We start from the raw sequence: 57,671 nt of genomic DNA, 5'->3' as shown, positions 1-57,671 counted from the left end.
CTCTTGAATTTCTTTTGTTAAAACAAAATCAGCAAATAATTTTGCATTTTCTAAATTGCGTGCATTTTTGACGATACTTGAACCACCAAGCGCATAGCCAACTTTTCCTTCAGGAAGAACATATTCAATCGGGTTTCCTTTTTCTTTTTCTGTGGCATAGGCATGAATAAAGCCGATGCTCTCTGCAATTTCGCCTCTCACTAAGTTGGAGGTTACAAGATTGCTTTTGGGATATTGAGAAATGTTAGCGTCTAATTTTTTTAAGTATTCAAAGGCTTTTTCTTCTCCCCAAAGTGAAATAAGGGTCGCCATAACAGTAAATGTTGTGCCGGAAGAACGAGGATCGGGGATTTGGATCTCGCCTTGAAGTTTAGAGTTAAGTAAATCATCCCAAGTTTTTGGCATTTCTAACCCCAATGTTTTTAATTTTTCTGTATTGATACCCATGCCAAGAACGAGCATGTAAATAATGGAGGTATATTCTCCTTTTTTAGAAGCGGTTAGGTTTTTAAATTGAGGAAGGATATTTGCTTGATTTGCTGGACGAAATGGTTCAAGAAGGCCGAGATCTGCGGCTTGGAAATGAGGTTCAATCGTGCCACCATACCAAACATCTGCTTGAGGATTATCTTTTTCAGCTTTGAGTTTACCTAAAATCGTTCCTGTGCTGGCATGAATAAAAGAAGTCTCGACATCATATTTCTTTGCAAAACGTTGAGCAACGTCTTCACACACTTCGTTCTGTACGGTGCAATAAATATTTAAACGACCTTCTGCTAATGCTGGATTTGACAGCAATAAAGGTGTTGCTACGCTGAGCCCCCAGAGCACTTTTTTAAGTTGTTTTTGCATATGATTTCCTTATGTTTTTTTGAAAGAAAGTGGAGGGAATGTATCATATCGATAATATCTGTCAAGAATAAACGTTATTCTGCTTGGAATGATATTTAAATAGTCAAAATGAATTTTTTTTAGGCGGTTAGCAAAAAAAATCATTTTTCCGTTTGACAGCAGGGCTAAAATCCGTAAAATGCACCTCGTTGTTTAGCGCAACGCTCCAAATGCGGGAATAGCTCAGTTGGTAGAGCACGACCTTGCCAAGGTCGGGGTCGCGAGTTCAAGCCTCGTTTCCCGCTCCATTTTATCTTTTCAATGGCGTGTTAGCAAAGCGGTTATGCACTGGATTGCAAATCCATGTAGCTCGGTTCGACTCCGGGACACGCCTCCATTAAGTCATCTAATTAACTCTAAGTAAATCTAAATAAGTCTAAAAAATCTAGTATTTTCAAACCGTTTGTATAAAATCGAACTCTAATTAACTCTTATAAAATTTAGTTACATCTAAAATTTTTAGCAGGTGTTTTGGAGGTGTGTTTGTGGCTCCATTCTCTTAGACTTTTCCAAGTTTGGTAGTCACAATCGTGACCATAAGTAACAATATGGGACGTTGAACCTTTAATTAGGTTGCTGTCTTCCGTCCATTGTTCGATTTGTTGGATAAGTTGTTTCATTTGGTTTCTCCATAAAATAAAACCGCCCATAAAGAGCGGTCTGATTTTGTTAATTATTCACTTTTGTTGCGTTCAATCAATTTATATTGACGTAAGAACGCTTAGGCAGCAAAAGCAACTGCAATACCTAAAACAAACATTGTATTTATTCCTATGATCATATATTGAGACATATAATTGAACCTTCACAAACGGCAAAGCACTTTGGTGTTATTGTGGTTGGTAGTACACCATTCCATTTTTCTGCGGCGGTAAGCTCCACTAACTGTCGATTTTCTTTCAATGCCTCGCCTTTTACTCGAATTGTTGCCGCCTCTGCCTCGCCAGCTTTCTTAACCCAGCCCGCAGCAGGATTAGGCTCTGCAAATTCTTGTGCTCGTAAAGTCTTATGCTCATAATCAATCATTGCATCAACTTTGCGAGCATTAAGCTCATCTGCCAGCAAATAGCCATTGGAGTCATCTACATACCATCCTCCTTGCTCATCTCGTCCGTCTGCAGGGTAGAAACGCCCATAGGGAGTAAGATGGATACGACCATTTACTTCATCTAAAGCAATTTCAAAACTGCAAGCAATTGGAGTTAATTTCATTGAGCGTCCTCAAAGTTCTTCTTGAGGATTACAGCATAAGAGATTGAGAGGGGGTGAAATAGCCGAGTGGCTTCAACAGGGGAGATAAAGGAATAAAAATGAAAAACAAGAAAGGATAAATAGCATAACCCATTTTAAAACGCTTTAAAACCGCTTTAAATCATTTTAAAAAATCGCAATCGGAAAATGACACCAACTTAAAATAAAACGCCCTTAGCGTGTTTCTAGGGCGTTATTTTAGATTTTTATGCTTAATCAATGATTTTTTGAAAATAATCTTGAATATCCTCCAAAATATCATCTTCCTCCTCGGGGGTTAAAAGAAGGAAAGGGCGGGCAGGAATATCCACTTTTTTATTTCGTCCAGCCTTACCACCAAATTGATGAATAGCAGCATAAGGCTCGTTTGTACCGACCATTGCTTGATCGTTATCGTACTCACTCGTGATACTGTTCATTAAATTTTCAGTATCCACCAAAGGATTACCATCACGGTATTTTAAGCCTTGCCAAGGAGGGCGACCACCAACCTCAAAATTTTGCAACACACCCGCTTCCATTGCACCTGCAATACGACGCATTAACGGTGCGCGCTTTTTAGTGGCTTGTGATAGTTTTTGCAATATACCGGCAATCCGCTCAGCATTATTTAATTCAATTTCAATCATATTTTATTGATTTCGTAACTAAAAGGGCTTATATTCTTACTAGCCACTAGAAAAGCGATGAATCTCGACGATCGCAAGCGAAGAGGTGAAATAGACTCGGGACTGTGTGCAGGTGATTTCGAGCCCTGCCTAGTGGCTTTATTTAATTACCTCATTATCCTTCATCATTTTTTGAATTTCTTTCGAGTTTGCTCGTCTAAACGATTCCATAAATAATTCATTTTCAGAAATAAGATGCTTCGTAACTGACATAAACCACTCACCGTCAATTTTTTTGAAGTGATAGAGTTTATAAATGTTGTCGCTAGATTTTAGTCTAAAAATATGCTCCGCATCAAAATATAAATCCGGTAAAAAAGCATAATCATCTATCCCAAAGTCTTGACCCTCACGACTGTTAATCTGTTTCACTAAACTCTCATCTGAAAACCATACTGTGCGAGTATTTAGCTCCATCAAATTAGCATCTGACTTAGGAATAACACCGGCTGCAAATTTAAAATTTTGGGAAATAACGCCTTCAATATGATGTAAGATTTTAGTATCGTTAATTTTACCTTCAATTCCTAATGCTTTCTTAGCGTCATAAAATTGCTTCTCAAATTTAACATAGTCTTGTTTAAATTCCCCCCCTCTCATTTCCGCCTTCGCAAATTGATGAGCAACCTTTTCGGGATACAAATCTAAGTTAGGGCGATAGGTTAAACGCCCCACATTATAATCAAACCCTTTATCGGTCACTCGCACAGAGCCATCAGGTAATTTAAAGCCAACGGTTTTTTCCGTATTGCCGAGTTTATCCTTCGGACGTTCAATCTCTACTAAAAACTCTCTACTGTCGCCCACCTCTAACTCACGGCGTTTTAATGTTCGGGCATCTAAAGCAATAACCGTACAACGACAATTAAAGCCGTTCGGCGGATAAAACGTTGCCCAAAACGGATCATCATAACGATACACACGCCCATTTAAGGCTTGATGAGCCGGACGAGTGCGAGCATCGCCCACCGCCGAATAAAGCCAATAAGGGCGATTATCCACATTATCCATATAACGCTGATAACGTGCTGCCGAATAAGCCTGCTGCATATTAACACGGTAAATCGTATTTAAGCGGCGAGGCGTGCCAAAATGCTCGCCTGTTTTCGGGTCGGCAAGCAATGTGCCATCAATACCTCGGCTAACGTATATCAGGTAACTAAGCTGATATTTGGCGGAGGGAACAGAAAACGGTTTTAATATACATTCAGGTTTTTCCATCTTCAAAACCTTAAAAATCCATGGCTCATCACCAACCTGTCATTTACACTTGCGGTTTAACAGGTTACATAGACTACTCACTTCCCTTACGGGCTTAGTTTCTTTATGCGATTATCCCTATGCCGACTATCAACAAAGCTGGGGTAGACTTAGGCGAAAACACGAGCGGAACAAACGGCAGAGAGAACCTTTATAGAAGAATTTAAAAAAGCAATAAAATAGCCTTGAAATTTTGGCGGTAAGTTGTTATACCTTAGATTAAGATAATATGATTTTTAAGGAGAAAATCTAATGCTACTAGACCACATTAAATTTTTTATCAAAATTGGGTTTATTATTATCTCTCCTGCGGTCGTTCTATATATCATTGCGACTATTTAATAAAATAGGATGGGTAACGGCTGGTATTATCTTTTTTATCTTTGTATGCGTTACTGTTATAGAAATCATTATTCAACAACGAAAAACACAACTAACCGAAGAAGACAAACGATACAATGAGAGAATGTTAAAATTACGACAAGAAGTACAACGCCCAATTATTCAAGCTAAATTAGAAAAACAAGAGAATGGACCTATTGATTTAGGTACAATCGCAACAGGGAAAGTAACATGGACAAGTGAAGATGGAAAAGTAAAAGACCTATTTAACATCAATGTAAACTTAAAAATAAAATAACCAAATTAACGCACCTAGGCTGATCCCCGAAAGCAAGAAACTTTAACCCCGACAGTTACCGTATAATTCAGAATTTGATTTGCTAAATTTATGATTCGATGCAACGTATCATTAAAGCCTTTTTCATTTAAGGGCTTAACAGCCTCAATCAATATAGGTGGAGTGATTTTAGTTACAGGATAATGACCTAGCACAGGAAATAAATGCTTTTCTAACCTTAACCAATTCTTTTCCATTGTTAGCGGTTCTACTTCAGTTTGATATTTTAACCGCCAATTTTCCGTCACCTTGTAAAAGGTATTTGATAAATTTTGCAGTTGAGCAAGCTCTTGCTCTTTTCTATGAATCTGCGGATCGATTCCTTGAGCCAATAAAGCACTCCACTCATCTCTTATTCCTCTTGCTTGTGTCAAAATCTGGATAAGTGCCAATGCCTAAATTTGTTCGTTTAGGAGGGGTAGAGTAAGGCTTATAGTAATTAAATAGCCATGATTTTAAGCCATTGGATTTTACTCTTAAAAATAGCCCTTGCCCGTCCATAAGGCTGTAATCCTTATCTTTAGGTTTTGCTCTTTCTACTTCTGTATTAGTTAAAGGTTTGGTAATTCTCGCCATAATTTAGGACCTTAGGAACACAATTATTTATGAACATGAAAAATAAAAATGCTGTAAGCCTTATCTATCAAGGCTTTCAGGATTTTTAGGAACACGGAATTTTTACTATTATAACCCGTGTTCCTAAACGTGTTCCTAAAATTTGCGGTTAAATACGAAAAAAGACGGTGGAAAACGATAGCTAAAAGACACAAAAAAGCCCTTGAAACGTTGTGTATCAAGGGCTTTGCGAAAGGTTGCGTTAAGTTACGCAAGGAATATTGGTGCGACTAGCTGGACTCGAACCAGTGACCCCCACCATGTCAAGGTGGTGCTCTAACCAACTGAGCTATAGTCGCTTTAACGTTTTTTATTATAGTTTAACAGATTAAATATGCAAGAGGCATATTGTTATATTAGTATAATAATACAGCAATCATTTAACTAATTGTTCGTTTCTTATGCTTTTTTTACTTTTAGGTGTGCAACTTTATGCGCACGATAAATAGCGTTAATGGCGTGAACCAATGCTCGAGCTGATGATTCAACAATATCGGTAGCTAAACCAACACCGTGGAATTTACGACCTTCGTGTTCCACCACAATATCTACTTGTCCTAATGCTTCAGCACCTTCGCCCTTAGCGGTTAGGTTATAGTGCGACATTTTTAAGTCTAAGCCGGTAATTTTTAAGATACTATTAAATACGGCATCTACCGGGCCATTACCGCCATTTGATACCTGACTTAATTTCACGCCATCAAGCTCAACTTGAACGAAGGCAGAAGCAGGTAAGGTGCTGATAGTCTGTGAAGTAATCACATCTAATTTTAAGCGATCTTCATCGCCGGCTTGCATATCAATGAAGGCGAGAGCTTCAAGGTCGTAGTCAAAGACTTGCCCTTTTTTATCCGCTAATTCTAAGAAAGCGGTATAGAGTTTGTCTAAGTCATAATCGTTATCTTGGTAGCCCATTTCAGCCATATGGTTGCGTACCGCAGCACGTCCTGAGCGAGCGGTTAGATTTAATTTCTCTTTCTTCAAACCAATCGTTTCAGGCGACATAATCTCGTAGGTGTTTTTATTTTTTACCATACCATCTTGGTGAATACCCGATGAATGTGCAAAAGCATTAGCGCCCACAATCGCTTTATTTGGTTGAATTGGCATATTACAAAGTTGGCTGACCATTTGGCTTACACGATGAATTTCCTGGGTATTGATACGAGTATCTAAGCCGTTGAACATATCTTGGCGGGTCTTAATTGCCATTACCACTTCTTCTAATGCGGTATTACCGGCACGTTCACCAATGCCGTTAATGGTACATTCAATTTGTCGTGCACCATTTAATACAGCGGTAAGAGAGTTTGCAGTTGCCATACCTAAATCATTATGACAGTGAACCGAAATGACCGCTTTATCGATATTCGGTACACGGTTCATTACATCTGCAATAATGCCGCCATATTGAGTTGGTAAACAATAACCTACAGTGTCCGGAATGTTCACCGTGGTTGCGCCTGCTTTAATCGCTGCTTCAACAATACGGCAGATATTATCAATACCGGTACGACCTGCATCTTCACAAGAAAATTCCACATCATCGGTATAACCTCTCGCACGTTTAACAGCGTGGATAGCCATTTCTACCACATCGTCAAATGAACGTTTTAGCTTAGCTTCCACGTGTAAGGCAGAGGTTGCAATAAAAGTATGAATACGGAATGCTTCAGCAACTTTTAATGCTTCAGCTGCAACATCAATATCTTTATCAACGGCACGAGATAAAGCACAAACGCGGCTGTTTTTAATATTTTGAGCAATGGTTTTGACCGATTCAAAATCACCGGCAGAAGAAACAGGGAAACCCACTTCCATCACATCAACACCTAAGCGTTCTAACGCAAGTGCAATTTGTAGTTTTTCTTTTACGGTTAAACTCGCTTTAAGGGCTTGTTCGCCATCACGAAGCGTGGTATCGAAAATAATGATATTGTTTTTGTTCATAATCAGTTCCTCATAGAATTAGTTCTATTATCCTCTTTTTAACGGATAAAAAAACCCGCAAGAAATATGCGGGCTAAAGTTTGGATAGTGAACAGACTTTCTTCAGATAACCTTAGTCCTCGCATAAAAAATACGATAACAGAGATAATCGGAGTGAAAGTTGTTTTTCCATTGTGTTGTGTGTGTGTTTATGTTTGCATTGTTATTCGGTAATGGCATTATCATAACTTCAAATGGAGTAATGTCAATAGAATTTTTCACTTTGCGCAAACGTTTACTTGTGCAAAATTTATTTTGTTTTAGATGGATATTTTGTTTATTTCTTATTTTGTGGTTTTAAAAGCTGATGACTTGCTCTGCAGCCAGAGAAAAGAAAACGATTTAGTCAAAAAGAAGTTTTTTACGCTTTATTTTCAATTGCGTGAAATTTGTGCTGTTTTGATTTTGGTTATAAATATCGGCTATTTTCTTTGCGGAGAAAAATGAAATTTGGTAGCCTTACGACAATATTTTTCACTAGGGAAGAAAATCAGATGAATGTACCTTTTCGCGCGATTATTTCAGATTTAGATGGAACACTATTAAATGGTGATCATAAAATTGGTCAGTTTACGATAGAAACGCTCAGTAAATTATCTCAAAAAGGGGTTGATATTTATTTTGCAACGGGAAGAAATTTACCGGACGTAAAACATATCATTAGTAAAGTAGATGTAAAAGAAGCGATGTTAGTGACCTCTAATGGGGCGAGAGCCAATTTCTTGTCAGGCGAGCGAGTGATTAGTCATTATTTACCTGAAACGTTAGCTTTTGAGTTGATGAATTTGCCTTTTGATCCAACTAAAGTTTGTGTGAATAGTTATCAGGGCGATGAATGGTTTATCAATATTGATTTAGAGCAGCTCAAAAAATACCATAAAGATTCCGGATTTAGCTATCAGGTTGTGGATTTTAGCAAACATCATGGTAAGCAAACAGAAAAAGTCTTTTTTATCGGGAAAACCTTAGCCGATTTGCAACCGCTTGAGCAGAAAATTCGTGAAACCTATGGCAATGATGTTTATGTCGTTTATTCTACGCCACAATGTTTAGAAGTGATGAATAAAAATGTTTCTAAAGCGAATGCATTAAGTGAATTAACACAACGCCGAGGTTATAGCTTAAAAGATTGTATTGTCTTCGGGGACGGAATGAACGACTTTGAAATGTTAAGTCAAGCGGGAAAAGGCTGTATTATGGGAAATGCCGATCCACGCTTGAAAGCGTTGCTCCCACAGCATGAAATTATTGGGAATCATAAGCATGAAGCCGTTGCGAGCTATTTGCGTGCCATCATGGGGATTATTTAGCATTTCGGTTATATTCCGTTCGTTATGAACAAATTTGCAAATAAGCGGTCAAATATAACCGCTTATTCTTAATTTAAAGATGATGTATAAACAATGAAACTGAAATTAAAACCCCTTATTCTTATTTTAGCTTTAGGCGCTGGTATTGGCGGCTACTTTTATATCAATAAAACGGAAGACGCTAATCAAGTTCACTATATTACAGAGCCGGTAAAACGTACAACGATTGATAAAAATGTACTCGCCACAGGTTCAGTTAGAGCAAGCCAAAGAACGGAAGTTGGTGCACAAGTTTCGGGTAAGATCATTAGTTTGAATGTTAAGCTTGGACAAGCGGTTAAAAAAGGCGATTTAATTGCAGAAATTGATGCGAGTAACCAAAGCAATAGTTTGAGTACAGCAGAGGCGAGTTTAGCATCTTATCAGGCTAAATTGAAATCAGCGCAAGTAGCATTAGAAGTTGCGCAATCTAACTATACTCGTTTAAGTAAACTATATAAATCGGATAGCGCTTCATTAAGCGATCTTGAAACGGCTAAAAATACGTTAGCTTCAGCAAAAGCAACTGTTGATGAAGTGAAATCGCAAATTCAAACTGCGCAAATATCGGTTAATGATGCGAAAACAAATTTGAACTACACACAGATTATCTCGCCAATGGATGGGATTATTGTCTCGGTTCCGGTGTCTGTGGGGCAAACGGTAAACTCTAATCAAACATCGCCAACAATTGTGCAGGTTGCAGATTTATCGAAGATGTTGATAAAACTGGAGATTTCAGAGGGCGATATTGCTCAGGTACAAGAGGGGCAAGAGATTCGCTTTACAACACTCGCAGAGCCTGATCGTACTTATCAAAGTAAGATCGATACTGTTGATCCGGCTTTAACCACATTGACGGATAATAATTACACAGAAGAGTCGGGAAATACCGAAGCGATCTATTATTACGCGAATGCATTAGTTGATAACGCAGATAATCGTTTACGAATCGGAATGACTGTACAAGGGCAAGTGAATATTGCAAAACGAGAGAATGTTTTAGTTGTACCAACTTCAACTTTGAAAAAGAAAGGTAATAAAACAACCATTCAAGTGCTGAATAATAATCAAGTGGAAGAAAAAGAAATCCAAACCGGGTTATCTGACAGCCAATATACAGAAGTGATTTCTGGTATAAACGAAGGAGAGCAAGTTGTTGTTACTCAACGAGCAGATAGCGAAAAAGTGAGTAGCGAGCCTCGCCGCCGTATGTTCTAACTCACTCCAAAATGGCTAACAAAATCATGTTTTGTTAGCCATTTTCATGAGCTATTTAATCGCAATCATAGAACCAAAATTAAAGCATTGGAACCATAATTCAACTTGTTGGAATCCAGCCTCTTTTAAGCGTTCTTTATGCGTTTCAATACTATCTGTTAGCATTACGTTTTCTAATGCTGTTCGTTTTTGACTGACTTCTAATTCGCTGTATCCATTCGCACGCTTGAAAGTATGATGTAGATCGATGAGTAATTCATTCATGGTCTCATTTTCAAATGTGAACTTTTCAGAAAGCACAAGAATGCCATGAGGGTTTAATCCTTGGTAGATTTTCTGCAATAACGCAAGGCGATCTGCTCGTGGTAAAAATTGTAGTGTGAAATTTAGCACCACCATAGAGGCATTTTTGATCTCAATATGGCGAATATCATCACAAAGAATTTCTACAGGGACCTCTGAATGATAAGCGTTGATATGCGTTCTACAGCGTTCAACCATCGGTTGAGAGTTATCAATACCAATAATGCGTGTATTGGAGCTATTGATGTTACGGCGAATAGAGAGAATACCTGCGCCACGAGAGCAGCCAAGATCGTAAATGTTTGAGTTTTCGGTTACGAAACGTTGTGCAAGCATACCAATAGCGGTAATAATGTTTGAGTAGCCGGGTACTGATCGTTGAATCATATCAGGGAAGACCTCTGCCACGGATTCATCAAAGGTAAAATCGCCCAATTTTTCAATAGGGGCAGAGAAAATCGTATCTTTATTCATTTTTTATTCCTTATCTAAAAATTTCTGAATGGCTCGAGCGACAGTTTCAGGCTTTTCCGCATGCACCCAATGTTGAGCATTCGCTACCACAAATGAGGTTGCTTTAGGGAATTGCGCTAAAATGGTAGCACTGTCTTTTGATTGAATATAATCGGATAATCCGCCTTTGATAAATAAAGTGGGTTTATCAAAAAAGACATCTTGCCATCCCATCAGATTTTCATAATTTTGTTTAATTGCTGTGAGATTAAAGCGGAAATAATCTGGCTTTTGAGGATCAAAAGCTTTTAGCATAAATTGCTGTTCGCCTTCATTTTGTACGTATTGTTCAAGTACTTTTTTAGCTTCTTGACGTGTAGCCGGCTTAGCCGCTTTGATAGCAAAAAGCCCTGCAAAATTATTATTATGGCGATGAGTAGGGTTTTGGGTTGGTGCAATATCAATGACTACTAATTTTGCGACTAAATCGGGGGCGATATGCGCAAGCGTCATGGCGGTTTTCCCTCCCATAGAATGACCGATAACAATAACTTGAGAAAGGTTAAGAGATGCTAAAAGAGATTTTAGGTCTTCAGCCATTAAACGGTAGTTCATTTCATCATGATGAAATGATGCACCATGATTTCGTAAATCAACGCGTAGAATGTTAAATTGGTCAGCAAATGCACGAGCAATAATGCCTAAATTATTTAAATCGCCAAATAAACCATGTAGAAAGACCATCGTTTGGGCGTGAGGATTAGCTGTTGCCGGTTGAAATTGATAGTTTAAAAGTAAGTTTGAATCCATAAGAATAATTTTTATGTGTTGATCAAATTGATCTGTAAAAAGATCTTTAACTTGTATTATAATGCCTAGAATTATTTTCAACAGTAAAAATCGAGTAAAATTAAGAGGATAAGATGAAAACCATTGAAGTTGATGAGGAATTATATCATTACATAGCGAGCCGAACACAATCAATTGGCGAAAGTGCATCTGATATTTTACGCCGTTTATTACGTTTGCCGTCATCGCCTCAACCGTTTGTTTTGGTTCAACAAAATACGATTGATGAATTAAAAGAATCAGTGAAACCAAAAGGTAAGCATAAAAAAGAAGATCCGATTGAAAAGGCTAAACATGAAGTTGAAATGGTTCTGGCTTCAGAAACGTTCGTGAATGAAACAAAGCATGTTGTTCGATTCTTAGCATTACTTTCTGCGTTATATAAAGCACATCCAGAAGGTTTCTCATCTGCGACAACAGTCGTAACGGGGAATGAGCGTACATATTTTGCAAGAGAGGAAGCTGCATTATTAAGCCATGGTAATAGTGTAAAAGCAAAACAAATCCCTCACTCACCATTTTGGGTTGTAACGAATAACAATACACAACGCAAAGGTTTGATCATTACTCATGTAATGAAAGTGATGGGTTTGCCATCATCTGTTATTGATCAAGTAAAAACATTCTTTTCTTAATTTGAGGCTAAATGGGCAATTTTTCATCATTCATGAGTGAGTGCTGGGCGAAAACGCAGCCACATCATACGGCTATTGTCTGGCGAAAGGGAAAATGCCCATATTTAACTTGGCTACCTGAAACTTTAAGTTGGCAAAGGTTTCATCATCTTATTCAACAAGCATCTGCTTTTTTGTCCTCTCAACCTGATTTTCATTCTGCTCAAGTGATTGCTTATGGAGGCTCTTGTAAGTTAATCGGAGTGCTTTGCTACTGTGCAACCATTGCACAAGGTAAAAAGATCTTAATGTTAAATCCGGCATTAACCTCTTCTCAACAGCAAAATATCTTAGAAGATAATGGGGTTGATATTCTGATAACCGATCAGCATTTTGCAGAATTTTCTGAAAATCAGACCGCTTGTACACTTTTACCCTGTGATTGGTCGCAACCTTCGACCCTTACTCTTACATCAGGATCATCCGGTTCGCCGAAAGCGATTGTTCATTCAGTGGAAAATCATCTTGCGAATGCAGAGGGCGTTTGCGAGTTGATGCAATTTGAGTCTGCTCATGCATGGTTATTGAGCTTACCTCTTTTTCATGTGTCCGGACAAGGCATCGTTTGGCGATGGTTATTCAAAGGGGCTTCTTTATTTATTCATGAAGATAAATCGGATTTCTTTGAGATGCTTTCTTTAGTTACCCATGCTTCATTAGTACCAACACAATTACAACGCTATTTAACTCAAACAAGCGCTTTAATTGGACAAAACCAAAAATGTTTGCTGGGTGGCAGTGCTATTCCACCCGAGTTAGTCGAACAAGCCCAACAACGGGGCATTTGCTGTTTTTCCGGTTATGGTATGACAGAAATGGCATCTACAATTTGTGCAGTAGAGAATGCCTTGGATAATGTGGGGCTGCCGTTAAAGGGGCGAGCCGTTAAAATTGTTGAAAATGAAATTTGGGTTAAGGGTGCAATGCTCGGATTAGGTTATTGGCAAAAAAATGGGCAAATCCGACCGCTTGTTAATGAAGATGGTTGGTTGCAGACCAAAGATCGTGGAGCGTGGAATAGCCAAGGGCAATTAGTTGTGAAAGGGCGGTTGGATAATATGTTTATCTCTGGTGGTGAAAATATTCAACCGGAAGAAGTTGAAAAAGTGCTTTTTCAATCTGGTATGGTAAAACAAGTGTTTGTTGTGCCAATGGAGGATAAAGAATTCGGTGAGCGCCCTGTGGCATTTGTGGATTTCATCGAACCATTTAATATGCAAGCGGTCGAAAAATTGCAAAATTTTGCAAGATTACATTTAGAAAAATTCAAACAACCCGTTTGCTATTTTGCCTTAAAAACTGAATATGCTCAGCAAGGCGGCATTAAAATTTCTCGGAAACAATTAAAATCATCACTTGTTCAACAACAGGTTTAGGAATTTGTATGATCAAAACAGTATTACGTTATTTTGTAATCAGTCTCTGTTTGTGGCAAAGCCATTTATCGGCTGCTGAGTTGCCAACGGAAAAGGCAATTCAGAGCCAGCTGACAGAAGCTAACAAACTAGAACAAAATGATACAACAAAAGCATTAATTAAAGATCTGGAAGATACGCAATCATTATTGTCTCAAATTGCCCAACAAAATGAGGATAATAATGCTTTAAATAATGAGATTAATAATGCCAAGAAAGCCTTATCTACAAGTCAAGCCAATCTTGATAAATTAAAAAATGAACAAGTACCTTCAGCAGATAGTTTAGGGAAAGAAACTTTAGCGAAGTTACAGCAGTCCTCTAGTGCGATTCAATCTGAATTAGATCAGGTTCAAGCAGATTTATCGGTTATTAATGCCAAATTGGTAGCCCAAAATGCCGCCCCAGATAAAGCTCAAGCCGTATTAACGGCGAATGCTGCACGTAAACAAGCGATTAGTAGTGAATTATCGAATGCAAACATTACAGATGCTCACAAAAATAAACTTACGACAGAGTTAGCATTATTAGATATTCAGAATACTTATAATCAAAATTTGTTGAAAGGGAGCGAAGAACTTTCAACGCTTTATAACACGCAATTAGATGAGAAAAAACAAGAACAACAAAATCTTCAGGCGGAATTAAGTGCTTTACAACAAGCAATTAATCAGAAGTTAGTTGAAGACTCTAAGGAAAAGGTCGCTCAAGCGACAGAATCTTTAGCGCAAAACTTAAGCTCGGATCAAAATCCATTGATTGTAAAAGAATTGGATTGGAATGCGAAACTGAGTCAGGAGCTTCTGAATCAAACAACGAAGATGAGTGAATTATCGAACGATAACCTACGTATTAAAAGTATGTTAGATAATTTGCAACAAACTCAACGTAATATTGATGAACAGATTAGTTCATTACAAGGTACGTTAGTGCTATCTCGTATCATCAATAAACAAAAACAGCTTTTACCTCAAGATCAAATGATTAAAGGTTTAGCTGACCGAATCAGCGAGTTGCGAGTCAATGTCTTTGATATGAGTGAATTCAAAGATACGGTTTCTAACCCGGCTGCGTATATTGCAAAACTAGAAAGTAGCAATAAAACGCAATTTACGGAGAAAGAAAAAAATCAGCTTACTGAGGTGTTACAAGCACGAGCACAAACATTGTCTGAATTGATTAAGTCTTTAAATAATCAATTGAATTTAGCAATTAACATTGAGCTCAGCCAAAAACAAGTTCAGACCATCAGTGATGAATTACAACAGAAATTACAACAGCAAAGTTTTTGGGTTAAAAGTAATAGCCCGATTGATTTAGCTTGGTTTACTAAATTCCCTCTTTCTGCCGGATTACAATTAGAAGATATTGCAAAGCAGTTCGATTTCTCGAATTGGCGAGATAATGCCTTGCCGGCTGGGGTACTCATTGCGTTATTAACACTGATGACGATAATGATTCTTCGACAAAAAGAGTCGATAAAACATCGTTTAAATCAAATTAGTAACAGCATGAAAGCCATAACAACAGATAGCCAATGGAATACGCCTTACGCTATTTTCTTGACGATCATTTTATGTTTACCTAGCACTTTTATGTTCTTAATGGCATTTATCTTGGTAACCTATATCTGTTTCCAAAATCCATTAACGATTTGGCCTTGGGGCTTGAAAATGGCGGGGTATTGGCTCTATTTTGCTTTTATGATGGCAATGTTACGTCCAAATGGAATTGGTTATCGTCATTTTGATATGCCTCAAAAGAGCAATATGTTGTTCTTACATATTTTAAAACGTTCGGTTTGGGTCATTGGTTTGTTATTGAATACCTCGATCTTTGCGAATTCAGAAATGGGCGTAGCATATGATGTGATTGGTCAAACAATGACGATTATGGTTTTAGTTGTTACCGTATTTATCATTGCACCGGGCTTTAGAAAAGCGATCTCGACTTACCAAAATACCGTAGAACAAGATAAAAGCCCTCGCCATATCTTATTAACGCTGGTACGAATTGTGCTTTTATTAGCCCCTATCGCCTTGATCGGGCTTATTGTTATGGGGTATTACTACACATCTTTAGTCATTATTGAGCATTTGATTTCGACTTATTTTGCTGTAACAACATGGATTATTGTTCGTAATGTATTTTACCGAATGTTTACGGTTTCCGCACGCCGTTTGGCTTATCGCCGTTTACAAGAAAAACGTGAACACTTAATGGCAAAACGAGCAAATGAAACGGTAAATAATGCAACGGAAGATGATATTCCACTTGAGATCAAACAAGATGCGATTGCGGTCAGTGAAGTAAAAAATCAAATGTTGAAAATCACAGATTTTGTACTTTGGGTTGGATTATTTGCATTATTGTATTGGGTTTGGTCAGACTTAATTACGGTAGCTTATTATTTAAAAGGTGTTACGCTTTGGCAACAAAGTACCACAACCGAAAATGGCGTGGTTATGGAATCGATCACTCTACTCAATCTATTGGTTGCGGTTATTATAGTGGTAGTTACCTATGTACTTATTCGAAATTTAAGCGGTCTTCTTGAAACCTTTGTTTTTTCTAACTTAAAACTTTCTCAAGGAACACCTTATACCATTACGACATTATTAACCTATCTGTTAGTGGTATTAGGAGCATCATTAGCGTTCTCTATGTTAGGTATGTCGTGGTCTAAATTACAATGGCTATTTACAGCATTATCCGTTGGTTTAGGTTTTGGTATGCAAGAAATTTTTGGAAACTTTGTTTCAGGGATTATCATTTTATTTGAACGTCCCGTACGCGTTGGTGACATGGTAACGATTGGTAACTTTAATGGGACGGTTTCTAAAATTCGTATTCGAGCGACAACATTAATTGATAATGACAAGAAAGAGGTTATTGTGCCAAATAAAGCGTTCATTACCGAACGTGTTGTAAACTGGGCTTTAACTAACTCAATGACACGTTTGGTCATTAGCATCGGTGTAGCTTATGGTTCAGATTTAGATCTTGTGAAAAAATTATTGCTACAAGCCGCCGAGGAAAATGATGCGGTACTCAGAGACCCAGCGCCGGCAGCGTATTTTCTCAGTTTTGGTGCAAGTACATTAGATCATGAGCTACGTGTTTATGTTGGGCAATTAAGTGATCGTACAAGAACGATTGATACGTTAAATCGCAGAATCAATCAATTATTTGCAGAAAATAACATTGATATTGCCTTTAACCAATTAGATATTTTTATTAAAAACCAATCAACGAATGAAGAAGTAAAATGGTCAAGTGAGCAACTTGATATTAAACGTTAAAGTGGATTTATTCATTTATGCAATTTTATAAACGGTTTTTTATTGTTTTATTATGTGTAGTGTTTTCGCTTCCTGTTAGGGCAAATCAAAGTCCAAATCAGGTAGCGGAAACGAGTATCCGTAATCAAATTAGTGCATTAAAGACAGGGACGTTAGACTCAACATCAACGGATTCGCAAGCTCAGAATTTAGAAGCGACATTGCGTTTTGTCGAGCAAACCAAAAAGCAAAAGCAAGATATGGCAGCATTGGAAAAACAAATTTCAACGTTGCCACAAGAGGTTATTGCTCTTCAGAATAGAACAAAAGCATATAAAGAGGAAAGCGATAGCCTTTCTGAGAAGAGTTATGCCTTGCTTTCTTTGGGAGCTTTAACACAAAAACAAAATGAACTTGAAGCAGCGTTACAATCTGCGCAAGTGAATTTTGCTGATTTAGATACGCGTTTATCAAATAGTCGTAATTTATTAAAGAATAATCAAAAATTATTAGATGAGAATTTGGCTCGTATGCAAGAAATCAATCGTGCCAAAAATACAACTCAATCTAATCAATCTTTGCTGGATAAATGGAATGCAGAATTAACGTTTCTTGAAGAAAATAATCGTTTTAATGCGCTATTAAACAATAATGCAGAAAAACTGATTTCTTTAGATGAAGCAAAGCGCAATGAAGCAATTGCAAAACAGCAACTCATTCAAAAACAACTGTCTGTTTTACAAGAAACCTTAAATACAAAACGTTTAGAGGATTCACAGCAAAAGGCACAAGAAGTTGCCAATCAAACGATAGCAAGTAGCATTGAGAACTATCTTATCAAGGAAGAATTAGAAGAAAATCAATCGCTTAGCCAATTTTTGGTTCAGCAGACTCAAAAATTAAATGCGCTATCTCGTGATGATTTGCGAATGAAAAATGTGTTGGAAGGCTTAACACAAACACAACGCAACATTGATGAACAGATCAGTGCGCTTCAGGGCACGTTGGTTTTGTCTAAAGTGATCAATAAACAAAAACAAGCGTTACCCACAGAGAGTTTTAATAAAAATCTAGCGAATTCAATTTCTAATGTTAGGGTACATATTTTTGAGTACTCACAGCAACGAGATGAGCTTTATAACATTGATGACTATATTAAGAACATCACAGAACATCTTGAAGAGCCTTTAACGGAAGAAGAGCATCAGGCGCTCAATAAGATCCTAAAAGAACGTCAGCAACTTTTAGATGAGATTATTAAATCATTAAATAGCCAACTGAATATTTCAATTAACATTGAGAATAATCAGAAACAGTCCATGGCAATTAGTGACGCATTGCAGCGGAAACTCCAACAGCAAAGTTTCTGGGTAAATAGTAATAATCCATTTGATTTGAACTGGATTCAGTCATTTCCATCGTTGGCATTTGATGAAATAAGTGAACTGGCAAAGTACATTAGTTTTGATAACGTTCATCAAAATTTACTCCAAATGCTGGTATTTACGATAGCTTTTTTGTTTATTTCTTTCTTACTAAATTGGAAAAAACAAGCAATAAAAGACCGCTTGGCATTCATTGCAAGTAGAGTTAATACGCTAAAAAATGATAGCCATTGGTATACGCCAGAAGCGATGTTTTGGACGATCTTATTGGCACTACCAAGTACGTTAATGTTTTTTGCCGCATATTCATTAGCGGCGTTCCTTTTCCTACATGATCCTATTTCGGCATGGCGATGGGGATTACGTTTAACGCTTTATTGGTGGTTTTTTGCAACTGTACTTTCACTATTACGCCCAAATGGGCTGGCTTATCGTCATTTTGGCATGCCACAAGAAAGTAATCGCATCTTCCAACGTATTATTAAACAATCTATTTGGATTGTTGGATTATTGTTGGTGTCGTCTATTCCATCACAGGTTGATACGATTGGTTATACCCACGATGCCATAGGGCAGGTTATGTCTATTATTGCTTTAGCCTTGTGTCTATTTGTGGTAAGACCGTTGCTAAATAAAGGGATCAAAGAGTATCAAAATGCGAAAACTGAAGATGGTTCTAAGCGTAACATTAGTTTATTTAAGCTCTTACGATTAATCTTAATTGTTGCGCCAATCTCACTTATCGTGTTGATCCTATTAGGGTATTACTATACTGCGGTATATTTAATTACGCATTTGCTTAATAGCTACTTTGTCATTCTCTTTTGGGTATTTGGACGCTATTTTGCTTATCGTTTTGTTAGCATTTCGGCACGCCGATTAGCTTATCGCCGTTTACAGGAAAAACGGCAAAAAATTCGTGAGCAACAAGCCGCAGATGCTCAATCAAACAGTAAAGAGGATGCAAAAGAAGAAGAATCTATTAAGTTATCGGTCGTCAATCAGCAAATTTTCCGCGTAACGGATCTGATTGGTTGGGTTGTCTTATTTGCTTTACTTTATGTGGTTTGGTCAGATCTGTTGAGTGTCGCCTACTATTTAGATGGTGTGATTCTGTGGGAGAGTAATGATGGCACTCAAGTTGATTCTGTTACCTTACTCAACTTAATGAGAGCGTTACTCTATGTGATGGTTACCTATGTGTTAGTGAAAAACATTGCGGGGATTCTAGAAGTGACCTTCTTTTCTCGTATGCGACTTTCAAAAGGTACGCCACAGACGATCATTACTGTATTAACTTATATTATTATTACTATTGGTAGTGTTTCGGCATTCTCTGCTTTAGGGATTTCGTGGACTAAAATCCAATGGATCTTCACGGCACTTTCAGTCGGTTTAGGTTTCGGGGTTCGTGAGATTTTTGGTAGTTTTGTGTCGGGTTCTATTTTACTCTTTGAAAGACCTATCCGAGTCGGCGATAAGGTAACCGTAGGACAATACACCGGTATTATTACCAAAATTCGTTTACGTTCTACCACACTACTGAATTCCGATAATATGGAAGTTGTGTTACCAAACCAAGCCTTTGTGACAGATCGTTTTATTAACTGGACACTAAATAATACGATTACACGCTTGCAGATTTTGTTTAAAGTTAGTTACGATACTGACTTAGAGCGAATGAAGGTGTTATTATTACAAGCTGTTTCGGAAGCACCGAAAGTATTAGCGGAACCGAAAATGGAAATTAACTTACTCCGTTTTGGCGATAACGCTTTAGAACATGAGCTATTAGTGTTTGTCGGGGAGTTAGGTGACCGTACTGAAACGATGAACTTCTTACAGTCTCGTATTAACCAACTTTTCCGTGAAAATGGTATTCAATTTGCCTTGAATCAATTAGATGTTCATTTACATTCATCAGAAAAAGAACCTCAACAAGCGGTTAAAATGATTGAAAATTTTGCAAAATAACAAAAAGGAAAAAATATGGCAGGCAACAGCATTGGACAACTCTTTAAAGTAACAACATTTGGTGAGTCACACGGCATTGCATTAGGATGTATTGTCGATGGCGTTCCTCCGAATATGGCATTAAGTGAAGCCGATATTCAACCGGATTTAGATCGCCGTAAACCGGGAACATCTCGCTATACCACGCCTCGCCGTGAAGATGATGAGGTACAAATTCTTTCAGGCGTTTTTGAAGGAAAAACAACCGGAACCAGCATCGGACTCATCATTAAAAATGGCGATCAACGTTCTAAAGATTACGGCGATATTTACGATAAATTTAGACCAGGACATGCTGATTATACTTATCAACAAAAATACGGTATTCGTGATTATCGAGGTGGCGGTCGTTCTTCTGCACGTGAAACAGCAATGCGTGTAGCAGCAGGAGCGATTGCGAAAAAGTATTTGCGTGAGCAGTTTGATATTGAGGTTCGAGGTTATCTTTCTCAAATCGGTTCAGTTAAAATTGATCCGAAAACTGTGGCAGAAGTGGATAAAATTGATTGGCAACAAGTTAATAGCAATCCGTTCTTTTGCCCAGATCCCGTTGCCGTTGAGGCATTTGATGTGCTTATCCGTGATCTGAAAAAAGAAGGGGACTCTATTGGCGCAAAATTAACGGTGGTAGCAGAAAATGTTCCCGTTGGGTTAGGTGAGCCGGTTTTTGATCGCCTTGATGCAGATTTAGCGCACGCTTTAATGTCTATCAATGCCGTGAAAGCGGTCGAAATTGGCGATGGTTTTGCAGTTGTTGAACAAAAAGGCAGCCAGCACCGAGATGAAATGATACCAGACGGGTTTTTATCTAATCACGCCGGCGGTATTTTAGGAGGGATTAGCTCTGGGCAGCCGATTATTGCTAACATTGCATTAAAACCAACATCAAGCATTATGGTACCCGGAAAAAGTGTTAATCTTAATAATGAAGCGGTGGAGTTAGTCACAAAAGGACGTCATGATCCTTGTGTGGGTATTCGTGCCGTACCGATCGCAGAAGCGATGATGGCGATTGTGTTGCTCGACCATTTATTACGCTTTAAAGCGCAATGCCGATAAATTTAAAGCAAAAGTGGGGAATTTCCCCACTTTTTTGTTATTTTTTGTTAGGAAGTGGCTCTAATCCTTGTAAGATTTGTTGAGCATTCTCATTGGTTAAATGGTATTGATAATATTTTTGGTAGAAAGCTTGTGTTTTACTAACCATATCAACATCTTTAAATAATTCAGGATGGAAAAGTTTGCTAGCCCATAAAATTTGCAATGCTTCTTCCGCGCTATAACGATCCCAAGCAAAAGTGCCGAGAGGGTTAACATAGACCTTTTTCTCTTTTACTGCCTTAATACTTTGCCAAGTTGGATCACTGAGAATTTTCTCTACACCTAAATGCGCATCAGTACTACCGACAATAATAATATCCGGGTTGGCTTTAATCAGTTCCTCTAGGCTTACATCAACCAAATTTGCTTGCTCTGGGAGGGCATTTTTCCCTCCAGCAAGTTTTATCCACGCACCAATAATTGATTTTCCACCATCAATCTTGAGTAAATTTTTCGCACTTGCAATATGTGCAACAGTTGGTCTTTGTGCTTCAGATACATGTTTTAAACGATCTGTAACAAATTGAATATTGCCTTCTAGTTCACTGATATATGTTTTGGCGACATTCGGCGCATTATCACCCAAAACATCCGCTGTAATTTGTACGGTTTTCTTTAAACCCTCAAAATCTTGAAAGCCGATCAGTACGCCTTTAAGTCCTGCTTTTTCGATTTCTTGCAGCATTTTGGCATTAGAAAGGAGAACTACATCTGGGCGGGTAGCAAGCAGTTCTTCTAGTTGAATGTTATTGCCGTCTGTGAGTGCCGGCACTTCGCTTATACGAGGGTAAACCGCTCTAATCCAAGGGTTCGCATTGATGACATTGGTTGTTGCTACAAGTTTGTTAGCGCCGCCTAGTAAAAGGACAATTTGGTTATTGGCGTGCCATAAATCCGCAACACGATTGACCTGATGGGGGATATCGATCTGGTTACCTTTGCTATCTTCTATCACTTTCGCCTTTACCATAGGGCTAGCAAGAAAAACAGATAAACAGAGAAAAGAGAGTTTACGTTTAAACGTTTGTGAAAGCATTGTTGCTCCTTTTGTTAAAGATGTTGAATTGCACAAAGATGACGGTCGAGCTCAGATACCTGAACCAACCGTAAATCCATTTGATAAAGTTGCTTTAAATGAGGCTCGGTAATCATTTCCGCCGTATTTCCCACCATTAAATGCCCTTGCCGATCTAAAATGGCGGTTTTGCTATGGGGTAAACTCTGGTGGAGTAGGAGTGGATGATCCGGATTATGCGTAGTCATAATGATCGTAAATTGCTGTTCAGCCAATGTTCGAATTAAACTCAATGTTTTGAGTGTATTTCCATAATCAAGAGCAGAAGTTGGCTCATCAAACAAAATGATCTGTGGTTGTTGTACTAAAACTTTGGCAATGTTGATTAACTGTTTTTCCCCTCCACTTGCCAACATATAGGTTTTATCTGCAAGATGTTGAATATTAAGTGTGGCTAAGGCTTGCTCAACAAGTGCAAAATCGGCTTCATTTGGTTTTTCAAACATACCTAAATAAGCGGCTCGCCCTAGAGCCACATAGTCTCTTACACTATATTGGTAAGTTTGTGGTGCAGATTGAGAAACATAAGCAATTTTTTGAGCAATCTCTTTGGTAGAAAGGGTTGCAAGCGGTCGATTTTCAATAAGAATTTGCCCTTTTTGCAAAGGAAGCAACCCTGAAATACAGTTAAGTAAGGTTGATTTACCTGCGCCATTCGCACCTAATAGCGTTAGCAGCTCCCCTTTTTGTAAGTGAAGATGAATATGGTTAAGTAAAGGCGTTTGTTGATGGCTATAACAAAGTTGTTCGATCTTTAGCATTTAACTAACCCTTTTTTGTTTTATCAATGCCCAAGCGAAGCACGGTGCGCCAAGAAAACCTGTAATAATTCCAAGAGGAATTTCTTGCGCATATAAATTACGCGCAACGGTATCGACAACAAGGAGAAAAATGGCACCGAGTAACATTGAGATTGGCAACGTTTTGACATTGTTATCACCAATCATAAGGCGAGATAAGTGGGGGATAATTAACCCAATCCAACCGATCGTACCGCTTAAACACACTGCGGAAGCGGTTAATAATGTCGCATTTACTACCATCACGTTTCGTTCAAATTTCACATTCACGCCAACGAGCGTTGCTTCCCTTTCACCTAGAGAAAGAACATTAATTCGCCAACGCATCGCAAAAAGGAGTAGCAATGTAACGAGTATAATCGGCGAAAGAAGGCGTAAATTGTGATAGTCAGTTTTGGTTAAACTACCAAGTTGCCAATAAACAATATCCGCCAACTGCGTTTCCGGATCGGCAAGGTATTTCAACAAACCAAGACATGCCATCATAAAACCGGAAACAATGATCCCCGAAAGAATGAGCAGAATATTGGCATTGCGTTGCATCAGTTTCGGGATTGTCATCGTAATCATTACCGCAATAATACCGCCGATAAAAGCGCTAGTTTGAGTAGCTAAAATTCCCCAGCCACATAAAATAGCAAATGATGCGCCAACACAAGCTCCGCTAGAAACACCTAATAAATCGGGCGACACCAATGGGTTACGAAAAACGCCTTGATAGACAGCGCCAGAGGCAGCTAGAGCTGCGCCAACTAAAATCGCTGCAATAACCCGAGGAAGACGAAGATTAAAAATGATGTTATGCTGAATTTCACTGCCACCGATATGAAAAAGTGTTGCCATTACATCGCTAGGGGCAATATAAAATCGACCTAACGAGAGGGATAAAACGGCGCAACAGATAAGCACTAAGAGCAGAATTAAAGAGAACGAGTTTTTCATAAGTGAATAATTTAATTTATATAATTAAATATATAACGAATTATAATAAAAAGCAAACGCCTAAGTTTGAGCTTAGGCGTTTGTATAATTGAAAGCGATTATTGAGGGATCTTTATTGCTGGATCGAGTGGTGCTTTGATTTCCTCAATGATTTTTTTCAATCCATAATCATCTTTATCAGGTTGGTTGCTAAATAAATCAACGTCTTTATTTAATAATGGGTTCTCAATCCCAATCCATTTTCCAATGCCATCAGTAAAGTTTAAACCTGATTTAAAAACGTGATATTCATTTCTTTGCGTATCATCGCTTGAGATTTTAAACAGCGGGATATCGTAATGTAATTTACTTTTGCCACTACTGTTATGAATAGTGATGTTATCTTCCGAAATATCATGAGATAAACCGTGATCAGAAAAATAAATCATTGAGAAAGAACGTCCGTTCGTGGCTTTATTTTTCTCTAAAGCTTCATAAACACGTTGAATGACCTCATCGGTTTTCTTAATAGAAGAAACATAACAGTTTACGTTAAAAAATTTTTTCGGCAGTTTTTCATCATCAAACATTTTTGGGTAATCGGTTAAACGGTCGCAAGTAATAGGGTGAGAACCATATAAATGTAAGACAATAAAGCGTTTTTGTGTTGCAGGTTGTTCAATGGTTTGAACAAACTTTGGTAGCAATTCAAAATCGCTGATATTTTGGTTGAGCGAATCGCCGGCCTTTGTAAAGATTTTGACATCGCTCTTATTGGCTAGTGATGAAATCGGTGTATCAAATTGCCCTAAATAACCTTGATTTGAAATCCAGTACGTTTTTATACCTGCTGATTTGATAAGATCGATCATCGAAAGCTCATAGCTGCCTTCCCATGTTTGTGTATTGGGTTTGGTTAGCATAAGTTTTAATGAGGCGATAGTGTTTGTGCCACCAGATGTGAGCCCGTCAATTAGCGTGCCTTTAGCGTGGCTCATAAATGGCGTATTTTCTGCTGGATAACCATAAGCGTGGTGATAATCTTTTCTCGCACTTTCGCCAATGATTAAAACGTAGTCATCATATTTTGCCTCGGTAGAAAGCGTAGAAGCTCCCCATTTTGACTCAATTGAAAGATGATTTAAAACATCCAACTCTTTTTTTACTTTCATACTTTCATCATAGAATACATGAAAGAATTTAAGTGGTGCAAGGTAATACAACCCAAAGAGAATCGCAAAGAGTACAAAACTTTTATTTCTCAAGGGTTTAATATCCAGCATATTGGTAATTTTTCGATAAAAAACGACCGCTAATAGAATCGCAACAGCAATCACGATGTTGAGAGGGGAAAGTTGTTGGAGAAATTCTTTACTTTCCATCATATCGGTCGCAAAAACAGAAGCGATATATTGGTAAGTCGGACGACCAAAAGCAAGGCCGATCGGGGTATAGAACATATAACCTAACGTAATCGGCAATAATAGCAAGTAGTAAGTCCACTTAGAACTTGCTAAAGTTATGATTAAAATGGCGCCTAAAATAACTTCAGGTACGCTAGGATGCTCAAAAAAACCAGAGCCTTTGAGCATAAAAAAACTTGCAAAAAGGACTAAGCCCAGTGCGAAAAATATCCCAAAAAGTTTCTTATTTTGCATAGATTAAAATTTCTCTATTTCTAGTTTAGATAGATTGTTCTATAATAACGTAATTTTGTGTTTAGTCCATACAAACAGAGGCAATTAAAATGAGCAACCCTATTTATAAACGCATTTTATTAAAATTAAGTGGCGAAGCTTTACAAGGTGAAGAAGGCTTTGGTATCGACCCTTCAATCTTAGATCGTATGGCTCTTGAAATTAAAGAGTTAATCGAAATGGGCGTTGAAGTGGGAGTCGTTATCGGTGGCGGTAACTTATTCCGTGGGGCAAAATTAGCTAAAGCAGGAATGAATCGTGTTGTTGGCGACCATATGGGGATGCTTGCTACTGTAATGAATGGCTTAGCAATGCGTGATGCGTTGCATCGTGCAGATGTGAATGCGAAACTCATGTCTGCATTCCAATTAAACGGAATTTGCGATACCTATAACTGGTCTGAAGCGATCAAAATGTTACGTGAAAAACGTGTTGTGATTTTCTCAGCAGGAACAGGTAGCCCATTTTTTACGACCGATTCAGCGGCTTGCTTACGTGGTATCGAAATTGAAGCAGATGTTGTCTTAAAAGCAACAAAAGTAGATGGCGTGTATGACAAAGATCCGGCTAAATTTGCCGATGCTAAATTATATAATCAATTAACGTATGCTGAAGTCATTGATAAAGAATTGCAAGTTATGGATTTAGCTGCCTTTACTTTAGCACGTGACCACGCAATGCCAATTCGTGTATTTAATATGGGTAAACCGGGTGCGTTACGTGAAGTAGTAACAGGCACTACCGAAGGCACAATTATTGCTTAATGTTTAACAAATTTTAATTGATGAAAAGGAAAAGAAATCAATGATTAATGAAATCAAAAAAGATACGCAAGATCGTATGGAAAAAAGCTTAGATGCTTTAAAAAGTCATATTTCTAAAATTCGTACAGGTCGAGCACAACCAAGTTTATTAGACGGTATTCAAGTTGAATACTACGGTTCTGCAACACCATTACGCCAAGTAGCAAACGTGGTTGCAGAAGATGCACGTACATTAGCGGTAAACGTTTTTGACCGTTCTTTAATCTCAGCCGTAGAAAAAGCGATTTTAACGTCAGATTTAGGCTTAAACCCATCTTCTGCCGGTGCAACAATTCGTGTTCCACTTCCACCATTAACAGAAGAACGCCGCCGTGATTTGATCAAAATCGTAAAAGGCGAAGGTGAACAAGGTAAAATTGCAATCCGTAATGTACGCCGTGATGCGAATGACCAAATCAAAGCATTATTAAAAGACAAAGAAATCAGTGAAGATGAAGAGCGTAAAGCACAAGATGAAATTCAGAAAATTACTGATAGCTACATCAAAAAAGTAGATGAAGTGCTTGCAGCAAAAGAGAAAGAATTACTTGATTTCTAATCAAAAAAATCAGTTAAAGTGGGTGTAAAGCCCACTTTTTTATTTTCAGAACGAATAATCAAAAAGTATAGTAAACAAATGGAAGAACAATATAAGAAACTGGTTAAACGAGCAGCAAATTTAGCCATTGTTGTTGCTTGTTCCTTAATTTTAATTAAAGCCTTTGCTTGGTGGCAAACAGGATCTATCTCAATTCTCGCCGCAATGACTGATTCGGTAGTAGATTTATTTGCGTCTATTGTTAATGTCTTCGTCTTACGATTCGCCTTACAACCGGCAGATGAGCGTCACGCTTTTGGGCACGGTAAAGCAGAATCGCTAGCTGCGGTAGCGCAAAGTGCGTTTATTAGTGGCTCTGCTGCTTTCCTACTCTTACAAGGTTTTTATAAATTAACCAATCCGGAATTGATTGCTGATTCTGAATTAGGGATTATGGTTAGTTTGATTTCGATTGCTTTAACGGCTGTATTGATTTGGTATCAGAAAAAAGTGGTTGCAATCACACAAAGTCCGGCAATTGAAGCAGATTCCCTTCACTATCAAACCGATTTTCTGATGAACGGCGCAATTTTAGTGGCAATGATCTTAAACTGGTTTGGATTTATCTATGCTGATGCTGTTTTTGCCATAGGTATTGCGCTATATATTGCATATAGTGCATTAAAGATGTTGTGGGAGGCGGTAAATACTTTATTAGATCAAGCGCTACCTCAAGAAGAAATTGCCCAAATTATGCAAATCGCGCGTGAAAATCCTTGTATTTTAGGTATTCACGATGTGCTTACTCGTCGAGCAGGTGCAGTGCGTTTTATTCAGCTTCATTTAGAGCTGGATGATCATTTAACGCTACTTGAAGCCCACGATATTGCTGATAATTTAGAACATAAAATTCTGACACTATTTCCAATGTCGGAAGTGATCATTCATCAAGAACCGACTTCAGTGGTTCAAAAAGAAAAACAACAGGAACAGTAATGTATCAAGCGATTGCCTATTTTAATTTTGAGAATTTCGAAGAAGATCCCGTTACCTTGATTGGGCAGGTGGTTAATCAATGGCGATATAACGGGCAAATTATTGGCAGAGAGTTTGGCGTAACTTATCATCAAGATCATTTCCAAGTTCGTCTTTCACTTCCAGAACAAGAGAGTTTGTTACCTAAATGGAATAGTGAAATGGTCAATGAAGCCTTACAGCAAGCGGTTGAATTTGGTGTTATTTTTACCGGATTCGAAATTATCGGGCAAGATTATCAAGCCGATGAAAGTAGCCAAGAGGAGAAACATCCATTTTTAATCCTTTATACCACGCATTTAGATAGCTGTTCGCCGCTTCGAGCTGCAGGCGATTTTAAACCTGTCCCGAGCTATCGTTTATTGCACACAGAGTATGATCTCAGTGAACAACTCATAAAATGGCAAGAAGATTGGCAGGCTTGCGATCAGCTACAAATGAATGGCTTAGTATTAGAGCAACAAGCCGTATCACAAATTAGCGAGGTTGATAGCGAGCTAAGTATAAGAGGGCGAGCTTTGACTAAGGAGATAGCACAAAAAACATCTATTCCCGTATTTTATTACTTATATCGTTTAGGGACAGATGAAGCGAAAGAACAGAATAGAACCTGCCCAAGCTGTGGTGGAAATTGGAAACTCGCAACACCATTACACGATATTTTTTATTTTAAATGTGATCAATGTCGCTTGATTTCTAACCTAAGTTGGGAAATATTATAACAAAAGGTTATAAACCCAATCTTATTCGACTAACACTCGAATGAGGATCTATTCTATGATGAACAAAAAGCATTGGAGGTTTTTATGCTCATTGTTAATTTAGGCATATTTGTTGCATTTCTATTTTTGTTATCTGTACTTTATAAAAGAACCCAGAAACTGGGGCAGACCGTTTTTATTGGGCTGTTATTGGGCTTAGGATTTGGGATTTTATTACAGACGGTCTATGATAAAACGGTTATCGATCCAACATTAGATTGGATAAATCTTGTGGGTAACGGTTATGTCCGATTGCTACAAATGATTGTTATGCCGTTAGTCTTTGTGTCCATTTTGTCGGCAATGACACGCCTGAAAGAAGCGAACTCATTAGGGAAAATCAGCTTCAGCGTTTTATCTGTATTATTAGTTACCACCGCAATTGCCGCAGCAATCGGGATAGCGATGAGCTACTTGTTCGATTTAACCGCACAAGGTTTAGTTGTTGGTGAAAGAGAGCTAGCGGCACAAGCGAAAGTTGCCGGACGAGTCGATCAGGTTAGCAATTTATCTGTACCGGCGATGCTATTATCCTTTATTCCTAAAAATCCATTTTTAGAATTAACCGGCGCAAATCCAACTTCTATTATCAGCACTGTCATTTTCTCTGGTTTTCTAGGGTTTGCCGCATTAAGTTTAGGCAAAGAAGATAAGGATTTAGGCGAACGTATTGCTCAAGGCGTTGATACGCTTAATAAACTCATTATGCGCTTAGTTCGCTTTGTGATCCGCTTAACACCTTATGGCGTTTTTGCGCTTATGATCAAAATGGCGGCGACATCCAAATGGGCGGATATTATCAATTTAGGTAACTTTATTGTGGCATCTTACTTAGCGATTGGTTTAATGTTTGTTGTTCACGGTATTTTGCTGTTTGTCGCAAAAATTAACCCGCTTGATTACTATAAAAAAGTGCTACCAACGCTCAGTTTTGCGTTTACATCACGTTCAAGTGCAGCAACGCTACCACTTAATATTGAAACTCAAACCAATAAATTAGGTAATGACAATGTTATTGCGAATTTTTCTGCCACTTTTGGCGCAACGATAGGACAAAATGGCTGTGCGGGTATTTATCCGGCGATGTTAGCCGTGATGGTTGCACCGACTGTTGGTATTGATCCTTTTAGTTTCAGTTATATTCTCACGCTCATTTTAGTGGTTGCAATTTCTTCATTTGGTATCGCAGGCGTTGGTGGCGGTGCAACTTTTGCGGCAATTGTCGTATTATCCACCCTTAATTTACCGATTGAGTTAGTTGGATTATTGATTTCTATCGAACCGTTGATTGATATGGGAAGAACGGCACTTAACGTGAATGGTGCAATGGTCGCAGGAACGTTAAGTAATAAATGGTTGAAATAAATTAGCTTTGTCAGCTTTGTAATCATAGAGGCAATGGGTAGCGTTTTGATAAATTTTTTGTCAAAATAGCATAATCCATTGCTTTTATTTTTACTTGGAAACTTATCATGAAATTATTGAAAACACTTTTTGTTTCAGGCTTAGCTTGTTTTAGTTTATCAGCAGAAGCAACATTATGGGAACAAATCCGTCAGCCAATTAGTGGATCTCCTCAATCTATCGGTGGTTATAGTAATGGCTGTATTATTGGGGCTAAACCTTTAGCACTGAAAGGCGAAGGTTATCAAGTGATTCGCTCTGCGAGAAATCGTTATTACGGACATCCTCAATTATTAGACTATTTAACACAATTAGGGCAAAAAGCGAAAAATGCCGGTCTTCCACCAATGCTCATTGGTGATATGGGAATGCCTGCCGGTGGTCGTTTTTCTTCTGGACACGCGAGTCATCAAACCGGTTTAGATGCAGATATCTGGTTACGTTTCGGACCGATGGACGATGAAACAGCAAAAAATCCAGCCGGTTTAGCAACATTAATGGTAGATCGAGACGCTCAAGTAGTTGATGAAAGCGTTTGGACGCCAAATCAAACAACCTTAATTAAGTTAGCGGCGAGCGATCCAAGAGTAAATCGTATTTTTGTAAACCCGGCAATCAAAGTAAAACTTTGCAATACAGCAGGTTCAGATCGTGCTTGGTTACAGAAGATCCGCCCGTGGTATGGACATGATTCCCATATTCACGTGCGTTTAACCTGTCCAGCAGATGCTGAAAATTGTGAGAATCAAGCAGCTTTACCGGTAGGAGATGGTTGTGGCGATGAGCTTTACTCATGGTTTGAACCTAAAACAGGGGCTTCTACAGCCTCAAAATCGAAGGTTCTACCTGCAGCTCCTTACCAATGCCAAATGATTTTATCTTCTCAAGGTCTCACTAACTAATCATGATTAACTTTGGCGGAGAATGGACTTTCTCCGCTTTCTTTTTTATTTGTTATGCGTTTATTTCTTGCTGAAAAACCGAGCTTGGCGAGAGCCATTGCGGATGTGTTACCTAAACCTCATACACGAGGCGATGGCTATATTCAATGTGGCGAACATGATGTCGTTACATGGTGTATTGGTCATTTATTAGAACAAGCCGAGCCAGATGTTTATGATGAACGGTTTAAAATGTGGCGAATGGAACATTTGCCGATTGTCCCACAACAATGGAAACTCGTACCGAAAAAAGAAACGCTTAAGCAACTACAAGCGGTTGAAAAACTGGTAAAAAAAGCGGATATTCTGGTCAATGCCGGCGACCCAGATAGAGAAGGGCAACTTTTAGTTGATGAGGTATTCAGCTATTTGCAAGTGCCACCCGAAAAGCGAGATCAGATCCAACGTTGTTTAATTAGTGATCTTAATCCTAATGCAGTTAAAAAAGCGTTGGAAAAATTGCAAAATAATCGTGATTTTGTACCGCTTGCTACCTCCGCCTTAGCTCGGGCAAGAGCAGATTGGCTTTATGGTATCAATATGACAAGAGCCTATACTTTGCAAGGAAGACAAGCAGGGTATAAAGGCGTGTTATCTGTGGGGCGGGTTCAAACGCCCGTTTTAGGGCTAATCGTTCGCCGAGATTTAGAAATTGAGAACTTTATCCCCAAAGATTATTTTGAGGTTGAGGTGCATATTCTCGTGCCTGAAACCAATGAACGTTTCATCGCACAATGGCAACCAAGCAAAGCCTGTGAGGATTATCAAGATGAAGATGGGCGTGTATTAAGTCGTCCATTGGCAGAAAATGTGCTTAAGCGCATAACGAATCAACCTGCTGAAGTGAAAGATTATCAAGATAAAATGGAGTCAGAAACGGCGCCTTTACCTTATTCGCTTTCGGTGCTTCAGATTGATGCCGCAAAGCGTTTTGGTTTATCGGCTCAAGCCGTCCTAGATATTTGCCAAAAATTATATGAAACACATAAATTGATCACTTATCCCCGTTCGGATAATCGCTACTTACCGGAAGAACATTATGCTGAGCGATATAAAGTAATGGCAGCAATTTCTCATCATTTAACCGAGTATAACGAAAAACCGGCAGTAGTTGATCTTAATTTGCGAAATCGTTGTTGGAACGATAAAAAAGTGGAAGCACACCATGCGATTATCCCAACAGCAAAACAAGGCAATGTAAATCTTACCGAAAATGAAAAACGGATTTATCAACTGATTGCTCGCCAGTATTTATTGCAATTTTGTCCTGATGCAGAATATCGAAAAGGGTTTATTCAACTTGAGATTGCAGGGGGAAAATTTACCGCTCAAGCACGAAATTTGATTGTCGCAGGTTGGAAAACATTGCTCGGGAAAGAGGATAGTGATGAGATATTAGAGCCTCTATTACCTGTTGTTAAAAAAGGGCAACAGTTACATTGTGAGGGGGGCGAGATACTCAGTAAAAAAACACAGCCTCCGCGTTATTTTACGGATGCAACTTTGCTTTCCGCAATGACGGGAATTGCGCGTTTTGTACAAGATAAACAGCTCAAAAAGATTTTGCGAGAAACCGATGGATTAGGTACCGAAGCTACTCGAGCAGGTATTATTGAACTATTATTTAAGCGAGGTTTTTTAGTTAAAAAAGGGCGACATATTCACAGTACCGAAGCAGGAAGAATTCTTATCCACGCTCTGCCCGAGATGGCAACATTACCGGATATGACAGCACACTGGGAAATGCAATTAACGGATATCAGTAAAAAACAAATAAGCTATCAACAATTTATGCAGAGTTTGTTGGTTCGTTTGCCTGATTTACTTTATACCGATAGACAAAAATTGTATCAACTAAGCAGAATTCCAGCTCCAGCAACGTATACGAAGCGGTCTAATTTTAAGAAAAAAACGTAAAGTGTTGAAAAAAAAGGCGATTGCAAATAGATACAGAAAAATTTATTTGCAATCGTTTGTGAGATCTTATAATATTTACCCCATCGCATTAGATTTATTTAAAATCTTCACGTTATTGCGTATAAATTTAGAGAGATTTTAATGTTAAATATTCTAACTATTGTTTATCTTTTAGTCGCCATTGCTTTAATTGGATTTATTCTAATTCAACAAGGCAAAGGTGCAGATGCGGGAGCATCATTTGGGGCAGGTGCGGCAGGAACAGTTTTTGGTTCAGCAGGTTCAGCAAACTTTTTATCTAGAACAACAGCCGTATTAGCAACAGTATTTTTCGCTATTAGTTTAGTTATTGGTAACTTAAATAGCCACCAAGCTAAACCAACAAGTCAGTTTGATGATTTAAGTGGTGTTCAACAAAAAGTAGAACAACCAAAAACACAAACACAGAATAGCGATATTCCTCAATAAGTATCAAATTACGCTCTGGTGGTGGAATTGGTAGACACGCTATCTTGAGGGGGTAGTGTCCATAGGATGTGCGAGTTCGAGTCTCGCCCAGAGCACCAATAAATAAAAGCCTAGTTTAACGACTAGGCTTTTTTCTTTCTAAAAATCTTTTATTTTCAATAAGTTACAAATCAAACTAAGTATTTATACACTATTTATTCAAACAGTTGTTAGGTTGTTATTTATTCTATTTTATTTTCATTTATTTTAGTTTATTATCCAATTACACCAAATTTACGCCACAAATTACGCCAAAATGAAGGGGGGAGATATGGCAACATTTCGTAAGCGTGGGGATAAATGGAGAGCTGAAATATCGAAAAATGGGATAAGAAAGTCAGCAACATTTACCACTAAAACTGAGGCTACTCGTTGGGCCTTATCCATAGAAAGTCAAATTGGGTCTGGGGAATATAATGCAGTACCGGAAATGTCTTTTGCAGAGTTAATTGAGAAGTACATCAATGACGAGACAGTGCTGAAAGGGGGGCGAGGGAGGAGCGGTTAAGACTAAATCGCATTGCCAAAACACCATTAGGCGAAGTTGCTTTAGAAGATTTAAGTAAATGCAGAAAGTGATGTGAGCCAAACAGCCTAAGAAATTAGCCAAAATGATTGAGGTGAAAGTGCTTGATGTGTTAGTTCAAAAAAACGAAGTGGCAATTTATTAGCCTAATTTCTTGCCTCAAAAACTGGAAAATTCCAGAATTTTCCAGAACAGAATAAGGTGGTAACAATGACATTGCAAACTCTCCCCTACGAAAACATTTAATGTTTGTGCAAGTACTACATAATACCGTAAAAGCGCGGTGGGATTTTCACAAGATTTTACAATTTGCAAAAAATTAAGAAAATCCCACCGCTTGTTTTTTAACCACCCCAAAACCGTTTTTGCCACTGTTTCGGGCTGATGTGATGTTTCGCTTTAAAATGCTGACGAAAGGCGGTGGCGGAATGAAAGCCGATTTGGTGGGCGATTTCGTCAATGTTGAGCTTGGTGCTTTCTAACAATTCTCGTCCTTTTTGTAACCGTACTTCAATCAGCCATTCGGTCAATGCCATTCCCGTTGCTTTGCGGAAATGGCGGGTAAAGGTGCTACGGCTCATCATTAACTTTTCGGCGAGTGTGTCAATGGAATAATCGGCGTTTAGGTTGGCTCGCATAATGTCTAACCATTCGTTGATGTTTTCATTGGCGGTTTTGCGAGTGATGGGCTGTTCAATAAATTGTGCCTGCCCGCCTTCCCGATGGGGCGAGATAACCAACAAACGTGCCAGTTGATTGGCAATTTTTACCCCATATTGGCGGCGAACAATCGCTAGGCAACAATCCAACCCTGCCGCTGTGCCTGCGGAAGTGATGATGTTTTCATCTTCAATATAAATGGCGCTGCAATCTAATTTCACTTGCGGAAAACGCTGTCTGAAATCCGCTTCGCCCAGCCAGTGCGTGGTGGCTTTTTTGCCGTTCAACAAACCTGCATAGGCAAGGGGATAAGCGCCGTAACACAATCCTACAACGGTCGCACCACGCAGTGCCGCTAGCTGCAATGCCTGCGTTAAGGTGGCAGACGGCATTTGTTCCAACTTGTCCCAACCGATCATCACAACCAAATCCGCTTGTTCCAACAAACTCAAATCGCCGTCTGCCTGAATAATCGCTGGCTTGGATTGGGTAACTGTTGGATTTTCTGCGACCACTTTCACGTTAAATAGTGGCTTGCCGTCAATTTCGGCGGAAAACACCATATAAGGCACGGAAAAATGAAAAGGGCTAAATTGGGGATAAAGCACTAAGGCAACGGTTGGAATAGACATCTTTTTGGCTCACGGAATGAATTTGACCTGATTTTTACGATTTTTGAATAATAAGTCAATGTTTTTCATTTCTCATCGGTTTCATAATACCCCCATCGCAAACAAGCGGTTTAATTTATCTTATTTTTTACAAAAGGAAACAGAATGAAATTGAAATCTCTTATTTTTGCTTTAATGGCAACCACCGTTGCAACCACGGCTAATGCGGAAATTAGCTATCAACATATCCGTAACGCCACCGCTAAAATTGAAATGGCAGGCAGTACGTTTTTGGTCGATCCTTATCTTGCACCGAAAGGCAGTTACGCAGGATTTGAAGGCACTATCAACAGCCAAAAACGTAACCCTTTGATTGATATGAAAGAACCCGTAGAAAAAGTGCTTGAAGGCGTAGATGCCGTGATTGTTACCCACACCCACGATGACCACTGGGACGAATACGCACAAAAAGTGTTACCGAAAACCTTACCGATTTTCGTACAAAATGCAGGCGATGCTCGAATTATCCGTTCACAAGGTTTTAAAGATGTGCGTGTAGTCGGCAAAAATACCGAATTTAACAAGGTGAAATTAAGCAAAACAGGCGGACAACACGGCACGGATCCAATGTATGCTATTCCGCAGCTAGCTGAATTAGCAGGCGAGGCAATGGGCGTGGTGATGCAAGCAGACGGCGAAAAAACGCTGTATATCGTAGGCGACACCATTTGGAATGAAGAAGTGGATTTTGCACTCAACCGCTATAAACCTGAAGTCATTGTAATGAATACAGGCTACGCTCAACTACAAGGTTTTTCAGACAGCATTATTATGGGCAAAGCCGATGTTGCCAAAGCTCGCCAAGCCGCCCCGAACGCTGACATCATTACCGTACATATGGACGCCGTCAATCACGCTGCCGTTACTTCTGATGAAATGCGAAAATTTGTGAAAGAAAATCAATTAAGCAAGGTTGCGGTGCCGAAAGAAGGGGAAGTGTTGAAGTATTAGGAAATTAGAAAAAGCGCGGTCAAATTTCAGCGAGTTTTTTCATTGGCAAAAACTTCTTAAAATTCGACCGCTCTTTTTTCATTGCAACCAACGATTAAGACGTTACATACCTACGGCACAACCACCGCTTTTGAACCAAACACTACAGGATTGGTTTCAATCATTTTGCGTGACATAATCATCTCTTTTGCACCATTAAGCCACGCTTGAAGCATCGTAAATTTTATTTCAAATCCGATCGCTTGTTGTTTCAGATCGCTTGTTCCTTCTAGCTCCTCAGCTAAGGGGAGAAAGTCATCGTGACTTTTCCTGCACCGACTGCATTTTTGAGTTGTGCGGTATTTTTGATTTTGCCTAATTTGGTATAACGATAGGATGACTGGAAACTTTCGTAAAACACCACTAAGGTATTGCCACCCCAAAGCATAATATCGCCCGCTTCAATGCGACCGACCGCTTGGTCGTTGCGGCTTAAGTCTTTTGGCAATTCGGCAAATTTTTCATTGCTTAAGTGATCCTGCATTTCCAGAGTTAAAGGCAAAAGTGCGGTCAATTCTTGGGCGGCTTTTGTGTCGGCTAATTCTGTGCTGAACGTAGATTGCCCAATGGTAATATTCATTGTATTTCCTCGATATTTAACGGTATTTTCTGCTGCGGCGTTTGGGAGCATAAAGATTGAAAGCAATAAGCTGAGTAGTCCTGTTTTTCGCATTGGTTGTTACCTTAAAAGTTGTTAATCAATCATTTGAATGACTTTGGCAGGAATGCCCGCCACAATCGCATTATCGGGAACATCTTTGCTGACCACCGCTCCGGCAGCAACAATGGCATTTTCGCCAACGGTTACCCCCGGTAAAATCGTAGCGTTTGCGCCAATCCAGCAGTTTTTCTTTAAGTGGACAGGTTTGAGAATTAAGCCACGGCGTTGTGTGGGATTAGTCGGGTGATTGACGGTCAAAATGCTGGCTTTCGGACCGATTAGCACCTTATCTTCAATGGTAATACCGCCCAAATCGGTAAACATCACATTGCTGTTAATAAATATCTCTTTGCCAAAGCGAATATGGCTACCAAAATCCGAATACACAGGTAGGCTAATCACGACACTTTCATCAATTTTTTGTCCTGATATTTCGCTAAAAACCGACCGCACTTCTTCGGGGGAATGATAACCGCTGTTGAGTGCTGCCAGTTTTGGCGCATTTTGCTCAACGATACGATGAATTTCTTCAAAAATCGGACTGCCTGCCAAAATCGGTTGGTTAAGGGGAAATGCGTGGATCATTTATTGCTCCTATTTTTTATGGGGTAATTTCACTTTTATGGTACAGACACCGCTTTTGAACCAAACACCACAGGATTGGTTTCAATCATTTTGCGTGACATAATCATCTCTTTTGCGCCATTGAGCCACGCTTGAAAATGGGGCGAAGCACGATGTGCTTGATAGGCGGTTTCATCGGCATAGGCTTCTACGACATAAAATTTATTGGGGTCGGTTTTGTCGGCCATTACATACATTCCCAACACACCTTGCTCGGTATTGACCGATTGACGAATATTGTGTTTGCCTAATTCGGTGAATTGTTCCACGCTTTCGGGGCGGATTTGCATTTCAAAAATGCGGATAATGGGTTCGGCTTGGGTTGATAAACTCATTGTTAGTCCTAATAAAAAAGCCCATTTTTTCATTGTGTTACACCTATAACGAAATTATTTGTAGGGGCAAATCACATTTGCCCTGATGCTCTACGTTGCCCCCCTTATAAGCGGTGGCTTCACCAATACCGCTGCTTGCACCGGTAATAATCACGACTTTGTTTTCAATATTGTTCATTTTATGCTCCTTGAAATTGTTGAATATTTTCCGCCACCATTGCCGCTTTAAATTCACGGATTTGGTAATCGGCTAAATTAGGGTAATAAACATCTTCTGCTAGAATACTTTCTAACTGTTCACGGCTTTCTGTTTGGGCAATAATCACACCGGCACGTTCTTTATCTAAATAAGGACCGAGTAATAAAAAGTTGCCTTGTTGGAAATATTTGGCAAACCACGCACGATGTGCGTCAAGTTGTTTAGCTTGTTCTTCTTCGGATAAGGTTGAGTTTTTTAATGAAATATCAATTAAATACATTATTTTTCTCCAATTAATTCATTGATGGTTTGAATAAGTTGCTCGGCATATTTACGGGCTGTTTGTTTTTGCTCAGCGATTTTTTCTTCATTACGCCCCACATAACTCACACCGTTCAAATAGCTGATATTCTGTAAATCTAATTGGCATAACGCCGCAATACTTTCAAAAGGGGCAACTAATTGCGCCATTGTGTGTTTCATCACAGCATCTTCTTGATAAGCCACTTCGGGTGCGCCGGTTGTGATGGAAATCACTAATTTTTTACCGCCTAATTTCGCCGTTGAACCGTGAGCAAAACCGTGTAAAAACACTTCGTCCAACCATTTTTTCATCAAAGCCGGCATTGAATACCAGTAAAACGGAAATTGCCACACAATCACATCGGCATTGAGCAAAGCTTGCTGCTCGGCGCTAACATCAATTTGTTCGGTTGGGTAGAGCGTATCTAATCGGCGAATTTCCACCGAATTTAGACCGCTTGCTAGGCTGTCAATAATGGTTTGGTTGGCGATAGATTGCGATAAATTCGGGTGTCCTGAAATCACTAAAACCTTTTTCATTTTGTTCTCCTGTTGGGTTTTGATGGGTGTATTGTAATGGGAGGTTGATTGCACTACAATCAATAAAAATAGAATTGTCTATTGCTGAAATACAAACAATAAGAAAAAGAGCGGTGGAATTTTGACGAGGTTTTGCATTTGCAAATTTCTATCTGCAAATTTCTATCAAAATCCCACCGCTTACGCTTTAATTATTTCAATTTCGCTTTAAAGAACTGTTCAAATTTATCAAACGGAATTTTATTTGCTTGGTTGTCGTATAAATCCACGTGTGTTGCGTTCGGTACGATGTACAATTCTTTATCTTTGCTGCCTAACGCTTTAAACGCATCTTCCGAGAAATAACGCGAATGGGCTTTTTCGCCGTGAACCACGAGCGCAGGCGTTTTCATCTCGGCGGCGTATTGCAAAATCGGCATATTGATCAACGCCAATGTGCCTGTGGTTGCCCAAGCACCATTAGGGTTAGAATTTACCGCACGAGGGTGGAAACCGCGTTTGGTGGTGTAGAAATCCGAATATTCTTTGACAAATTGCGGTGTGTCGGCGGTAAATTGCTCACGGCGTAAATTATTTGCCGGTAATAAATCCGCATAATCGTTTTTAACTGCTTGCCAACGAGCATTATTTACATCTTGTTTCATTTTATAACGAGCTTCTGCGTCAATGCTGTCGTTATAGCCTTTGGCGGTAACACGTGTCATATCGTACATTGTGCTGACTGCAACGGCTTTAATACGTGTGTCGCTAACTGCTGCATTTAAGGCAAATCCGCCCCAACCGCATACGCCCAAAATACCGATTTCTTCACGATTAACATTGTCTAACGAACCTAAAAAATCCACCGCCGCCGAAAAATCTTCGGTATTGATTTCAGGTGATGGCATATTGCGTGGCAAGCCAGAGCTTTCGCCCGTAAACGAACCGTCAAACGCCAAGGTAACAAAACCACGCTCTGCTAAAGTCTGTGCATATAAACCCGATGTTTGTTCTTTCACGGCACCGAATGGACCGCCCACCGCAATGGCCGGCAATTTACCTTGCGCATTTTTCGGCATATACAAATCCGCTGCCAAGGTAATGCCGTAGCGGTTTTTAAAGGTTACTTTGCGGTGTTCTACTTTATCGCTTTTTGGGAAAATTTTGTCCCATTCTTGGGTTAATTGAATATGCTGTGCTGGCACATCAATCACGGTTGCTGAAGTCATCTCTGCCATAATTGCTCCTGAAAATAGGGTTGAACTTAAAAATAATGCAGTAGTAAGTTTTTTGAGTTTCATTTTTTGTTCCTTATTGGTTTGAATGGGTGTATTTTAGGGTTGGAATTGTGGTATAACAATCAATAAAAATAGAATTGTCTATTGCTAAAATGAGAATAATGAAATGAACAAACTCGATGCGATTAAATATTTTTGCCTTGCCAGCGAAACGCTGAATTTTAGGGAAACGGCAATGCAGTTGGCGGTTTCGCCTTCGGTAGTCACGCGTGTGATTGCGGAACTGGAACAGGAATTGGGCGAGCAGTTGTTTAAGCGAAATACGCGCCAAATTCGTCTGACCAATTTTGGCGAGCAGTTTTTGATTAAGGCAAAACAACTGCTGGCGGACACCGATAATCTGTTCAAACTCGGCAAGCAACAAACGGACGAAATGGCAGGTGTGGTGCGGATTACCTTTCCCCGTTGGCGTGAAAATGACAAAATTCTGGACGAACTTCTGACCGCACTTGCGCCCTATCCGCAGTTGGTGATTGATTGGCGTGAAGATATGACCAAGTTTGATGCAGTGGAACATCGCATTGATATTGGCTTGCGCATCGGACCTGAGCCGAACCCGAATTTTATTATTCGTAAAATTGCCGATTTACAAGATTGGATTGTCGCTTCGCCGAAATTACTGGAACGATTGGGAACGCCGAAAGATTTAGATGACTTGCAGCGCAATTTCCCCTTTTCCTTGCCGATCAACGTAGAAACAGGGCGAGCGTGGGATTTAGCGATGAATGACGAGCAAAAACTGCTACCGAGAGAGGTGCTTTTTTACAGCTCCGACCCCGAGTGCGAGCTAAAAGCAGTGCTGCGTGGCAACGTGGTGGGCTTTATCAGCGAACTGTTCTGCAAACCGTATTTTGAGCGTGGCGAGTTAGTGAAGTTATTTCCTGAATTGCCGATTGATAAATGGCAACTGTATTTGTATCGCCCGTATCAAACCATCACATCTCCACGGGTGCTGTTTGTGTTTGACCGCTTAACGGAGATTTTGAAACGGCGGTATGGGTAAAAGAGCGGTCGAATTTTTGAGAAATTTTGCGATCAGCATCGAAAAAATGCCCTTTTTCCCTTTGCCAGTATGGCAAATGGCATTAGACTAAACGGAATTTCAGTTAAGGAGTTTGTATGACCAAATCGGAAATGGTTTCTTCGGTGGCGGAATATCTCACCTTTATGACCGCCACAGGCGAGAGCCAAGTTAATGCCATTTATGCGGACGAAAATGTCTGGTTGAGCCAAAAAATGATGGGGCAGCTTTATGATGTTGAAGTGCCTACGATTAATTATCATCTAAAAAAAGTATTTGATGATAATGAGTTAGACGAAAATTCAGTTATTAGAAATTTTCGAATAACTGCCGATGACGGTAAAAATTACCAGACTAAACACTATAACCTTTCAGCGATTATTGCCGTGGGCTATAAAGTCAATTCTGAGCGAGCGGTGCAATTTCGCAAGTGGGCGACAGAAATTATCCAAACCTACACCATCAAAGGCTTTGCGATGGACGATGAGCGGTTGAAAAATGACGGCACTCGTTTAGGCAAAAAGTATTTTGAAGAACAACTTGCCCGTATCCGAGAAATTCGCCTGTCGGAACGCAAGTTTTACCAAAAAATCACCGATATTTATGTGACTTCCATTGATTACGACCGCACCGCTACAGCGACCAAACGCTTTTTTGCCACGGTGCAAAACAAATTACATTGGGCCATTCACGGTCATACCGCCGCAGAATTGATTGTGGAACGAGCAAACGCCAGCAAGCCGAATATGGGCTTGACCACTTGGAAAGATGCACCACAGGGCAAAATTTATCCTTTTGATGTAGTAGTGGCGAAAAATTATTTATCTGATAATGAGTTGGCTCAACTACAACGCTTGGTGTCCGCTTATTTGGATATGGCGGAAGATATGGCATTACGCCAAATTCCGATGACAATGCAAGATTGGGAAACCAGGCTCAACCGCTTTTTAGACGCCACCGACAGAGCCGTGTTACAAGACGCCGGCAAAGTTACCGCCGAAATCGCCAAAGCCCACGCCTTGAGCGAGTTTGAAAAATATCGTGTCATTCAAGATCAACACTTTGAAAGCGATTTTGACAGATTATTGAAAGGGGAAGAGTAAAAGGGCGGTGGGATTGTAAAATGTTTTACAAATCCCACCGCTTTCTTTTATTTAACCTGAAATATGACTATAAATCAAAGGATTGAATTACATTAACGTGCAAACGCACATCAACATTGCCGCGTGTTGCGTCATTACTGAATACCAAAGGATAAAACAATGCCCCTCATTATTCTCTCATCTCACATTCAACAACGCTATGGCGTTGAGCCTGAATATCCTTGGGCGAAATTCCCTGATTATGCGGTGTTTCGCCATTGTCATCATCGCAAATGGTTTGCGGTGTTGATGAACATTGAGGCAAATAAAATCGGCTTAAATGCAATAGAAAAAATTTGGGTATTGAACGTCAAAGCTAAGCCTGAAGAAATCGGTTCTCTACGAATGATCAAAGGTGTTTATCCTGCTTATCATATGAATAAAGAGCATTGGTTGAGCTTAAATTTAGCAGAAATTGATGGCACCTTGCTTTATGAGCTGCTTGATGAAAGTTTTAGTTTAACGTTTAAGAAGTAAAAGCGCAGTACGGACTCAATATTTTGAGAGCTTGCTGGGAAAACATTTCCCCATTGTAAATAGCATTAGATTAAATGGAATTTTGGATAAAATTATACCGCTTGTCAGGCAAGTGATAAGCGGTATTTGAGATAGTATTATTAAGGAAAAGCAAAAGCTCTAATATTATTCTCTCTATGGAATAATTATTTCGAGTTCGGTTTTGTTGTCTTTGCTTTTGTTTTAGCATCAGCAGGCTGAGTGACACAATAGCTTATCTGCCAATTAATTTTCTCTGACAATGGACAAAACCATGTTTTTTGTTGCTGTAATTGCGCTTTTATCCAATTTGTTGGAACACTGTTCCATTTGGGAACCCAATTTTGAGTTGTTGCATAACCATAAATAGCACCGAACAATGTTGCAATACTAAGTATCTTTAACGTACGTTTAAAAGGTTCTTTGTGTCGCATTTTTTGACGATATTCTTTAGGAATTTTGCGTTGAGCCAGTAATACTGCGATGCTACTTAGTAACCAAACTACAATAGAAACAACACCATAAGCAAGTAGTAACGTTACAATTACACCTATAATAGTGCCAATTGGGGAGTGACTAAAAGTAATTTCAAAACGTTCTTCGGCAATAATGACCCCTGAAATACTCGCAATAATTGCCCATAATCCCCAAATCACAGAAGAATATGTTGGAGAAACTTTATCCATAATTTTATTCAAGTAACTGCTTAATTCTTCTGCCATTGTGGAAGATATGTAGCCATGGCAAGCTTGCTCTAGTTTTTCGCCTAAAATTTGCGCAGTTGCTGTACGATGTTTAGCAATTTCGCGCATAGATTGTTCCAAAGCTGGTTGACCTGAATAACGAACAAAAAATTCAAATGCTTTACGCTTATTGATATTTCCTTTTGGTGATGTAGCCTCTTTAAGAAAAGCTAACTCATCTGAAAACAAATCATCAAAAATTGTAGGTTTCACAAATGGATAGGGTGGATTTGAAAATGCATATATCTTATAGGTTTTGTCTTTTAGACAGAACGCTTGTTCTAATAAAAAGCTTTCACCATCATATTCAAATTGGCATTGATCGTCTGCTATTTCTGTAAAACTCATCTCATCAAAAGCAATTTTGTTTTGACAGAATTGTGTTCCCATGCGGTTTAATAATGTTTCTAATTCATCTTTTGCAAAACGAGCATTTGTGCCAATTCGATATGATGGTACAGCAACGGCGTATATCGCACGTGTTATGGTAAAATACCCACATCCTTCACAAGGAGAACAACGTACCATACCACGACCTGAACAACCTGAACAAGTGACCTTTCCACCGCTACAACTAGGACAAGTTCGTGATTCGGTACGTGTTCCATTTGCATTTCCACGGTTATCATAAGTAGTTACAGTATAAAAGGTTCGTCCAGAACCACCGCAACCTGAGCAGGTCTGGCGTCCGCTTCCACCGCAACTAGAACAGCGGTTTTTTCCCTTTCCACCACAAGAACCACAAGTTTCATGCAATGAAAATGGTGTAAACGAATGGAAACGATATGGTACATCAGATTCTTTTAAACTTTCACAATGAAGTGCGGTTAAATTATCAAGAAAATGTTGACGGAGTGATTTTTCGTGCTCTGCATCGTACAAATATTTTTGCGTTTCATGTTCAAAGTGTGTTAAGTGCGAGAAATGCGAAGCACAAGGTTGTCCGCCAGCGACTCGGCTATCTGAATATTCTCCCTTAAATTTCCAATTTACCGTTAGATGTGCATTGAAAATTTCACTTTTTTGTGTAATAGGTTGTACATCATTTGGTTTTGCTTGATTTCCATCAACGATATTTTTTATTTGTGTAAGTAAATTTTCTGAAAGTTGTTCTGTTGTGATCATATTAATTTCCTTTTTATGTATGATTTTATTTTACGGAAAATGAAAAGAAATAAAAGCCGATAAGATCAAAGGAAATACAGAATTTTTTGACTAAGTTTTATTTTTGCGATCTTGAACGAAAAATTTAAATCCAATAAGCTTAAATTTAACAGAAATTGATGACACTTTGCTTTATGAGCTGCTTGATGAAAGTTTTAGTTTAACGTTTAAGAAGTAAAAGAGCGGTGGGGTTTTTGAGAAATTTTGCGAATTGCAAAAATTCAAAAAAACACCGCTTTTTATTTTTGTGATCTTGATCGAAAAAATCACCGCTTGTTGTTTTCTTAATTGCGGTTTTCTTTTATGTTTACGTCAAAATTAAGTTATTGCAAAAAATGCAACCACTCAAAATAATTGATTAAATTTTAACTACTAAGGATTTCTTACAAGTTCAAATTCAACTACCGAGCTTTTCTCGGCAGTTGGCAAATACAGAGAATGATTAGTTTTATAGGCTCAATGATGCAAAACCAAATTCAACTTTATACATCCGCAGACGGCAAAATTTCCTTACAGGTTTCATTGGATAATGAAACGGTGTGGCTTAGTTTAGATCAAATGGCAACGCTATTTGATCGGGATAAATCCGTAATTTCTCGTCATATTCGCAACCTATTTAATGAAGGTGAATTAGAACGAAATTTAACCGTTGCAAAAAATGCAACAGTTCAAATGGAAGGGGAAAGGGAGGTTCGACGTGAAATAGATTACTACAATCTCGATGTCATTATTTCTGTCGGTTACCGTGTAAAATCAATGCGTGGTGTGCAATTCCGCCAATGGGCAACTCAAACCTTGAAACAATTTTTGGTGCAAGGTTATGCGATTAACCAAAAACGCTTGCAGGAAAAAGGCGTGGAGTTTAGTCAAGCAGTGGCGTTGTTAAGTCAAACGCTGACCAATCAAGCCTTGATTAGTGATGAGGGCAAGGCGGTTATCGGTGTGGTGCAGGACTATGCGAGAACGTGGAGCTTGTTGCAGGCGTATGATGAGCAAAATTTAGCGGCGATTTCGGTGCAACAGCCTAAAATGAAACCGCTGGTGTTTGAAGATGTATTGACTGCCATCTCGCAATTAAAACAAAAGTTAATAGCCAAAGGCGAAGCGACCGAGTTATTTGGGCAGCTGCGAAGTGATGGCTTGGCATCAGCGATTGCGACCATTGAACAAGGCTTTGGCGGAGAATTGTTTTATCCAAACATTGCCAGCCGTGCAGCACATTTATTGTATTTTGTCATCAAAAATCACCCGCTTGCAGACGGCAATAAACGCACGGGATCGTTCCTGTTTTTATGGTATTTGCACCAAAATCAAGCCTTGCTTGCCAAACCAGTTAATGAATTGATTAACGATAACACTTTGGTTGCTCTTGCCTTATTAGTGGCAGAAAGCTTGCCTGAACAAAAAGAGCTGATGATCCGTTTAGTTGAGCATTTTATTTTGTTGAAAGGGTAAAGCGCGGTGGGATTTTCACAAGATTTTGCGAATTGCAAAATTTTCAAAAAATTCCACCGCTCTATATTTTATTAAGCGTTATTTGTATAGCGTTCTATTAACTCTGCCATTGTGCAGGCTTGTGGACTATTAATTTGACGTAAATTTTGGCAAATACTTTGTTTCGTTGCGGCATCTTTATTTTGACTAAGTTTAAACTGTGCTTCAGTTTTTTCTACCTTAATTTCAAAACAGACAATCGCCTGATATAAGGCTTGCAAATAATCCTCTGGCGCATCGCTTAATTGCCAAGGTGTGTTATTCGGCAAGCAGCTTTCCCAAAAATCAGTTTGAGCCGTTAATACTGCGACAACATCGTCCAACTGACGTACTGCTCCACGAATATGCACCGCTTGATAATTCCAAGTCGGCACTTCTTTATGTGTTATTGCTTTATTCGGGTACCAGTTCGGCGAGATATAATGCCCATTCTCTTGAAAAATAGCCAGCCAAGTCTGCGGTTGCGACATTGCAGAAACAATGGGGTTACGTTTAAAACAATGCCCAACCAAAACTAATTCACCATTTTCTTTTGTCTGTAAAATCATAGGGATATGAGCAACTTCTCCATTGGGTGTTATAAGTGTTGCTAAAGAATGTGATCGGATAAATGTGGCAATTTCCGCCAAATTATCTTGTTTAAATGTTGCAGGAATAAACATTTTTAAAACCTTTTATTTTGTGTTTGCTTATTTTTCAGGTAACAGAGAGAGTTATTTTATCGTAATAAGCAGAAAATAAAAGGATCGTTTAAATCGGCAATGTGGAGATGAGTAGGAAAAATGTATTGTAAAGTGTGGTTGGATTTCCACAAGATTTTTCGAACTGCAAAAATGTTGGAAAATCCCATCTCTTACTTTTCTCAAAAATAAATATTTCAACAACACTTGAAATATTACTTTTAATAGGGGTATCATCATTGCGTTTTATTATTGAGGGATTTTTTATGAATACCGAGCAAGCCAGTTTTTTATTTGAAAGCCTTTCTTCGCCTATTCGTTTAGGGATTTTCCAAACCTTATCCGCAATGGGAACTGAAGGAATGACAGCCGGCGATTTGGCGAAACAACTTAATCTTGCCCCGAATAATCTCTCTTTTCATTTAAAAAATTTAAGTCAGGCGGAGCTAGTTTATAGCACTCAAGAAGGAAGATTTATTCGCTATTATGCCAATTTAACGTTAATGCTGCATTTAACCGCATTTTTGACGCAAAATTGTTGTAAAAATAGCCGTGAGCATTGTTCCATTGACTGTTGTTAAAAAATTTTCGCCTGTTATTTCAATAACTCTTGAACTATATAAGGAGAAATTATGTGTTCAGTCACGATTTATCATAATCCAAAGTGCGGTACGTCTCGCAATACATTAGCGCTTATTCGTCATTTGGGCATTGAGCCTACGATTATTCATTATTTAGAACAGCCACCGAGTGAAACGGTTTTGCGTGAATTATTGGCAAAAATGGCATTGGCACCACGTCAGTTACTCAGAACCAATGCGCCTCCTTACCTTGAAAAAGGGTTAGATGATTTAACATTGAGCGATGATGCGTTAATCGCCGCTATGTTAGCTGAGCCAATTTTAATCAATCGCCCGATTGTCGTCACCGAAAAAGGCGTGCGTTTATGTCGCCCTTCGGAAGTCTTTTTGCAAATCTCGCCCCGTCCTTTGCAAACGGATTTTATTAAAGAAGATGGGAATGTGATTGCTGCGGAGACAAAATAATGGGATTTTTTGAACGTTTTTTAACAGTGTGGGTAGCGTTAGCCATTATGGTTGGTGTTGGGCTAGGCGTATGGCAACCTGAATTGTTCGCAGGGATTGCCAAATTAGAAATCGCACACATTAATTTACCTGTTGCGGTGCTGATTTGGCTGATGATTTATCCGATGATGATCCAAATTGACTGGTCGGCGATTAAAGATGTGGGCAAAAAACCGAAAGGTTTGGCTTTAACCCTATTTATTAACTGGCTGGTCAAGCCCTTTACGATGGCGTTGGTCGGCTGGCTCTTTTTCCGTATCTTCTTTGCGGAATGGGTTGATGCGCAATCGGCGACAGAATATATCGCAGGAATGATTTTACTTGGTGTTGCGCCTTGCACGGCAATGGTGTTTGTTTGGTCACAATTAGTGCGTGGCGATGCGAATTACACTTTGGTGCAGGTTTCCATCAACGACATCATTATGATTTTTGCGTTTGCACCGATTGCGGGTTTCTTGTTAGGGATTAGCGATATTCAAATCCCGTGGCAAACCTTGCTTTACAGCACCATTTTATACGTATTGTTGCCACTTCTAGCAGGCTGGATCACCCGAAATATATTGGGGCAATCCGCTGAAAAAATCCAACGATTAAGCCAAAGGTTAAAGCCTTTTTCCATTTTGGGATTATTGCTCACCGTCGTGCTGTTATTCGCTTTCCAAGCACAAACCATTTTGGCGCAGCCGTTAGTAATTTTACTGATCGCCATTCCTCTTTTGGTTCAAACCTACGGTATTTTCTTCTTGGCACATTTTTTAGCGAAATGGTTAAAACTGCCCCATCAAGTTGCCGCCCCAGCTTGTTTAATCGGCACCAGCAACTTTTTTGAATTAGCCGTTGCCGTGGCGATTTCGCTATTTGGTTTACATTCAGGCGCCGCTTTAGCCACCGTTGTCGGTGTATTGGTTGAAGTGCCTGTGATGCTTTCACTTGTTGCGTTGTTAAACCGTTGGAATAGGCAGTGATAAGCAGTGGGATTTTCGCGATTTACAAATTTTCACGAAAATCCCTCTGTTTTTTATGGTTAGATACTACTATTCCACTTTAAACATTCCCATCATACCGAGATTTTCATGTTCCAAAATATGGCAATGGTACATTTTCAACCCGGTATGTCCTTGCTTAAAGCGAATAATCACTTTTTCATAAGGGCGTAAATTAACCACATCTTTTAACGCTCTGCCTTCTGGCTTAAAGGTTTTACCGTTTAACGTATGTTGAATTACTTCAAATTGAGTACCGTGTAAATGGAATGGGTGATCCATATGGCTTTCATTGAAGATTTCCCACTGCTCCACTTCATTCAATTTGGTAACAAAATCAATACGGTTCATATCAAAGGTTTGACCGTTGATTAAGAACATCCCATTCATCATTGGTGGAATAGGGTTGTCCGTTGGTGTTGTGGTAGCGTGATGTGTACCGTGATTCATCATTGGCATATTCGTATGGTTCATCATTTTTTCACTAAAGCGAATTTGGCGAACCTGCTTTGGTTCATCCCAGTTAGGCAAGGATCTTAAACTTTCAGGTAACTGAACAGGTTCTGATTTCACCTGAATTGTGGCTAAAGTGAGATCTTTAGGCTGTTCCTGCACCATCATCTTACGGCGATCATAATAAGCGCTTTGTAAATTGACTGTTCCTTGCGTTTCACCCACCATAATCACTTCAACACGTTCTGCTGGTGTCAGTTGCAGTTCATCAACAGGCGAGCGAGGTTTTTCAAGTAAACCACCTTCGGTACCCACCACAATCCATTTCACCCCTGGAATGTTTAAACGAAAATAACGAGCGCTAGTGGCATTCCAAAGACGGATTCGTGCATTCGTTTTCACTTGAATCTGGGGCTGATATTGACCGTTGATTAACACAAATTCACCCTCACGACCGTTCATCCAATCTAACATCGTGTTTGCTGGAATGGTACCATCGGCATTTAAACGCAGATCGGAAATCACCCAATGTTGTTCAGGAAGGTGTGCAAGCGGATCATTTTTCGCTTTAACAACGAAAGTGCCTGCTAAGCCTTTATAGACTTGTTCGGAAACATGGTCATGTGGATGAGGGTGGTACCAATATGTCCCAGCACTGCCTTGAGGTAGCGTAAAGCGATAGACTTTTTTCCCTTGCGGTTCAATCATATCCATCGGGTTACCATCCGCCTCATTTGGTACATCTAAGCCGTGCCAATGTACTGTTGAGGGTTGTGGTAGGTGATTGATAAATTCAATTTCTACGGTGTCGCCTTCAAATACTTCAATTTGTGGCCCTGGTAGTTGTCCGTTATAAGCCCAAAATTCCGTTTCTTTATTGTCTGCGAGGCGAATTTTAATTGGCTCTGCTTTTAAAGTGGCTTTGAATAGCCCTGCTTGAGTCGATTGATTAGCAAGTTTTGGCAATATCCCATTAAGCGATAAACCTGAAGGCATTGCCTCAGTTGGCATTAGGCCAGTAGGTACTGAATGCATCATCGCCATATTGCCATGTTGTGCGTGGTTCATCATATTCGCAAGGCTATAAAGCGAGCTACTGGCTAAGCTAATTCCAATTCCATAACGTAAAAAATCTCGACGTTTCATTCTTTCACCCCCCCTATTGGTTATAGGATTTAAACACTTCACTTTCACCGTTTTTCTTAATCAAAACAACATCATAAGGATCTTTGCGTCCGCCGTATGCTTCACCGTCCATACCTGGTGAACCAATTGGCATTCCCGGTGCAGACAAGCCTATTGCATCGGGTTTTTCTGCGAGTAAACGTTTGATATCCTCAGCAGGTACATGTCCTTCAATCACATAGCCATCAATCACGGCTGTGTGGCAAGAAGCATGTTCATATTTAATGTTAAAGCGCTTATGAGCATCATAATTGCCTGTTTCGTTGACTTTAACCTCAAAACCGTTTTTCTGCATATAGCTGATCCATTCATTACAACAGCCACAAGTCGGGCTTTTCCACACTTCCATAGAAAGTGTTTGTGCTTGAGCAAAAGCGGTTATGCCTAAACTTAAAAGCAACAATGAGCGGGTGAATTTATGTAATTTCATAAGATGTCCTTATTTTTATTGAGATTGAATGGACATCATGTTAAAGCTTAACCTAGGGTTAAGGTCAAGGGATTTGAAAAAATAATTTGCAAATTTTTCTCAAAATCCTACCGCTTGTTTTTCAATATGTATGAAATCTTTACTATAATACAGTCTCATTACTCAGGAGTAACAATGCACACATTCCATCCCCAATCGCTTGTCTGGACAAGAGAGCCGCAAGCTTTTGAAATATCAGAAAATAAAATTACGATTACCACAGCACCGCATACGGATTTGTGGCAACGTACCTATTATCACTTCCAAAATGACAATGCACCTGTATTGCAAATGCAAACCGATGAACGCTATTTTAGTTTTGTGGTGAAAACGGATTTTTCAGGCAGTCATCAACGCTTTGACCAGTGCGGTATCGTGTTATATCTAGATAGCGAAAATTGGTTGAAAGCTTCGGTCGAGTATGAAAATGAGCAATTCCAACATCTTGGTAGCGTGGTAACCAATCACGGCTATTCTGATTGGGCTACGGTGGAAATTGCTACAGATATTAAATCAATGTGGTTTCGTTTAAGTCGCCGTGAAAGCGATTATTGCTTGGAATGTTCGTATGACGGTGTGCATTTTCAACAAATGCGGATTTGTCATTTACACAAAGGCGGTGAGCGTATTCGCTTTGGTGTGTATGCCTGCTCCCCCGAAAATTCCTCGTTCACGGCAGTCTTTACGGATATGGCATTAACCGAATGCCAATGGCAAGCCCATAATGGACAACAGCCTGATTAAACTACATAAAGTGCGGTGAGATTTTGTGAAGTTTTTGCCATTTGCAAAATTTCCCCCGAAACCCACTGCTTGACAATCTCCACTACAATACTTAAAATCCGTTTAAATTTTTAAACCTATAAACAAAAATGAGCCAAAAAACTGTTGATATTTTGCGTGAGTGCATTCCGACTTTTACTGTGTTAAGCGATGAAAACCGCTTGATGATTTTGCATATTTTGTTTGAAAACGGCAGTTTGAATGTCAATGATTTGACCGAAAGGTTGCATTTATCACGCCCTGCGGTGTCGCACCATCTCAAAATTATGTTGGACGCTGGTTTGGTGCGTGTTGATCAGCAAGGCAAAGAGCGTTATTACACCGTGAGCCTACAACAAGCCGGCGAGCGTTTTCAGCGTTTGATGGCATCGTTTATTGCAGATGGTTGTATTAAACCATTGGACGACTAGCTAATTTTTATGATTACCTAACACGGCTATTGCTAGAGTTGCTGGTATTTAGCCGTAATTTTTTACCCAAATAGGTTTATATTTTTAAACTTATAATCTCAACAAGGAATTTTATGCTATTTCAACCTTTTATCTTTTCTAACGGCAAAATTGCCAAAAACCGTTTTTTCAAATCCGCGATGGAAGAACAGCTTGCCAAACAAAACCAACCGACAATGCCGTTGGTGCAACTTTATGACACTTGGGCAAAGGGTGGCGCTGGCGTATTGGTGACGGGCAATGTGATGGTCGCCGAAAACGGTAAAGGCTCGATCAACGATGTGGTACTCACAGAAGAACGCAGTTTGCCGATTTTGCAACAATGGGCAAAGGCTGGCACGCAAAACGATACGTTGCTGATTATGCAGATTAACCACGCAGGCAAACAGTCGCCAAAAGTGTTGTCGCCTACTCCTGTTGCACCAAGTGCGGTAGCGTTGCAGGGAATGGACGGCTTTATCAATCCGCCAAGAGCCTTAACCGAAGCCGAAATTGACACCTTAATTCAGCAATTTGCCACCACCGCAAAAATCGCCGAAAAAGCCGGATTTTCGGGCGTGCAAATTCATGCGGCACACGGCTATTTAATCAGTCAATTTTTATCGCCACACCACAACCGCCGTGAAGATAAATGGGGCGGCAGCCTTGAAAATCGTATGCGATTTTTAGTGGAAATTTACCACGCCATTCGTGCGGTGGTGCTGCCTGAATTTTTGGTTGGCTTAAAACTCAACTCGGCGGATTTCCAAAAAGGCGGTTTTGATGAAACGGACAGCATTCAAGTAGTGCAAAAAATGGCGGAATTAGGCATTGATTTTATTGAGATTTCAGGCGGCAACTATGAAAGCCCCGAAATGCTAACCGCCAAAGCCAGCACGCAAAAGCGTGAGGCATTTTTCTTGGATTATGCCGAAAAAGCCCGTGCCGTCTGCAATGTACCGCTGATTATCACAGGCGGTTTCCGTAGTGAAAACGCAATGAATGAGGCACTGCAAAGCGGACATTTGGATTTTATCGGCATCGCCCGACCTTTTGCTTTACAGCCCGATTTACCAAACCAAATTCAACAAGGCAACTATCAAACCATCGTGACCAACCGCATAAAAACAGGTTTCGCCCCGGTGGATAACAAACTCGGTGCGGTGCTAGAAATGGATTGGTATATGGCACAAATGGCGTTAATCGGCAATGGCAAACAGCCAAATCCGACACTTTCGCCGTGGAAAGTGTTATTCAAAACCCTTTGGGAGAACGGCAAAGCAGGGTTGAGTACGGGACGGAGTTGAGTTCAATCGGTTTCAGGCAGTCTGAAAATACAAATCAACACTTAATTAACCATTTATTTTTAAGGATAAAATTCTATGAATAAAAATACCATAACAAAATTAGCCGTATTATTGTTGGGTTTTGCATTAAATATGAATAGCCAGGCTGAAACGGTGTCTGTAATGCCTGTACAAACTGCTGTGCCGGTTGAAAAAAATTTATCATCATCTGTTTTATTATGGGTGCGTGCCGATAAACCACGCCAAGATAGTATGCAGCGTTGGCAAGGACCGCACGCTCAAATTATTGCTGCCAATACGGATTTGAAAGAGTATCGTCAAATTCATTTTGCAGAACACAATACAGGTTTGTGGCAAGCCATTGATGGCGTGGAAACCCATATTCCGACCGAGAGAAAAATTGATGGGGTAGCCGATGTTACTTTAAAAGGTCATTTTTCTGTTCAAGGCGAAAAGCAAAGTCAGCTGGCGCAGGCTGACGAAGTGAATTTATTTAAACGCACCATTTTGTATGCGGCAGCTCCTGAAAATTCCAAATGGTATCGTGTGGCAAACCGTGATGATGTTGTGAACGCTCGGAGTATGGTCTTTATTCGCAAACGACCTAATATCAGCGAACGAGAATTTCAACAATTTATCAATCAAGAATTAGCCCCAAGTTTGGCGAATATGGGGCAATTGAAAGAATTGCGTAGCGCAGCATATAATCCGTGGCAACAAAGTCAATGGAATTCGCCCAATGTGGCACATGATAATGCGCCGGAAGTGCAGTTTCACGGGGCGTTGATTTTGGGTTTTGCTGACCGTCAGGCGATGAGTGTATTTTTTCAAAGCGATGAATTAAAACAGCTTTCTAAGAGAATAGCGGTATTTAGTTCAGCCATTCATGCCTATGATGTTGAGAAAACGCTGGTTTTTATTGATAATGGTCGGCAAGTTAATCCGTAATTTTGGCGAGATTTTACGATTTGCCAGTATTTGTAGGGTGCGTATGAACGCACCTTTTTTTGTCCAACATTTTATTTTTGTGATCTTGATCGAAAAAATCACCGCTTGTTGTTTTCTTGGTTGCGGTTTTATTCTATGTTTATTATGTCAAAATTTAACCGTTGCAAAAAATGCGAGTTTTTAACGAAAGGAAACGACTATGCCAAAAATAAAAAAAGAGAAAATAGAAGCGAAAGGTTTTAGCATCGAAGTTTATACAGAAGATTTTAAGAATGATTATATTAGTTTGACTGATATTGCAAGGTATAAAAATAAGATAGAGCCAAATGTTGTTGTAGCAAATTGGATGAGGAACCATAACACAATAGAATATTTGGGGATATGGGAGCAATTAAATAATCCGGAATTTAACCCCATCGAATTCGAGGGGTTTTTAAAAGAAGCAGGGAGCAATGCTTTTACACTCTCTCCACAAAGATGGTCAAATAGCACAAATGCAAAAGGGATATTTGTGAAACTAGGAAGAGGTGGTGGAACATTTGCCCATAAAGATATTGCGTTTAAGTTTGCATCTTGGATATCCGCAGAATTTGAACTCTACATTATTAAAGATTATCAAAGGTTAAAAGAAGCTGAAACATCAAAACTATCCTTAACTTGGAATTTACACAGAGAAATCTCGAAAATTAATTATAAAATTCATACCGATGCGATTAAAACCTATTTGTTGAATGATTTAACGGAAAGTCAATTAGGTTTTAAGTATGCCAGTGAAGCCGATATGCTAAATGTTGCGTTGTTCAATAAAACGGCTAAAGAGTGGCGAGACGAAAACAAAAATGTAAAAGGAAATATGAGAGATTATGCCAGCTTAAATGAACTTTTAGTGCTTGCGAATATGGAAAGTTATAATGCTATTTTGATTGAAAAAGGTTTAGCACAGAAAGAGCGAATGATTGAGCTGAGAAAACTCGCAAGAAATCAAATGTTGTCCTTAGAAAAGTTGGAGCAGAAAAATATAACGTTATTGGAAGATAAAAAATAAAAGAGCGGTCAGATTTTCACAAGATTTTGCAATCCGCAAAAAATTCAGAAAACCCGACCGCTTGTTTAGTTAATCCCCTGTTCCACCAACATTCCCACCGCAATGACAATCATCAAAAAGCCGGAAAGACGGCTGATACCTTTAGCTAAAGTCGGGCGGTGGTGGAGGGCGATGCCTGCGCCGATGCCGACAAAGGGGTAAATCAGCGAGCAGTTGAGAATATGGAGTGCGCCCAATAACACCGTTTGGCTTGCCATTGACCAATCGGATTGCAGGGTTAAGAATTGCGGTACGATGGCTAAAAACATTAGCAGTACTTTTGGATTTAACCCACTCACGGCGATACCTTTGAATAGCCATTTTCGCCCTAAATCTTGTGAGAGATCTGTTTCAGCGACCGTGGCAGGCGTGCGAATAATTTGTATGCCGATCCAAATTAAATAGGCTGCCCCAATCCAATTCAGTAAGTGCAATAACGGCGGATAGGAGGCGATGACGACGCCTAATCCTGCGGCAACCAATAAAATGACCAGCAAATAGCCCAACAACATTCCACACAAGGCAGGCAATACACGTTTTTGCAAACCTGCAGAAATCAAATACGCCCAATCTAAACCCGGTACGCAGGTTAATGAAAGCGATAACGTCCAAAATCCAAATAATGTGCTGTCCATACATCTTCCTTAAATCGTTTGAAATTGCAGAAAATTGTACTGATTTTGGGCTGGAAAGTGTTTGCGAAGATTGCTAAACTTTAGCTTATTTTTAGAAGAAAATTGCGTATGGATAGAATAGATAAGAAAATTATTGCGGAATTGCAGAAAAATGGGCGAATTTCTTTAACAGAGCTTTGTGAGAAAGTTGGGATCAGCCTGTCGCCTTGCCAACGCCGTGTTAAACAGTTGGAACAAGACGGCATCATCCGAGATTATCAAGCAAATATCAATCCGCAAGCAGTCGGGCTGAATTTCTCCGCCATTGTGTTTGTGGTGCTGAAAGATGGCAGCCAAGAGAGCATTATTGCCTTTGAAAATGCGTTAGCAGATATTCCTGAAATTATCCAAGCTCAACGGCTATTCGGCGAGCACGATTACATTTTGCATATTGTTACCACCGAGCTTGGCGCATTTCAAAAGTTGTATGACCAACGGTTGTCTAATTTGCCGTCCATTTATCGCCTGACTTCCACATTGGTTATGAAAGAGGTTTTACAACGTAGAGCTTTGCCGATTTAAGAGAAAGTGCGGTCGGATTTTGATGAGATTTTGCGATTTGCCAGTATTTGTAGGGTGCGTGTGAACGCCCCTTTTTTTGTCCAACATTTTATTTTTGTGATCTTGATCGAAAAAATCACCGCTTGTTGTTTTCTTGGTTGCGGTTTTGTTCTATGTTTACGTCAAAATTCAGCTATTGCAAAAAATGCAACAACTCAAAAGAATTGGTTAAATTTTAACTGCTAAGGATTTCTTACAAGTTCAAATTCAACAGGATCAATAATGCAAAACCAAATTCAACTTTATACGTCCGCAGACGGCAAAATTTCCTTACAGGTTTCATTGGATAATGAGACGGTGTGGCTTACGCAATCTCAAATGGCAAGCTTATTTGGGGTTAAAGCTCAGAACATAACAATGCACTGATGAATCCCCTAATGATTTTTATCA

General features: G+C 39.4%; 55 protein-coding genes, 4 tRNA genes and 3 pseudogenes (1 of these 62 running past the window's edge). 35 read left to right on the top strand and 27 right to left on the bottom strand.

Features of this window, described 5'->3' with window-relative positions:
• A protein-coding gene (locus AM305_RS03715; RefSeq protein ID WP_005823271.1) for an ABC transporter substrate-binding protein crosses the window boundary here: on the bottom strand, positions 1–852 show its 5' portion. It extends 195 nt beyond the left edge of the window; only the first 852 of its 1,047 coding nucleotides appear in the window; it begins with the start codon at positions 850–852; its stop codon lies beyond the left edge, outside the window.
• 211 nt (positions 853–1,063) lie between these two features.
• Between AM305_RS03715 and AM305_RS03710 the strand changes: the two genes are divergently transcribed.
• Both AM305_RS03710 and AM305_RS03705 read left to right on the top strand, forming a co-directional pair.
• Positions 1,064–1,139: transfer RNA gene (locus AM305_RS03710), tRNA-Gly, on the top strand.
• A 15-nt stretch (positions 1,140–1,154) separates the two neighbouring features.
• A tRNA-Cys gene (locus AM305_RS03705) sits at positions 1,155–1,228 on the top strand.
• A 103-nt stretch (positions 1,229–1,331) separates the two neighbouring features.
• Here AM305_RS03705 and AM305_RS12425 read toward each other — a convergent pair.
• The 4 genes from AM305_RS12425 to AM305_RS03685 all read right to left on the bottom strand — a co-directional run bounded on the left by AM305_RS12425 (position 1,332) and on the right by AM305_RS03685 (position 4,031).
• Positions 1,332–1,511: a nucleoside triphosphate pyrophosphohydrolase family protein gene (locus tag AM305_RS12425; protein ID WP_005823270.1), complete on the bottom strand. Its 180-nt coding sequence runs from the start codon at positions 1,509–1,511 to the stop codon at positions 1,332–1,334.
• Between the two features lie 157 nt (positions 1,512–1,668).
• Positions 1,669–2,103, bottom strand: coding sequence for a phage protease (locus tag AM305_RS03695; protein WP_005823268.1), 435 nt, complete (start codon positions 2,101–2,103; stop codon positions 1,669–1,671).
• Between the two features lie 251 nt (positions 2,104–2,354).
• Complete coding sequence (locus tag AM305_RS03690; RefSeq protein ID WP_005823266.1) at positions 2,355–2,771, bottom strand: phage virion morphogenesis protein; 417 nt, start codon at positions 2,769–2,771, stop codon at positions 2,355–2,357.
• 138 nt (positions 2,772–2,909) lie between these two features.
• Positions 2,910–4,031, bottom strand: coding sequence for a phage minor head protein (locus tag AM305_RS03685; protein ID WP_005823265.1), 1,122 nt, complete (start codon positions 4,029–4,031; stop codon positions 2,910–2,912).
• Positions 4,032–4,536: 505 nt separating this feature from the next.
• On the opposite strand from AM305_RS03685, the gene AM305_RS12420 reads away from it, so the two are divergent.
• Positions 4,537–4,710, top strand: a complete 174-nt coding sequence (locus AM305_RS12420) for a hypothetical protein (RefSeq protein WP_005823263.1) — start codon at positions 4,537–4,539, stop codon at positions 4,708–4,710.
• A gap of 44 nt (positions 4,711–4,754) precedes the next feature.
• Here the strand turns inward: AM305_RS12420 and AM305_RS11970 are convergent.
• From AM305_RS11970 to leuA, 3 genes and pseudogenes are all read right to left on the bottom strand, one after another.
• A pseudogene (locus AM305_RS11970) lies at positions 4,755–5,325 on the bottom strand (integrase arm-type DNA-binding domain-containing protein); the annotation flags it as partial.
• Between the two features lie 261 nt (positions 5,326–5,586).
• Positions 5,587–5,663: transfer RNA gene (locus AM305_RS03675), tRNA-Val, on the bottom strand.
• A gap of 100 nt (positions 5,664–5,763) precedes the next feature.
• Entirely contained in the window at positions 5,764–7,314 is a 1,551-nt protein-coding gene (gene leuA / locus AM305_RS03670; RefSeq protein ID WP_005823258.1) for a 2-isopropylmalate synthase, read from the bottom strand.
• Positions 7,315–7,847: 533 nt separating this feature from the next.
• On the opposite strand from leuA, the gene AM305_RS03660 reads away from it, so the two are divergent.
• Both AM305_RS03660 and AM305_RS03655 read left to right on the top strand, forming a co-directional pair.
• Positions 7,848–8,663: a Cof-type HAD-IIB family hydrolase gene (locus AM305_RS03660; protein WP_005823255.1), complete on the top strand. Its 816-nt coding sequence runs from the start codon at positions 7,848–7,850 to the stop codon at positions 8,661–8,663.
• 93 nt (positions 8,664–8,756) lie between these two features.
• Complete coding sequence (locus tag AM305_RS03655) at positions 8,757–9,923, top strand: efflux RND transporter periplasmic adaptor subunit (RefSeq protein ID WP_005823254.1); 1,167 nt, start codon at positions 8,757–8,759, stop codon at positions 9,921–9,923.
• 51 nt (positions 9,924–9,974) lie between these two features.
• Here the strand turns inward: AM305_RS03655 and cmoA are convergent, their stop codons facing one another.
• Both cmoA and AM305_RS03645 read right to left on the bottom strand, forming a co-directional pair.
• Positions 9,975–10,700: a carboxy-S-adenosyl-L-methionine synthase CmoA gene (gene cmoA, locus AM305_RS03650; RefSeq protein WP_005823253.1), complete on the bottom strand. Its 726-nt coding sequence runs from the start codon at positions 10,698–10,700 to the stop codon at positions 9,975–9,977.
• Between the two features lie 3 nt (positions 10,701–10,703).
• The gene (locus tag AM305_RS03645) at positions 10,704–11,489 is read right to left on the bottom strand and encodes an alpha/beta fold hydrolase (protein ID WP_005823251.1); all 786 of its coding nucleotides are present in this window, start codon (positions 11,487–11,489) and stop codon (positions 10,704–10,706) included.
• 113 nt (positions 11,490–11,602) lie between these two features.
• Between AM305_RS03645 and seqA the strand changes: the two genes are divergently transcribed.
• From seqA to aroC, 5 genes are read left to right on the top strand one after another with little or no spacing between them, the layout of a single operon-like run.
• Positions 11,603–12,163: a replication initiation negative regulator SeqA gene (gene seqA / locus AM305_RS03640; RefSeq protein ID WP_005823249.1), complete on the top strand. Its 561-nt coding sequence runs from the start codon at positions 11,603–11,605 to the stop codon at positions 12,161–12,163.
• An 11-nt stretch (positions 12,164–12,174) separates the two neighbouring features.
• Positions 12,175–13,578 (top strand): o-succinylbenzoate--CoA ligase, encoded by a 1,404-nt coding sequence (gene menE, locus AM305_RS03635; RefSeq protein ID WP_005823247.1) that lies wholly within the window; start codon positions 12,175–12,177, stop codon positions 13,576–13,578.
• An 8-nt stretch (positions 13,579–13,586) separates the two neighbouring features.
• A complete protein-coding gene (gene mscK, locus AM305_RS03630; RefSeq protein ID WP_005823245.1) occupies positions 13,587–16,919 on the top strand; it encodes a mechanosensitive channel MscK in 3,333 nt (1,110 codons plus the stop codon).
• 17 nt (positions 16,920–16,936) lie between these two features.
• Positions 16,937–20,257: a mechanosensitive channel MscK gene (mscK, locus tag AM305_RS03625; protein WP_005823243.1), complete on the top strand. Its 3,321-nt coding sequence runs from the start codon at positions 16,937–16,939 to the stop codon at positions 20,255–20,257.
• Positions 20,258–20,272: 15 nt separating this feature from the next.
• Positions 20,273–21,355 (top strand): chorismate synthase, encoded by a 1,083-nt coding sequence (gene aroC / locus AM305_RS03620; protein WP_005823241.1) that lies wholly within the window; start codon positions 20,273–20,275, stop codon positions 21,353–21,355.
• Positions 21,356–21,392: 37 nt separating this feature from the next.
• On the opposite strand, the gene AM305_RS03615 is transcribed toward aroC, so the two are convergent.
• From AM305_RS03615 to AM305_RS03600, 4 genes are all read right to left on the bottom strand, one after another.
• Positions 21,393–22,433, bottom strand: a complete 1,041-nt coding sequence (locus AM305_RS03615) for an ABC transporter substrate-binding protein (RefSeq protein WP_005823240.1) — start codon at positions 22,431–22,433, stop codon at positions 21,393–21,395.
• Positions 22,434–22,447: 14 nt separating this feature from the next.
• On the bottom strand, positions 22,448–23,233 hold the full coding sequence (locus tag AM305_RS03610) for an ABC transporter ATP-binding protein (protein ID WP_005823238.1): 786 nt from the start codon (positions 23,231–23,233) through the stop codon (positions 22,448–22,450).
• Positions 23,234–24,214: a FecCD family ABC transporter permease gene (locus AM305_RS03605; protein ID WP_035293843.1), complete on the bottom strand. Its 981-nt coding sequence runs from the start codon at positions 24,212–24,214 to the stop codon at positions 23,234–23,236.
• Between the two features lie 98 nt (positions 24,215–24,312).
• A complete protein-coding gene (locus AM305_RS03600; RefSeq protein WP_005823236.1) occupies positions 24,313–25,851 on the bottom strand; it encodes a phosphoethanolamine transferase in 1,539 nt (512 codons plus the stop codon).
• Positions 25,852–25,940: 89 nt separating this feature from the next.
• On the opposite strand from AM305_RS03600, the gene pyrH reads away from it, so the two are divergent.
• From pyrH to AM305_RS03550, 10 genes are all read left to right on the top strand, one after another.
• Positions 25,941–26,654, top strand: coding sequence for a UMP kinase (gene pyrH / locus AM305_RS03595; RefSeq protein ID WP_005823235.1), 714 nt, complete (start codon positions 25,941–25,943; stop codon positions 26,652–26,654).
• Between the two features lie 40 nt (positions 26,655–26,694).
• Positions 26,695–27,252: a ribosome recycling factor gene (frr, locus tag AM305_RS03590; RefSeq protein WP_005817771.1), complete on the top strand. Its 558-nt coding sequence runs from the start codon at positions 26,695–26,697 to the stop codon at positions 27,250–27,252.
• A gap of 78 nt (positions 27,253–27,330) precedes the next feature.
• Positions 27,331–28,227: a cation diffusion facilitator family transporter gene (locus tag AM305_RS03585; protein WP_005823234.1), complete on the top strand. Its 897-nt coding sequence runs from the start codon at positions 27,331–27,333 to the stop codon at positions 28,225–28,227.
• Positions 28,227–28,988, top strand: coding sequence for a Zn-ribbon-containing protein (locus AM305_RS03580; RefSeq protein ID WP_005823233.1), 762 nt, complete (start codon positions 28,227–28,229; stop codon positions 28,986–28,988). Before AM305_RS03585 ends, AM305_RS03580 begins: the two co-directional genes overlap by 1 nt.
• Before the next feature lie 84 nt (positions 28,989–29,072).
• Complete coding sequence (locus AM305_RS03575; RefSeq protein ID WP_005823232.1) at positions 29,073–30,392, top strand: L-cystine transporter; 1,320 nt, start codon at positions 29,073–29,075, stop codon at positions 30,390–30,392.
• A 107-nt stretch (positions 30,393–30,499) separates the two neighbouring features.
• Positions 30,500–31,333 carry a penicillin-insensitive murein endopeptidase gene (gene mepA, locus AM305_RS03570; RefSeq protein ID WP_005823231.1) on the top strand — a complete coding sequence of 278 codons (834 nt, stop codon included), beginning with the start codon at positions 30,500–30,502 and terminating at the stop codon, positions 31,331–31,333.
• Between the two features lie 54 nt (positions 31,334–31,387).
• On the top strand, positions 31,388–33,289 hold the full coding sequence (locus AM305_RS03565) for a DNA topoisomerase III (RefSeq protein WP_035293839.1): 1,902 nt from the start codon (positions 31,388–31,390) through the stop codon (positions 33,287–33,289).
• 141 nt (positions 33,290–33,430) lie between these two features.
• The gene (gene secG / locus AM305_RS03560) at positions 33,431–33,757 is read left to right on the top strand and encodes a preprotein translocase subunit SecG (RefSeq protein ID WP_005823228.1); all 327 of its coding nucleotides are present in this window, start codon (positions 33,431–33,433) and stop codon (positions 33,755–33,757) included.
• Between the two features lie 12 nt (positions 33,758–33,769).
• Positions 33,770–33,855 (top strand) — tRNA-Leu (locus AM305_RS03555).
• A 212-nt stretch (positions 33,856–34,067) separates the two neighbouring features.
• Positions 34,068–34,304, top strand: a complete 237-nt coding sequence (locus AM305_RS03550) for a hypothetical protein (RefSeq protein ID WP_005823227.1) — start codon at positions 34,068–34,070, stop codon at positions 34,302–34,304.
• A 362-nt stretch (positions 34,305–34,666) separates the two neighbouring features.
• Here the strand turns inward: AM305_RS03550 and AM305_RS03545 are convergent, their stop codons facing one another.
• Positions 34,667–35,614, bottom strand: coding sequence for a GlxA family transcriptional regulator (locus tag AM305_RS03545; RefSeq protein ID WP_005823225.1), 948 nt, complete (start codon positions 35,612–35,614; stop codon positions 34,667–34,669).
• A 144-nt stretch (positions 35,615–35,758) separates the two neighbouring features.
• On the opposite strand from AM305_RS03545, the gene AM305_RS03540 reads away from it, so the two are divergent.
• Entirely contained in the window at positions 35,759–36,604 is an 846-nt protein-coding gene (locus tag AM305_RS03540) for an MBL fold metallo-hydrolase (RefSeq protein WP_005823224.1), read from the top strand.
• 280 nt (positions 36,605–36,884) lie between these two features.
• Here the strand turns inward: AM305_RS03540 and AM305_RS03535 are convergent, their stop codons facing one another.
• The 7 genes and pseudogenes from AM305_RS03535 to AM305_RS03510 form a co-directional block, all read right to left on the bottom strand.
• Positions 36,885–37,316: a cyclophilin-like fold protein gene (locus tag AM305_RS03535; protein WP_005823221.1), complete on the bottom strand. Its 432-nt coding sequence runs from the start codon at positions 37,314–37,316 to the stop codon at positions 36,885–36,887.
• Between the two features lie 21 nt (positions 37,317–37,337).
• Entirely contained in the window at positions 37,338–37,889 is a 552-nt protein-coding gene (locus AM305_RS03530) for a DapH/DapD/GlmU-related protein (protein ID WP_005823219.1), read from the bottom strand.
• A gap of 35 nt (positions 37,890–37,924) precedes the next feature.
• Positions 37,925–38,263, bottom strand: a complete 339-nt coding sequence (locus AM305_RS03525) for a putative quinol monooxygenase (RefSeq protein ID WP_160162327.1) — start codon at positions 38,261–38,263, stop codon at positions 37,925–37,927.
• A 103-nt stretch (positions 38,264–38,366) separates the two neighbouring features.
• Positions 38,367–38,441, bottom strand: a pseudogene (locus AM305_RS12945) (oxidoreductase); the annotation flags it as partial.
• Position 38,442: 1 nt separating this feature from the next.
• Positions 38,443–38,742: a YciI family protein gene (locus tag AM305_RS03520; RefSeq protein ID WP_005823215.1), complete on the bottom strand. Its 300-nt coding sequence runs from the start codon at positions 38,740–38,742 to the stop codon at positions 38,443–38,445.
• Positions 38,742–39,305 carry an NAD(P)H-dependent oxidoreductase gene (locus tag AM305_RS03515; RefSeq protein WP_005823212.1) on the bottom strand — a complete coding sequence of 188 codons (564 nt, stop codon included), beginning with the start codon at positions 39,303–39,305 and terminating at the stop codon, positions 38,742–38,744. Before AM305_RS03515 ends, AM305_RS03520 begins: the two co-directional genes overlap by 1 nt.
• Positions 39,306–39,496: 191 nt before the next feature.
• The gene (locus AM305_RS03510; RefSeq protein WP_005823210.1) at positions 39,497–40,585 is read right to left on the bottom strand and encodes an alpha/beta hydrolase; all 1,089 of its coding nucleotides are present in this window, start codon (positions 40,583–40,585) and stop codon (positions 39,497–39,499) included.
• A 103-nt stretch (positions 40,586–40,688) separates the two neighbouring features.
• On the opposite strand from AM305_RS03510, the gene AM305_RS03505 reads away from it, so the two are divergent.
• From AM305_RS03505 to AM305_RS03495, 3 genes are all read left to right on the top strand, one after another.
• Positions 40,689–41,585, top strand: coding sequence for a LysR family transcriptional regulator (locus AM305_RS03505; RefSeq protein WP_005823208.1), 897 nt, complete (start codon positions 40,689–40,691; stop codon positions 41,583–41,585).
• A gap of 116 nt (positions 41,586–41,701) precedes the next feature.
• Positions 41,702–42,706 (top strand): virulence RhuM family protein, encoded by a 1,005-nt coding sequence (locus AM305_RS03500; protein ID WP_005823207.1) that lies wholly within the window; start codon positions 41,702–41,704, stop codon positions 42,704–42,706.
• A gap of 159 nt (positions 42,707–42,865) precedes the next feature.
• A complete protein-coding gene (locus tag AM305_RS03495; protein ID WP_005823206.1) occupies positions 42,866–43,222 on the top strand; it encodes an MmcQ/YjbR family DNA-binding protein in 357 nt (118 codons plus the stop codon).
• Between the two features lie 185 nt (positions 43,223–43,407).
• On the opposite strand, the gene AM305_RS03490 is transcribed toward AM305_RS03495, so the two are convergent.
• The gene (locus AM305_RS03490) at positions 43,408–45,108 is read right to left on the bottom strand and encodes a hypothetical protein (protein WP_005823205.1); all 1,701 of its coding nucleotides are present in this window, start codon (positions 45,106–45,108) and stop codon (positions 43,408–43,410) included.
• Positions 45,109–45,609: 501 nt separating this feature from the next.
• Between AM305_RS03490 and AM305_RS03485 the strand changes: the two genes are divergently transcribed.
• On the top strand, positions 45,610–46,602 hold the full coding sequence (locus AM305_RS03485) for a virulence RhuM family protein/type II toxin-antitoxin system death-on-curing family toxin (protein WP_005823203.1): 993 nt from the start codon (positions 45,610–45,612) through the stop codon (positions 46,600–46,602).
• A 71-nt stretch (positions 46,603–46,673) separates the two neighbouring features.
• Here AM305_RS03485 and AM305_RS03480 read toward each other — a convergent pair whose 3' ends face one another.
• Complete coding sequence (locus tag AM305_RS03480) at positions 46,674–47,303, bottom strand: FMN-binding negative transcriptional regulator (protein ID WP_005823202.1); 630 nt, start codon at positions 47,301–47,303, stop codon at positions 46,674–46,676.
• A gap of 284 nt (positions 47,304–47,587) precedes the next feature.
• On the opposite strand from AM305_RS03480, the gene AM305_RS03475 reads away from it, so the two are divergent.
• The 3 genes from AM305_RS03475 to arsB are packed head-to-tail and all read left to right on the top strand — an operon-like array spanning position 47,588 to position 49,371.
• Positions 47,588–47,902 carry an ArsR/SmtB family transcription factor gene (locus AM305_RS03475; RefSeq protein WP_005823201.1) on the top strand — a complete coding sequence of 105 codons (315 nt, stop codon included), beginning with the start codon at positions 47,588–47,590 and terminating at the stop codon, positions 47,900–47,902.
• Between the two features lie 51 nt (positions 47,903–47,953).
• Entirely contained in the window at positions 47,954–48,367 is a 414-nt protein-coding gene (gene arsC / locus AM305_RS03470) for an arsenate reductase (glutaredoxin) (protein WP_005823199.1), read from the top strand.
• On the top strand, positions 48,367–49,371 hold the full coding sequence (arsB, locus tag AM305_RS03465) for an ACR3 family arsenite efflux transporter (RefSeq protein ID WP_005823198.1): 1,005 nt from the start codon (positions 48,367–48,369) through the stop codon (positions 49,369–49,371). Before arsC ends, arsB begins: the two co-directional genes overlap by 1 nt.
• 69 nt (positions 49,372–49,440) lie before the next feature.
• Here arsB and AM305_RS03460 read toward each other — a convergent pair whose 3' ends face one another.
• Entirely contained in the window at positions 49,441–50,988 is a 1,548-nt protein-coding gene (locus AM305_RS03460; RefSeq protein ID WP_005823196.1) for a multicopper oxidase family protein, read from the bottom strand.
• A gap of 13 nt (positions 50,989–51,001) precedes the next feature.
• Positions 51,002–51,457, bottom strand: coding sequence for a DUF411 domain-containing protein (locus AM305_RS03455; RefSeq protein ID WP_005612095.1), 456 nt, complete (start codon positions 51,455–51,457; stop codon positions 51,002–51,004).
• 174 nt (positions 51,458–51,631) lie between these two features.
• On the opposite strand from AM305_RS03455, the gene AM305_RS03450 reads away from it, so the two are divergent.
• The 5 genes from AM305_RS03450 to AM305_RS03430 all read left to right on the top strand — a co-directional run bounded on the left by AM305_RS03450 (position 51,632) and on the right by AM305_RS03430 (position 56,007).
• Complete coding sequence (locus tag AM305_RS03450) at positions 51,632–52,240, top strand: DUF1349 domain-containing protein (protein ID WP_005823194.1); 609 nt, start codon at positions 51,632–51,634, stop codon at positions 52,238–52,240.
• Between the two features lie 128 nt (positions 52,241–52,368).
• Entirely contained in the window at positions 52,369–52,689 is a 321-nt protein-coding gene (locus AM305_RS03445) for an ArsR/SmtB family transcription factor (RefSeq protein ID WP_005823192.1), read from the top strand.
• Between the two features lie 113 nt (positions 52,690–52,802).
• Complete coding sequence (locus tag AM305_RS03440) at positions 52,803–54,014, top strand: NADH:flavin oxidoreductase/NADH oxidase family protein (RefSeq protein ID WP_005823190.1); 1,212 nt, start codon at positions 52,803–52,805, stop codon at positions 54,012–54,014.
• Positions 54,015–54,089: 75 nt separating this feature from the next.
• On the top strand, positions 54,090–54,962 hold the full coding sequence (locus tag AM305_RS03435) for a hypothetical protein (protein ID WP_005823189.1): 873 nt from the start codon (positions 54,090–54,092) through the stop codon (positions 54,960–54,962).
• Positions 54,963–55,161: 199 nt separating this feature from the next.
• Positions 55,162–56,007, top strand: a complete 846-nt coding sequence (locus AM305_RS03430; RefSeq protein ID WP_005823185.1) for a KilA-N domain-containing protein — start codon at positions 55,162–55,164, stop codon at positions 56,005–56,007.
• Positions 56,008–56,072: 65 nt separating this feature from the next.
• Here the strand turns inward: AM305_RS03430 and AM305_RS03425 are convergent, their stop codons facing one another.
• Positions 56,073–56,681, bottom strand: coding sequence for a LysE family translocator (locus tag AM305_RS03425; RefSeq protein ID WP_005823183.1), 609 nt, complete (start codon positions 56,679–56,681; stop codon positions 56,073–56,075).
• A 108-nt stretch (positions 56,682–56,789) separates the two neighbouring features.
• On the opposite strand from AM305_RS03425, the gene AM305_RS03420 reads away from it, so the two are divergent.
• Positions 56,790–57,242 (top strand): Lrp/AsnC family transcriptional regulator, encoded by a 453-nt coding sequence (locus AM305_RS03420; RefSeq protein WP_005823181.1) that lies wholly within the window; start codon positions 56,790–56,792, stop codon positions 57,240–57,242.
• A gap of 261 nt (positions 57,243–57,503) precedes the next feature.
• Positions 57,504–57,644, top strand: a pseudogene (locus AM305_RS12415) (virulence RhuM family protein); the annotation flags it as partial.
• Positions 57,645–57,671 lie beyond the last annotated feature (27 nt).

It is taken from the genome of Actinobacillus minor NM305 (assembly GCF_000175195.1).
Lineage (GTDB): Bacteria > Pseudomonadota > Gammaproteobacteria > Enterobacterales > Pasteurellaceae > Haemophilus_A > Haemophilus_A minor.
Note: the sequence above shows the minus strand (reverse complement) of the source record. Positions and strands in the feature narration are given on the sequence as shown.

Coding starts and splice junctions, on each gene's coding strand:
- AM305_RS12425 (WP_005823270.1), bottom strand. CDS start 1,511: ATGAAACAACTTATCCAACAAATCGAACAATGGACGGAAGACAGCAAC.
- AM305_RS03695 (WP_005823268.1), bottom strand. CDS start 2,103: ATGAAATTAACTCCAATTGCTTGCAGTTTTGAAATTGCTTTAGATGAA.
- AM305_RS03690 (WP_005823266.1), bottom strand. CDS start 2,771: ATGATTGAAATTGAATTAAATAATGCTGAGCGGATTGCCGGTATATTG.
- AM305_RS03685 (WP_005823265.1), bottom strand. CDS start 4,031: ATGGAAAAACCTGAATGTATATTAAAACCGTTTTCTGTTCCCTCCGCC.
- AM305_RS12420 (WP_005823263.1), top strand. CDS start 4,537: ATGTTAAAATTACGACAAGAAGTACAACGCCCAATTATTCAAGCTAAA.
- leuA (WP_005823258.1), bottom strand. CDS start 7,314: ATGAACAAAAACAATATCATTATTTTCGATACCACGCTTCGTGATGGC.
- AM305_RS03660 (WP_005823255.1), top strand. CDS start 7,848: ATGAATGTACCTTTTCGCGCGATTATTTCAGATTTAGATGGAACACTA.
- AM305_RS03655 (WP_005823254.1), top strand. CDS start 8,757: ATGAAACTGAAATTAAAACCCCTTATTCTTATTTTAGCTTTAGGCGCT.
- cmoA (WP_005823253.1), bottom strand. CDS start 10,700: ATGAATAAAGATACGATTTTCTCTGCCCCTATTGAAAAATTGGGCGAT.
- AM305_RS03645 (WP_005823251.1), bottom strand. CDS start 11,489: ATGGATTCAAACTTACTTTTAAACTATCAATTTCAACCGGCAACAGCT.
- seqA (WP_005823249.1), top strand. CDS start 11,603: ATGAAAACCATTGAAGTTGATGAGGAATTATATCATTACATAGCGAGC.
- menE (WP_005823247.1), top strand. CDS start 12,175: ATGGGCAATTTTTCATCATTCATGAGTGAGTGCTGGGCGAAAACGCAG.
- mscK (WP_005823245.1), top strand. CDS start 13,587: ATGATCAAAACAGTATTACGTTATTTTGTAATCAGTCTCTGTTTGTGG.
- mscK (WP_005823243.1), top strand. CDS start 16,937: ATGCAATTTTATAAACGGTTTTTTATTGTTTTATTATGTGTAGTGTTT.
- aroC (WP_005823241.1), top strand. CDS start 20,273: ATGGCAGGCAACAGCATTGGACAACTCTTTAAAGTAACAACATTTGGT.
- AM305_RS03615 (WP_005823240.1), bottom strand. CDS start 22,433: ATGCTTTCACAAACGTTTAAACGTAAACTCTCTTTTCTCTGTTTATCT.
- AM305_RS03610 (WP_005823238.1), bottom strand. CDS start 23,233: ATGCTAAAGATCGAACAACTTTGTTATAGCCATCAACAAACGCCTTTA.
- AM305_RS03605 (WP_035293843.1), bottom strand. CDS start 24,214: ATGAAAAACTCGTTCTCTTTAATTCTGCTCTTAGTGCTTATCTGTTGC.
- AM305_RS03600 (WP_005823236.1), bottom strand. CDS start 25,851: ATGCAAAATAAGAAACTTTTTGGGATATTTTTCGCACTGGGCTTAGTC.
- pyrH (WP_005823235.1), top strand. CDS start 25,941: ATGAGCAACCCTATTTATAAACGCATTTTATTAAAATTAAGTGGCGAA.
- frr (WP_005817771.1), top strand. CDS start 26,695: ATGATTAATGAAATCAAAAAAGATACGCAAGATCGTATGGAAAAAAGC.
- AM305_RS03585 (WP_005823234.1), top strand. CDS start 27,331: ATGGAAGAACAATATAAGAAACTGGTTAAACGAGCAGCAAATTTAGCC.
- AM305_RS03580 (WP_005823233.1), top strand. CDS start 28,227: ATGTATCAAGCGATTGCCTATTTTAATTTTGAGAATTTCGAAGAAGAT.
- AM305_RS03575 (WP_005823232.1), top strand. CDS start 29,073: ATGCTCATTGTTAATTTAGGCATATTTGTTGCATTTCTATTTTTGTTA.
- mepA (WP_005823231.1), top strand. CDS start 30,500: ATGAAATTATTGAAAACACTTTTTGTTTCAGGCTTAGCTTGTTTTAGT.
- AM305_RS03565 (WP_035293839.1), top strand. CDS start 31,388: ATGCGTTTATTTCTTGCTGAAAAACCGAGCTTGGCGAGAGCCATTGCG.
- secG (WP_005823228.1), top strand. CDS start 33,431: ATGTTAAATATTCTAACTATTGTTTATCTTTTAGTCGCCATTGCTTTA.
- AM305_RS03550 (WP_005823227.1), top strand. CDS start 34,068: ATGGCAACATTTCGTAAGCGTGGGGATAAATGGAGAGCTGAAATATCG.
- AM305_RS03545 (WP_005823225.1), bottom strand. CDS start 35,614: ATGTCTATTCCAACCGTTGCCTTAGTGCTTTATCCCCAATTTAGCCCT.
- AM305_RS03540 (WP_005823224.1), top strand. CDS start 35,759: ATGAAATTGAAATCTCTTATTTTTGCTTTAATGGCAACCACCGTTGCA.
- AM305_RS03535 (WP_005823221.1), bottom strand. CDS start 37,316: ATGCGAAAAACAGGACTACTCAGCTTATTGCTTTCAATCTTTATGCTC.
- AM305_RS03530 (WP_005823219.1), bottom strand. CDS start 37,889: ATGATCCACGCATTTCCCCTTAACCAACCGATTTTGGCAGGCAGTCCG.
- AM305_RS03525 (WP_160162327.1), bottom strand. CDS start 38,263: ATGAGTTTATCAACCCAAGCCGAACCCATTATCCGCATTTTTGAAATG.
- AM305_RS03520 (WP_005823215.1), bottom strand. CDS start 38,742: ATGTATTTAATTGATATTTCATTAAAAAACTCAACCTTATCCGAAGAA.
- AM305_RS03515 (WP_005823212.1), bottom strand. CDS start 39,305: ATGAAAAAGGTTTTAGTGATTTCAGGACACCCGAATTTATCGCAATCT.
- AM305_RS03510 (WP_005823210.1), bottom strand. CDS start 40,585: ATGAAACTCAAAAAACTTACTACTGCATTATTTTTAAGTTCAACCCTA.
- AM305_RS03505 (WP_005823208.1), top strand. CDS start 40,689: ATGAACAAACTCGATGCGATTAAATATTTTTGCCTTGCCAGCGAAACG.
- AM305_RS03500 (WP_005823207.1), top strand. CDS start 41,702: ATGACCAAATCGGAAATGGTTTCTTCGGTGGCGGAATATCTCACCTTT.
- AM305_RS03495 (WP_005823206.1), top strand. CDS start 42,866: ATGCCCCTCATTATTCTCTCATCTCACATTCAACAACGCTATGGCGTT.
- AM305_RS03490 (WP_005823205.1), bottom strand. CDS start 45,108: ATGATCACAACAGAACAACTTTCAGAAAATTTACTTACACAAATAAAA.
- AM305_RS03485 (WP_005823203.1), top strand. CDS start 45,610: ATGCAAAACCAAATTCAACTTTATACATCCGCAGACGGCAAAATTTCC.
- AM305_RS03480 (WP_005823202.1), bottom strand. CDS start 47,303: ATGTTTATTCCTGCAACATTTAAACAAGATAATTTGGCGGAAATTGCC.
- AM305_RS03475 (WP_005823201.1), top strand. CDS start 47,588: ATGAATACCGAGCAAGCCAGTTTTTTATTTGAAAGCCTTTCTTCGCCT.
- arsC (WP_005823199.1), top strand. CDS start 47,954: ATGTGTTCAGTCACGATTTATCATAATCCAAAGTGCGGTACGTCTCGC.
- arsB (WP_005823198.1), top strand. CDS start 48,367: ATGGGATTTTTTGAACGTTTTTTAACAGTGTGGGTAGCGTTAGCCATT.
- AM305_RS03460 (WP_005823196.1), bottom strand. CDS start 50,988: ATGAAACGTCGAGATTTTTTACGTTATGGAATTGGAATTAGCTTAGCC.
- AM305_RS03455 (WP_005612095.1), bottom strand. CDS start 51,457: ATGAAATTACATAAATTCACCCGCTCATTGTTGCTTTTAAGTTTAGGC.
- AM305_RS03450 (WP_005823194.1), top strand. CDS start 51,632: ATGCACACATTCCATCCCCAATCGCTTGTCTGGACAAGAGAGCCGCAA.
- AM305_RS03445 (WP_005823192.1), top strand. CDS start 52,369: ATGAGCCAAAAAACTGTTGATATTTTGCGTGAGTGCATTCCGACTTTT.
- AM305_RS03440 (WP_005823190.1), top strand. CDS start 52,803: ATGCTATTTCAACCTTTTATCTTTTCTAACGGCAAAATTGCCAAAAAC.
- AM305_RS03435 (WP_005823189.1), top strand. CDS start 54,090: ATGAATAAAAATACCATAACAAAATTAGCCGTATTATTGTTGGGTTTT.
- AM305_RS03430 (WP_005823185.1), top strand. CDS start 55,162: ATGCCAAAAATAAAAAAAGAGAAAATAGAAGCGAAAGGTTTTAGCATC.
- AM305_RS03425 (WP_005823183.1), bottom strand. CDS start 56,681: ATGGACAGCACATTATTTGGATTTTGGACGTTATCGCTTTCATTAACC.
- AM305_RS03420 (WP_005823181.1), top strand. CDS start 56,790: ATGGATAGAATAGATAAGAAAATTATTGCGGAATTGCAGAAAAATGGG.